Source organism: Paraburkholderia sediminicola (genome assembly GCF_902859805.1).
GTDB classification, from domain to species: domain Bacteria; phylum Pseudomonadota; class Gammaproteobacteria; order Burkholderiales; family Burkholderiaceae; genus Paraburkholderia; species Paraburkholderia sediminicola.
This window is the reverse complement of sequence record NZ_CADIKC010000023.1, coordinates 1-57,671: the sequence shown is the minus strand read 5'-3', so window position 1 is coordinate 57,671 and position 57,671 is coordinate 1. Positions and strand designations below refer to the sequence as shown.

The 57,671-nt window shown below is 57.2% G+C and carries 46 protein-coding genes and 10 pseudogenes (1 of these 56 running past the window's edge); 38 read left to right on the top strand and 18 right to left on the bottom strand.

The window, feature by feature from the left end; genetic code table 11:
• Positions 1-341: the final stretch of an IS110 family RNA-guided transposase gene (locus tag R8871_RS37950; RefSeq protein WP_175055017.1), read on the top strand. 811 nt of this gene lie to the left of the window's left edge; only the last 341 of its 1,152 coding nucleotides appear in the window; its start codon lies beyond the left edge, outside the window; it ends in the stop codon at positions 339-341.
• A gap of 511 nt (positions 342-852) precedes the next feature.
• Here the strand turns inward: R8871_RS37950 and R8871_RS37945 are convergent.
• Together R8871_RS37945 and R8871_RS37940 are read right to left on the bottom strand one after the other, a co-directional pair.
• Positions 853-1,632: pseudogene (locus tag R8871_RS37945) on the bottom strand (IS701 family transposase); the annotation flags it as partial.
• Positions 1,633-1,951: 319 nt separating this feature from the next.
• The gene (locus R8871_RS37940; protein WP_175055016.1) at positions 1,952-2,875 is read right to left on the bottom strand and encodes a LysR family transcriptional regulator; all 924 of its coding nucleotides are present in this window, start codon (positions 2,873-2,875) and stop codon (positions 1,952-1,954) included.
• Between the two features lie 890 nt (positions 2,876-3,765).
• Here R8871_RS37940 and R8871_RS37935 point away from each other — a divergent pair.
• From R8871_RS37935 to fdhA, 7 genes are all read left to right on the top strand, one after another.
• Complete coding sequence (locus tag R8871_RS37935; RefSeq protein ID WP_175055015.1) at positions 3,766-4,821, top strand: hypothetical protein; 1,056 nt, start codon at positions 3,766-3,768, stop codon at positions 4,819-4,821.
• 182 nt (positions 4,822-5,003) lie between these two features.
• A complete protein-coding gene (locus R8871_RS37930) occupies positions 5,004-6,335 on the top strand; it encodes an MFS transporter (protein ID WP_175055014.1) in 1,332 nt (443 codons plus the stop codon).
• Positions 6,336-6,391: 56 nt separating this feature from the next.
• A complete protein-coding gene (locus tag R8871_RS37925; protein WP_175055013.1) occupies positions 6,392-7,516 on the top strand; it encodes a porin in 1,125 nt (374 codons plus the stop codon).
• A gap of 59 nt (positions 7,517-7,575) precedes the next feature.
• Positions 7,576-8,643 (top strand): aromatic ring-hydroxylating dioxygenase subunit alpha, encoded by a 1,068-nt coding sequence (locus R8871_RS37920; protein WP_175055012.1) that lies wholly within the window; start codon positions 7,576-7,578, stop codon positions 8,641-8,643.
• A gap of 113 nt (positions 8,644-8,756) precedes the next feature.
• Positions 8,757-9,725 carry a PDR/VanB family oxidoreductase gene (locus R8871_RS37915; protein ID WP_175055032.1) on the top strand — a complete coding sequence of 323 codons (969 nt, stop codon included), beginning with the start codon at positions 8,757-8,759 and terminating at the stop codon, positions 9,723-9,725.
• A 392-nt stretch (positions 9,726-10,117) separates the two neighbouring features.
• Positions 10,118-10,987 (top strand): alpha/beta hydrolase fold domain-containing protein, encoded by an 870-nt coding sequence (locus tag R8871_RS37910; protein ID WP_175055011.1) that lies wholly within the window; start codon positions 10,118-10,120, stop codon positions 10,985-10,987.
• A gap of 129 nt (positions 10,988-11,116) precedes the next feature.
• Positions 11,117-12,319, top strand: a complete 1,203-nt coding sequence (fdhA, locus tag R8871_RS37905; protein WP_175055010.1) for a formaldehyde dehydrogenase, glutathione-independent — start codon at positions 11,117-11,119, stop codon at positions 12,317-12,319.
• Between the two features lie 238 nt (positions 12,320-12,557).
• Here the strand turns inward: fdhA and andR are convergent, their stop codons facing one another.
• Positions 12,558-13,526 carry an anthranilate 1,2-dioxygenase regulatory protein AndR gene (gene andR, locus R8871_RS37900; RefSeq protein WP_175055031.1) on the bottom strand — a complete coding sequence of 323 codons (969 nt, stop codon included), beginning with the start codon at positions 13,524-13,526 and terminating at the stop codon, positions 12,558-12,560.
• Between the two features lie 191 nt (positions 13,527-13,717).
• On the opposite strand from andR, the gene andAc reads away from it, so the two are divergent.
• The 8 genes and pseudogenes from andAc to R8871_RS37860 form a co-directional block, all read left to right on the top strand.
• The gene (gene andAc, locus R8871_RS37895; protein ID WP_175055009.1) at positions 13,718-14,989 is read left to right on the top strand and encodes an anthranilate 1,2-dioxygenase large subunit AndAc; all 1,272 of its coding nucleotides are present in this window, start codon (positions 13,718-13,720) and stop codon (positions 14,987-14,989) included.
• Between the two features lie 15 nt (positions 14,990-15,004).
• On the top strand, positions 15,005-15,478 hold the full coding sequence (gene andAd, locus R8871_RS37890) for an anthranilate 1,2-dioxygenase small subunit AndAd (protein ID WP_175055008.1): 474 nt from the start codon (positions 15,005-15,007) through the stop codon (positions 15,476-15,478).
• Between the two features lie 10 nt (positions 15,479-15,488).
• Positions 15,489-15,812 carry an anthranilate 1,2-dioxygenase ferredoxin subunit AndAb gene (gene andAb, locus R8871_RS37885; protein ID WP_175055007.1) on the top strand — a complete coding sequence of 108 codons (324 nt, stop codon included), beginning with the start codon at positions 15,489-15,491 and terminating at the stop codon, positions 15,810-15,812.
• On the top strand, positions 15,802-17,025 hold the full coding sequence (gene andAa / locus R8871_RS37880; protein WP_175055006.1) for an anthranilate 1,2-dioxygenase system ferredoxin--NAD(+) reductase: 1,224 nt from the start codon (positions 15,802-15,804) through the stop codon (positions 17,023-17,025). The genes andAb and andAa overlap by 11 nt, the downstream gene beginning before the upstream one ends.
• Positions 17,026-17,039: 14 nt before the next feature.
• Positions 17,040-18,156, top strand: a pseudogene (locus R8871_RS38915) (muconate/chloromuconate family cycloisomerase).
• Positions 18,157-18,169: 13 nt separating this feature from the next.
• Positions 18,170-18,460: a muconolactone Delta-isomerase gene (gene catC / locus R8871_RS37870; protein WP_175055005.1), complete on the top strand. Its 291-nt coding sequence runs from the start codon at positions 18,170-18,172 to the stop codon at positions 18,458-18,460.
• A gap of 44 nt (positions 18,461-18,504) precedes the next feature.
• Positions 18,505-19,440, top strand: coding sequence for a catechol 1,2-dioxygenase (catA, locus tag R8871_RS37865; protein ID WP_175055004.1), 936 nt, complete (start codon positions 18,505-18,507; stop codon positions 19,438-19,440).
• Between the two features lie 213 nt (positions 19,441-19,653).
• A pseudogene (locus R8871_RS37860) lies at positions 19,654-20,163 on the top strand (IS5/IS1182 family transposase); the annotation flags it as partial.
• Between the two features lie 507 nt (positions 20,164-20,670).
• Here R8871_RS37860 and R8871_RS37855 read toward each other — a convergent pair.
• A complete protein-coding gene (locus tag R8871_RS37855) occupies positions 20,671-21,606 on the bottom strand; it encodes an AraC family transcriptional regulator (protein ID WP_175055003.1) in 936 nt (311 codons plus the stop codon).
• A 310-nt stretch (positions 21,607-21,916) separates the two neighbouring features.
• On the opposite strand from R8871_RS37855, the pseudogene R8871_RS37850 reads away from it, so the two are divergent.
• The 4 genes and pseudogenes from R8871_RS37850 (at position 21,917) to R8871_RS38790 (ending at position 27,012) form a co-directional block, all read left to right on the top strand.
• Positions 21,917-22,909: pseudogene (locus R8871_RS37850) on the top strand (IS30 family transposase).
• 163 nt (positions 22,910-23,072) lie between these two features.
• Positions 23,073-24,122, top strand: a complete 1,050-nt coding sequence (locus R8871_RS37845; protein ID WP_322789535.1) for an aromatic ring-hydroxylating dioxygenase subunit alpha — start codon at positions 23,073-23,075, stop codon at positions 24,120-24,122.
• A 262-nt stretch (positions 24,123-24,384) separates the two neighbouring features.
• On the top strand, positions 24,385-24,906 hold the full coding sequence (locus R8871_RS38910) for a GFA family protein (protein WP_407673259.1): 522 nt from the start codon (positions 24,385-24,387) through the stop codon (positions 24,904-24,906).
• 435 nt (positions 24,907-25,341) lie between these two features.
• Entirely contained in the window at positions 25,342-27,012 is a 1,671-nt protein-coding gene (locus tag R8871_RS38790) for a methyl-accepting chemotaxis protein (RefSeq protein WP_175055000.1), read from the top strand.
• A gap of 179 nt (positions 27,013-27,191) precedes the next feature.
• Here R8871_RS38790 and R8871_RS37830 read toward each other — a convergent pair whose 3' ends face one another.
• Positions 27,192-27,512, bottom strand: coding sequence for a hypothetical protein (locus R8871_RS37830; RefSeq protein WP_175054999.1), 321 nt, complete (start codon positions 27,510-27,512; stop codon positions 27,192-27,194).
• Positions 27,513-27,672: 160 nt separating this feature from the next.
• Between R8871_RS37830 and R8871_RS38905 the strand changes: the two are divergent.
• Positions 27,673-28,487, top strand: a pseudogene (locus tag R8871_RS38905) (hypothetical protein).
• Between the two features lie 39 nt (positions 28,488-28,526).
• Here R8871_RS38905 and R8871_RS37820 read toward each other — a convergent pair.
• On the bottom strand, positions 28,527-29,078 hold the full coding sequence (locus tag R8871_RS37820; RefSeq protein WP_175054998.1) for a zinc ribbon domain-containing protein: 552 nt from the start codon (positions 29,076-29,078) through the stop codon (positions 28,527-28,529).
• A gap of 514 nt (positions 29,079-29,592) precedes the next feature.
• On the opposite strand from R8871_RS37820, the gene R8871_RS37815 reads away from it, so the two are divergent.
• The 5 genes and pseudogenes from R8871_RS37815 to R8871_RS37795 all read left to right on the top strand — a co-directional run.
• Positions 29,593-30,489: a SphA family protein gene (locus R8871_RS37815; RefSeq protein WP_175054997.1), complete on the top strand. Its 897-nt coding sequence runs from the start codon at positions 29,593-29,595 to the stop codon at positions 30,487-30,489.
• Positions 30,490-30,549: 60 nt separating this feature from the next.
• A pseudogene (locus R8871_RS38825) lies at positions 30,550-30,882 on the top strand (FAD-binding oxidoreductase); the annotation flags it as partial.
• A 31-nt stretch (positions 30,883-30,913) separates the two neighbouring features.
• Positions 30,914-31,528: pseudogene (locus R8871_RS37805) on the top strand (AraC family transcriptional regulator); the annotation flags it as partial.
• Between the two features lie 589 nt (positions 31,529-32,117).
• The gene (locus R8871_RS37800) at positions 32,118-33,647 is read left to right on the top strand and encodes a CYTH and CHAD domain-containing protein (protein ID WP_175054996.1); all 1,530 of its coding nucleotides are present in this window, start codon (positions 32,118-32,120) and stop codon (positions 33,645-33,647) included.
• 103 nt (positions 33,648-33,750) lie between these two features.
• Positions 33,751-34,085, top strand: a pseudogene (locus R8871_RS37795) (ISKra4-like element ISBte2 family transposase); the annotation flags it as partial.
• Between the two features lie 304 nt (positions 34,086-34,389).
• Here R8871_RS37795 and R8871_RS37790 read toward each other — a convergent pair.
• Positions 34,390-35,671, bottom strand: a pseudogene (locus tag R8871_RS37790) (NAD(P)/FAD-dependent oxidoreductase).
• 136 nt (positions 35,672-35,807) lie between these two features.
• On the opposite strand from R8871_RS37790, the gene R8871_RS37785 reads away from it, so the two are divergent.
• The 4 genes from R8871_RS37785 to R8871_RS37770 all read left to right on the top strand — a co-directional run bounded on the left by R8871_RS37785 (position 35,808) and on the right by R8871_RS37770 (position 37,430).
• Positions 35,808-36,479 (top strand): TetR/AcrR family transcriptional regulator, encoded by a 672-nt coding sequence (locus tag R8871_RS37785; protein WP_175054995.1) that lies wholly within the window; start codon positions 35,808-35,810, stop codon positions 36,477-36,479.
• 66 nt (positions 36,480-36,545) lie between these two features.
• Positions 36,546-36,803 (top strand): hypothetical protein, encoded by a 258-nt coding sequence (locus R8871_RS37780; protein ID WP_175054994.1) that lies wholly within the window; start codon positions 36,546-36,548, stop codon positions 36,801-36,803.
• Between the two features lie 32 nt (positions 36,804-36,835).
• Positions 36,836-37,168, top strand: coding sequence for a hypothetical protein (locus R8871_RS37775; RefSeq protein WP_175054993.1), 333 nt, complete (start codon positions 36,836-36,838; stop codon positions 37,166-37,168).
• Positions 37,169-37,217: 49 nt separating this feature from the next.
• Positions 37,218-37,430 (top strand): hypothetical protein, encoded by a 213-nt coding sequence (locus R8871_RS37770; RefSeq protein WP_175054992.1) that lies wholly within the window; start codon positions 37,218-37,220, stop codon positions 37,428-37,430.
• Positions 37,431-37,739: 309 nt separating this feature from the next.
• Here R8871_RS37770 and R8871_RS37765 read toward each other — a convergent pair whose 3' ends face one another.
• Positions 37,740-38,960, bottom strand: a complete 1,221-nt coding sequence (locus R8871_RS37765; RefSeq protein ID WP_246288055.1) for a porin — start codon at positions 38,958-38,960, stop codon at positions 37,740-37,742.
• A 220-nt stretch (positions 38,961-39,180) separates the two neighbouring features.
• On the opposite strand from R8871_RS37765, the gene R8871_RS37760 reads away from it, so the two are divergent.
• A complete protein-coding gene (locus R8871_RS37760; RefSeq protein WP_175054991.1) occupies positions 39,181-39,897 on the top strand; it encodes a TetR/AcrR family transcriptional regulator in 717 nt (238 codons plus the stop codon).
• Positions 39,898-39,911: 14 nt separating this feature from the next.
• Here R8871_RS37760 and R8871_RS37755 read toward each other — a convergent pair whose 3' ends face one another.
• The 5 genes from R8871_RS37755 to R8871_RS37735 all read right to left on the bottom strand — a co-directional run bounded on the left by R8871_RS37755 (position 39,912) and on the right by R8871_RS37735 (position 45,576).
• Positions 39,912-40,700 (bottom strand): SDR family NAD(P)-dependent oxidoreductase, encoded by a 789-nt coding sequence (locus R8871_RS37755; RefSeq protein WP_407673261.1) that lies wholly within the window; start codon positions 40,698-40,700, stop codon positions 39,912-39,914.
• Positions 40,701-40,808: 108 nt separating this feature from the next.
• Positions 40,809-41,627, bottom strand: a complete 819-nt coding sequence (locus R8871_RS37750) for a molybdenum cofactor biosynthesis F family protein (protein ID WP_175054989.1) — start codon at positions 41,625-41,627, stop codon at positions 40,809-40,811.
• 66 nt (positions 41,628-41,693) lie between these two features.
• Positions 41,694-43,133, bottom strand: a complete 1,440-nt coding sequence (locus R8871_RS37745) for an APC family permease (RefSeq protein ID WP_175054988.1) — start codon at positions 43,131-43,133, stop codon at positions 41,694-41,696.
• A gap of 127 nt (positions 43,134-43,260) precedes the next feature.
• Positions 43,261-43,956: a response regulator transcription factor gene (locus tag R8871_RS37740; RefSeq protein ID WP_175054987.1), complete on the bottom strand. Its 696-nt coding sequence runs from the start codon at positions 43,954-43,956 to the stop codon at positions 43,261-43,263.
• 108 nt (positions 43,957-44,064) lie between these two features.
• Positions 44,065-45,576, bottom strand: coding sequence for an aldehyde dehydrogenase family protein (locus R8871_RS37735; RefSeq protein WP_175054986.1), 1,512 nt, complete (start codon positions 45,574-45,576; stop codon positions 44,065-44,067).
• A 550-nt stretch (positions 45,577-46,126) separates the two neighbouring features.
• Between R8871_RS37735 and R8871_RS37730 the strand changes: the two genes are divergently transcribed.
• A complete protein-coding gene (locus tag R8871_RS37730) occupies positions 46,127-47,428 on the top strand; it encodes an NAD(P)/FAD-dependent oxidoreductase (RefSeq protein WP_175054985.1) in 1,302 nt (433 codons plus the stop codon).
• Positions 47,429-47,539: 111 nt separating this feature from the next.
• Here the strand turns inward: R8871_RS37730 and R8871_RS37725 are convergent, their stop codons facing one another.
• On the bottom strand, positions 47,540-47,719 hold the full coding sequence (locus tag R8871_RS37725) for a hypothetical protein (protein ID WP_175054984.1): 180 nt from the start codon (positions 47,717-47,719) through the stop codon (positions 47,540-47,542).
• Positions 47,720-47,919: 200 nt separating this feature from the next.
• On the opposite strand from R8871_RS37725, the pseudogene R8871_RS37720 reads away from it, so the two are divergent.
• The 4 genes and pseudogenes from R8871_RS37720 to R8871_RS37705 all read left to right on the top strand — a co-directional run.
• A pseudogene (locus R8871_RS37720) lies at positions 47,920-48,315 on the top strand (transposase); the annotation flags it as partial.
• 635 nt (positions 48,316-48,950) lie between these two features.
• Positions 48,951-49,277: a hypothetical protein gene (locus R8871_RS37715; RefSeq protein ID WP_175054983.1), complete on the top strand. Its 327-nt coding sequence runs from the start codon at positions 48,951-48,953 to the stop codon at positions 49,275-49,277.
• The gene (locus R8871_RS37710; RefSeq protein ID WP_175054982.1) at positions 49,274-49,690 is read left to right on the top strand and encodes a hypothetical protein; all 417 of its coding nucleotides are present in this window, start codon (positions 49,274-49,276) and stop codon (positions 49,688-49,690) included. Before R8871_RS37715 ends, R8871_RS37710 begins: the two co-directional genes overlap by 4 nt.
• Positions 49,680-50,450, top strand: a complete 771-nt coding sequence (locus R8871_RS37705) for an ImmA/IrrE family metallo-endopeptidase (RefSeq protein WP_175054981.1) — start codon at positions 49,680-49,682, stop codon at positions 50,448-50,450. Before R8871_RS37710 ends, R8871_RS37705 begins: the two co-directional genes overlap by 11 nt.
• 334 nt (positions 50,451-50,784) lie before the next feature.
• Here R8871_RS37705 and R8871_RS38900 read toward each other — a convergent pair whose 3' ends face one another.
• Positions 50,785-51,354, bottom strand: coding sequence for a GTP-binding protein (locus R8871_RS38900; protein WP_407673260.1), 570 nt, complete (start codon positions 51,352-51,354; stop codon positions 50,785-50,787).
• 727 nt (positions 51,355-52,081) lie between these two features.
• Complete coding sequence (locus R8871_RS38630) at positions 52,082-52,444, bottom strand: hypothetical protein (protein WP_246288052.1); 363 nt, start codon at positions 52,442-52,444, stop codon at positions 52,082-52,084.
• 189 nt (positions 52,445-52,633) lie between these two features.
• Between R8871_RS38630 and R8871_RS37695 the strand changes: the two genes are divergently transcribed.
• Entirely contained in the window at positions 52,634-54,298 is a 1,665-nt protein-coding gene (locus R8871_RS37695) for a sigma 54-interacting transcriptional regulator (RefSeq protein WP_175054979.1), read from the top strand.
• A gap of 178 nt (positions 54,299-54,476) precedes the next feature.
• Here the strand turns inward: R8871_RS37695 and R8871_RS37690 are convergent, their stop codons facing one another.
• Positions 54,477-55,655, bottom strand: coding sequence for a tyrosine-type recombinase/integrase (locus R8871_RS37690; RefSeq protein ID WP_175054978.1), 1,179 nt, complete (start codon positions 55,653-55,655; stop codon positions 54,477-54,479).
• A 160-nt stretch (positions 55,656-55,815) separates the two neighbouring features.
• On the opposite strand from R8871_RS37690, the gene R8871_RS37685 reads away from it, so the two are divergent.
• On the top strand, positions 55,816-56,841 hold the full coding sequence (locus tag R8871_RS37685; protein ID WP_175054977.1) for a DNA-binding protein: 1,026 nt from the start codon (positions 55,816-55,818) through the stop codon (positions 56,839-56,841).
• Positions 56,842-57,043: 202 nt separating this feature from the next.
• On the opposite strand, the gene R8871_RS37680 is transcribed toward R8871_RS37685, so the two are convergent.
• On the bottom strand, positions 57,044-57,475 hold the full coding sequence (locus tag R8871_RS37680) for a hypothetical protein (protein WP_175054976.1): 432 nt from the start codon (positions 57,473-57,475) through the stop codon (positions 57,044-57,046).
• Positions 57,476-57,671: the final 196 nt, after the last annotated feature.

Sequence of the window (57,671 nt, the reverse complement as noted above, 5' to 3'; positions counted from 1 at the left end):
TTCACAACCGCCGCGAAATAGCCGGCTGCCTGGGCCTGGCCCCGACGCCCTACGCCAGCGGTACCAGTGAAGTTGAGCAGGGCATCAGCAAGATCGGCAACAAGCGAGCCCGATGGCTGATGGTGGAACTGGCATGGAGCTGGCTGCGCTTCCAGCCCACCAGCCAGCTAAGCCACTGGTTCAATGAGCGCTTTGGAGACGGCGGCAAGCGTGTGCGACGCATCGGCATTGTGGCGCTTGCGAGGCGTCTGGCGGTCGCGCTATGGCGCTATCTGGAATTCGGCGAGATTCCCCTCGGGGCAACCCTCAAGTCACCCGCCATGAAGGTGCTGGTGACCTGAGCAGCCAACATCGAGCGGCAACAGCGTTTGAAGGTTCAACGCGCCCGGACAGTAAGCGGGTTACCTTCCGAGGTAACCGTAGTTTTAGATGGGGCGCGTCTGTAATGGGGTGGTTCCAGCGCCTTGCGCATGCGGTATGTGGTGCCCGGTCTCGTGCCGGCACGGATAGAAGTTGGTCCGGTCAACTGTCCGGACTTCAGGCACCCCGACCTCACTGCTGTTCTCGCTTGATATGGAGGATTGCAAAGTATCTGAACGTGACAGGTTATCCACCACCGGCCAGCGTCGTGGTCGTAACAGGCGACCCGCCGGCCGGTGGTGGATAACCTGTCACGTTCTCGAACGGGAGATAACTGACGGAAAAATGGATCGCGAAAGGGCTTGACTTCCAATGCCCCATAGAAGTCTTACTGTGTCACATAATTAGTTGCGCAGTCTATTTGCCGTACAGGAACAGTGCCAACGTTGCGTGAGCCGTCGTCCAAGCAGGATACGCAACGTGGTAAGGGAATCAGGAACGTGGCGTTGGCCGCGCTGGACTGCCCCGTGGGATGTAATCCGGGGGAAGAGCAGGCAGCGCGCGTTCGAGGAAGTTTTTTTTATCGCGCACATCTGATTACATCCTGAGTCGCTGAGCCATCAGAAACCCATATGCAGCGATACTCAGTGTGGCGTGGTGGTGAAAGACACGCCAGCCTCGCCCTTCGTAGTGACCGAGCCCGAACTCCTGTTTCAGGTCCTGATAGTCGCGCTCGATGCGCCAGCGCATCTTGGTCACGAACACAAGCTGCTCAAGTGTCGCCTCCTCGGGGGCGGTAGAGAGAAAGTATTTGAGCGGTTCCGTATCTCCATCAGGCCATTCAATGAGCAACCATTCTTCGTCGCGAACGGTACTTCGCCAATAGTCGCGATGTGCGGGACGAACACGTACGGCAGCAAAGCGAGAGGAAAGTGCTGCGTTGCTGCCTTCCCGCCAGGTGACGGTTTGCCAGATGTTCACGGGTAATTGCATGGCCAACTCCTTCACCGCGAGCGGTTCGTGGCCGGGCGCACGGCGCAACAATGTCGGTGGCTTGCCGCGCCCGCTCCAGGGCTTGGGTGGAAGCGGCGCCGTACCTGGCGCCCACACAGAGGTGCCCGGCCGGATCCCTACCGCGTACAACAAACCCAGATCAGTTACGCTATCCCGGAAAGCGGTTTCGTCGCCGTACCCGGCATCGGCTAGCACGATGCCGGGTGCAACGCCGGACGCTATAGCCTCGTGAAGTTGGGCCAATGCAATCTGGGGCTTCCGTGTACCGATCACAATAGGAGGACGGCTTCCTCGCGGCGCATTGCCAGCCGCAGCTACCCGTCGCGAAAAGAGCGCGAGGCTCGTCTGAGAACTGACTCATCCGTGCGATACGACTCACGTATGCATAAATTCACTTGAATTATGAATGTTCGCGAGCGCATCGATCGGGCGCTCCAATCTAGCCAACGATAGGCAACCAATTGCGTAAAGCCGTCGTAACGGCGTCACGACGCTGAGCCGAGCAGTTCAGGAGTGGCGCTTAACCTGCAAAGCGGCACTGCGCGACGACGAGACGATTGCGCATTCTCTAGAATTCCTAAACGTTTCCCTTTCTAGAGAGTTTGGTGAACAGTCGTCCAGCAGGGGTTGAAAGCGGGGTCCCCGCAGGCACACCAACTAGCATCTGACGGGAAGCCCATTGCTCTCCAATCTCGATTTTTTTGAGTCCACGAAACGGTCCGAGGGCTTCCCAGGCACGACTGGGAACGATCGCTATCCCATGGCCGGCTCGAGTCATGAGAATCATCGCGTCGAGACTCGCAACTTGTATCGACGCTCTCAGCTTCAAACCCCGCCGGCGCGCCTGATCGGCGGTTAACGCGCGAGTTTCCGTTCCAAGCGGACCTACCACGAGCTCATACTGAGCAATCTCGTCGATGCCAGCACTTGTCTGCACAGCTAAAGGGTGATCTTCAGGCACTAGCAGTGCTAACTTGTCCTCCTCATAGATCATGGTGGTTAGTCCAGATGGTACGCTGTCTGAGACGAAGACACCTACGTCGATCTCTTCTTTCTGAAGCGCATGGATTACGTCGTGACTCGTTCGACTGTTGAACTCGAGCGTTATGAGAGGGTACTCGCTACGGAATTGAGCTAGGTCGGCAGGTAACCGTTGAGTCAATGCAAATACCGAGGCGGCTAATCGAACAGCTCCCCGGATACCCTCCGAAAACGTATGCAGCTCATCCGCCAAGGTGTCCATCTCGCTGAGGATCGTACGGGCGCGAGTCAGGACAGTTTTCCCGGCTGCGGTGAACTCCGTACCGTGTGAGGTGCGTCTAAGGAGTTGGAGTCCGCAGTTCTCTTCGAGTTCTGCGATCCGCCGGCTGACCGCAGAAGGTACGAGGTGAACGCGTTCGGCAGCTTTCGCCAAGCTTCCGTGCTCCTCTACAGCGAGGAGTATCTGCAGCGTCTGGGCTGTGAATTGTGACCTTAGGTTCGGTGCTGCCGACTTGGACATTCATTTTCCTGCAGACAACGGCTGAAGAAGAGCCGCCGAAATAGGCACACGGGGTGTACGTTACCGCTGCCATTCGATGCTCAAAATGTGACCCCTGAGTTGCGGTGAACGTGTCAGATCCAGGGACTCTGGCCTTCTTTCACAACTAAAGTGAAACACCCGCATGATACCATCGCAGCGGTGATAAGCGGACGCTATAGGGGTGACAGGCAGACGCTATTGATCGTGAAGCGGCGCCGCACACAGTTCGGGCGCAAGTCCGAGAAACTCGATTGCCAGCTTAAAAAGCTCCAGCGTCGGATTGAAAGGGTTAAAGCTGGCGCGAGTCGAGATCCCAAACAGGCCTCACCAGCCAAAGTAGAACGAAGTGTTTTGAGCGCAGCGGGCAAAATTAGACCGCCCGCGAGACGTTCCACGCGCCACAGGTCGATAGGGCCGTGCGCATCGGCCCCGATCGCAAAAAGTAGAGTCGCGTCAGCGTGCTCACCTTTTCATAGACCTTTCCATCCGCGCTAAACCGGTCTAAGGGCCGCTGCCACTTCCGAGGACGAGGCGAGCCCAAGCTCGGCTCGCCACCGGCGCATGCCCCGTAAAAGCGGCTACCTGATGATAGGATCAAACGGCAGGCCCCCAGGCGTTGGCATCGTCGTCCAATTTGGTGCGTGGCTATCTCTCGGGTACTCATTCGCGCTAGGTGTATTCCCTAAAGCCAAAGTGCTGCGCGCCTCCGGCGTAGCATTGCATTGCGATAACTCCATGTATTGAAACGGGTTTTACGTTTTTGTCTGCGTTGCCCAAACGAGAATTTCACATTCTCGAAACATCGCTAGCCGTCAAAAAAGCGGCTCCTTATGCTGGGTCAAAATTTCCCGACTATGGAGCCACGACAGATGCCTCTTTCCAAAATTACCTCGGCTCAACTCCCTGGACTCTTTGAAGCCCAGTTCACGCGCTGTGCGGTGGCACCCGGAGAAACAATCGTGTTGCTCACCGATCACAACACCCCTCGTGAGATGGTTAACGCCGCGTTCGCTGCAGCTCTCGCGCTCGGTGCTGAATCGTTCGAAGTAGGACTTTCGCGCGCACTCGACTTGCAGCGGGTAGGGCACGACAAGCCCGGAGCTGGGGAGGGGTTAATGAACGCGCTTCAGTCTGCCGATCTGCTCTGCACCTTTTTTCCGCCAAATCTTTCGCCTTGGCTTGCCGCATGTCGAAAAGGCGGCACTCGCGTCCTTTCTATCACTGACAAGCCGGACCAGCTTCACCGTTTGCTCGCGCCCGAAGGAACGAAGGAAGCCGTCTTGCATGCAGCGGAGCGATATGCGAATGCGCGCGTCATTCATGTGACCAGCGATGCAGGAACCGACTTTACCTATCGGCGCGGGGATCCGGCGTGGAGCGAGCTTCGCGCGTACTACGGTTATAGCGACGAACCCGGTCATTTCGACCAATGGGGCATGGCTATGGTCGCCGATTTTCCTGACGAAGGAACCGCGGAAGGCATCGTGGTTGTCAAGCCTGGCGACCTTTGGATTTTGCCATATGTGCGAGCTGTGGAAAGCGAAATCCGGATTGAGGTCCGCGAGGGCTTTATTCGCAAAATCGAAGGGGGGCTCGATGCAAAGGCATTTAACGACTGGCTCGCACGCAACGCAACCTCCCCTCAAGATTTGGATCCGTACGCAGTGTCCCATCTTGGTTTTGGTCTCCATCCAAACGCTTATTGGGACGACATTCTTACGTACGGTAATAGCGTCGCCGATCTAACGATGGCAGCTCGCGCTTACGCTGGGAATTTCCTGTTTTCAACGGGACCCGGCCCGCACCGCCGCACCAAGGGGCACATTGACATGCCCATGAGCGACTGTTCAGTTTCACTCGACGGCGAGCTTTTCCTCGACAAGGGTGTAATTAAGGACCCTAAGGCTGTTATAAGAAGAAACTGAAGTCGGTTATACGTTGCCTTCGGCACCGTCGCGCAAAACGCAAGAATCCCGGCGACGGTCCGAACACCATATAGGTTGAGCACGGAATAACCTGAATCCTACAGTGGGACCTTAAGAGCCGGGAAAAAAGATATTTTATTTTTTCTAGCTCTCTCTCACCGGTCACCCAATACGGAGCAATAATGTCTCAGTCACAGTCCGCAGATTCCACGCTCGAGAGTGATCCTCTCTTGTATAAGAAAATCGCTTGGCGAATCATCCCGTTCCTGGTGATTTGCATCATTGTTTCGTTTCTTGATCGCGTAAATATCGGATACGCGAAGCTCCAGATGACAGGGGATCTCGGAATTAGCGATGCGACCTACGGACTAGCAGCCGGAATGTTCTTTGTGGGATATGTGCTGTTCGAACTCCCCAGCAACTTGCTTTTGGTGCGATACGGCGCCCGAAAGATGTTTGTACGCATTATGTTTGCATGGGGGATCGTATCAATGGCGATGATGCTCGTTACGCAATCACCCCATCTTTACATCTTACGCGTGCTCCTAGGAATTGCCGAAGCAGGCTTTTACCCTGGCTTGATGCTTTATCTTACATATTGGTTTCCGCGCGAGAAGTATGCCGGATCAGTTGCTTGGTTCACCGCTGGTAGCGCAGCATCAGGCCTGCTCGGTGGCCCGCTATCCGGTTGGATCATGAGTGGCATGAATGGTTATCTCGGGTTCCCGGGATGGCGGTGGTTGTTCTTTCTCGAAGGGCTTCCCGCAGTTCTGTTAGCGTTTATCGCTTACTTTTACATTTGCGACAAGCCCGATCAATGTAAATGGCTCACAAAGAGTGAGAAGGCGCAGTTGTCGCGCGATCTAACCGCGTCTTATGGAATGTCCGGTGCTCGGTCTGAGGCACTAACCGAGGCGGTCCGAAATCCGGTGCTTTATCTGTTGGCGTTAGTTTACTTCACGATGAACTGCGCTGCTTACGGCGTTGTGCTTTGGCTGCCAAGTCTCGTCGCAGCTTCAGGCGTTAAGTCGGTTCTTCACGTCGGACTACTCAGCGCGTTGCCTTACTGTGTCGGTATCGTGGGCATCATTCTTTTGAGCCGACGCTCGGACGCGACTGGGGATAGACGCTGGCACTTCCTCGGCTGCGCCGTTGTGGGAGCCATCTCGCTCTTGGCGCTGACTGCCTCAATCTCCAGCGGAAATATCGTCTTTACGATGCTCTGGCTCTGCGTTGCCGTCGTGACGACATTGTCGATGTTACCGATCTTTTGGGCAACTCCGCCTATGTTTTTCGGGGGAACTGCGGCTGCGGGTGGCCTAGCTTTAATCAGCAGCATTGGACAGATCGCGGGATTTGTGAGCCCGTATGTTGTCGGCCTGGCCAAAGTGCATACAGCCAACTTTAGCGCTGGCTTGATTCTAATGGCGCTTGTACTCCTAGCTAGCGGCGGCATCATGGCATTTTTGTTACCTTGGGCTCGCGACAATCGAGTACTCCGACAAGCAAGCTGATTATGCCGCGCGATTGTCATCACAATTAAACTCATGATAAAGAGAAGGGTTAGTCTATGAAAACCCAAACCCGAGTCGCCGCGCTAGCGGCAATTGCCTACTGTACTCACGCTCACGCCCAGAGCAGTGTCACGCTCTACGGCCTGATCTCAGTCGGCGTCGAATACGTTAGCAATGAAGGGGGGCACAGCAACGTAAAAATGCTCTCTGGGTCCCAACAAGGATCGCGCTGGGGTATGAGAGTTAAAGAGGATTTGGGCGGAGGTATGTCGGCAATCGCCCAGCTAGAAAACGGATTCGACCTTGCTAGCGGCAAGTTATCGCAAGGTGGACGAGAGTTCGGTCGACAAGCATACGTAGGGATCAGCAGTAACCGTTTCGGTACTTTTACAATCGGTAGGCAGACTGATACATTTTGGGACGTCTTGCTTCCGTTTTACGGACCCACTTTCGGTAGTAGTCTGAATGTTCACGTTGGCGACAACGACAACACATTTGGTACATATAGATTCAATAATACGGTCAAGTACGTGTCGCCGAGTGTCATGGGAATTACCGGGGAGGGGATGTACTCCTTCAGCAATCAGGCTGGCGCTTTTGGTAACAACCGCGCCATGGGACTCGGTTTGTCCTATCAGCGTGGTGCGCTGGCAGCTGGACTCGCGTACATGTCGTTGGATAATCCGGGAACAGCAAACGCCGATGGTGCTGTGACGAACGACTACGCGGGGGCGCCTTTCCAGCTTTTTCGGGCAAGCCCGCTAAACGCCACTGCAGGGGTTAGTAATGAGCGGCGATATGGAGGCGGAGCGTCGTATTCATTTACCGAGAAACTCGGTGCAGCTGTAAATATCACGCAGGTAAAATTCGAGTATCTGGATTCAACGAGCCTACGCTTGACGAACTATGACGTGACATTGAACTACCGTGTTACTCCAGCTTTTTTTGTCGCGGCGGGATATGTTTATACAAATGGCCGATACGACGCTGCTGGCGTGGGAAATCCGCATTGGCACATGGGCCAGATTTCGCTAGACTATTTTTTGTCGAAGATGACAGACGTTTATATCTACGGCGTAGTTCAGAGGGCTAGCTCGACTAACGCCGACATATATGGAAATGTCAAATCTTCTTCACCCCTGCAATCCATCGCACTCGCCGGCATTCGAAAAAAGTTTTAATGTGTTTCCCGGATTCCCAAGGAAAGCGAACGATTCAGGATCGAATGGAGATGTAAATTATGTATCCCTTCACAACGACTAATTATTTCATCAGAAACGCTTGGTATGTCGCGGCCTTCTCCCACGAAGTGACGCGCAAGCCGCTTCAGCGAACAATCATGGACGAGCCGATCGTCCTTTATCGTACCGAAGAAAATGAACCGAAAGCGATGTGGGGCCTGTGTGCTCATCGAAACTACCCACTCGCAGAGGGCACCTTAGTAGGCGACGAACTGCAATGCCCCTACCACGGGTATCGATATAGTGTTGATGGATTGTGCACGCGCATTCCAGGACAAAACAATTGTCCGAAAAACTTCAGACAACGAACTTATCCATGTGTAGAACGCGCAGGATTTGTATGGCTGTGGATGGGCCTCGCAGACGAAGTAGATCCTAGTTTGATGCCTCCTTTGGAAAATTTCGGCGGCGATCAAAAGGGTTGGAAGAACCTGGCGAACGAGCTAACGGCGATACCGGCTCGGTGGCCGTTGATGATCGACAATCTTATGGACTTGAGCCATATCGGTTTTCTTCATCTGCAGTCGATCGATGCCCCGGGCGCAGGAGACGTGGCCCCAGATGCGGTCGACAGCACTGGTTTCAAAGTGACCCGTTTTTTGCCTGGAAGCGACCCGAGCATGCTCTACGTTGCGTATTCGTTTCCTCATAGGACGGATCCAATCGATGTCGAGTTAGGCACGGAGTACGTGAGTCCGGGTTTCACGACGGCCTACATAAAGTTTTATGAGCCAGGGACCAACCGACAAGAGCTCCTTGGGACCTCGTATCACTATCAAGGCATAACTCCGGAGTCGAGAACGACCACACTTGGTTTTAGTTCCCTCGTTCGAGATGTGGAAATCGAGTCAACCTCGTTCGACGATTGGCTGTTAGCGTCCGTAAGAAAGACGAGGAAGGAAGACAAGGAAGCGCTAGAACACTTGGAGATATATGCGGATCGTTATGCGGATGCCCGCCGCGAGTTGTCAGGGATAAATGACGTGGGTGCGATCAAGGTTCGACGGCACCTTTCCCAGCTACTCGAAACTGAAGGCTTGCCGGCGGCGGAGAAAAGCAAAGCGTAGTTCGGATATCTGCCGAATACGGGCAGTCGGTGATACATAAGATTTGGAAGGGTCCTGCCAGTCCGCTGCCTGGCGGACCGTTGATAGTTCATTCGCAATAGCAAGGTGAAATGATGAGCTCCATAGAGCGAATCGAGGTAGTGGTATCTCGCAAGGTGAAAGAAGCTGATGATATCTTCGTGTATGACTTGCAGCACGCCGAAGGTTTGGCTCTACCCGCCTTCTCCGCTGGGTCTCACGTCGACGTTCACTTACCCAACGGCATAACGCGTCAGTATTCGCTTTGCAACGACCCTGAAGAATCGCAACGCTACACGATCGCCGTTCTTCGCGAGCCACGCTCTCGCGGAGGATCGAGCGCAATGCATGATTCAGTACAGCAAGGCGACAGAATCACGATCAGTGCGCCCAAGAACCATTTTCCGTTGGTGCATTCCGCGAGGCGGACGCTGCTCTTCGCAGGGGGGATTGGGATTACGCCGATCCTTTGTATGGCAGAGCGACTCGCCAAGACGAATGCTGATTTTGAGCTCCACTACTGCACGCGCACATGGGACCGTACGGCGTTCCGTGACCGGATAGGGGCTTCGCCGTTCTCGCACCGGGTCCATCATTATCTGAGCGAGGGTGACGGACCTTCTCCCCTGAACTTGGAACCGGTACTGAGGGAGCCGTCCCCAGGCACTCACATCTACGTTTGCGGTCCCTTTGGCTTCATTGAGTTTGTCTTGAATGGTGCCCGCGAGCTCGGTTGGTCCGAAGAACAACTGCATAAAGAGTTCTTTTCCGCCTCCATTCCCAAGCCAAAGACAGACGATAGCTTCGAGGTCGTATTGGCAAGCACCGGCAGAAGCGTTCGGGTCAATGGTGATCAGACAGTCATAGACGCGCTTGCTTCGGTCGGTGTGAATGTCCAAACTTCTTGCGAGCAAGGTGTGTGTGGAACGTGTTTGACTCGTGTTTTGTCTGGCGAGCCCGATCATCGCGACATGTATCTGTCACTGGCAGAACGAGAAGCAAATGATCAATTTCTCCCTTGTTGCTCTCGCTCAAAGTCCCCGGTTCTTGTCTTGGATCTTTAGCATCCGGCCGCCACCTCGCGGTGAGCGTTCTGCAGGAGCGGCCTGCAAGGCGCTCACGTTGAAGGCGGTTTTTTGGAAACTGGCCTTTTCGGGGCGAAACCAGTCGACGGAGTTGCGAGACTGATTGACGAAAGACTAATACCGATGTCGGCCGCGCGGAACCGGACAGGCAAAGTCGCCCAACCACTTCTCGGACACCTACTTTCTCCGTCTCACTGGGAGAGCTTTGAATCTACTGCTTTGTCGCCCGACCTTAGAAGGAAGCGGATCCGAACGTGCACCGATTTGCAAGGAAAGAGGCCGTGTACCATGCAATATATCGGAAGCCGACAGTTCCCTTATCGATCAGGGCCGCTTCAAACGTCACGGATACCCGCAATGGGGCACACAATATGGATGAGAAGATGATACGGAAACCAGAAGAATATAAGGGATACAAGACTGTTACAGATCCGGAGAAGTTTTCCATCCCATGGCAGCCTTTTTATGCCAGTGGGGTCTCTAAGACCGCTGCTCTGCAGTCGCGCTTTACACACCATTTGGGGCTGAAATATGGGGACCATCCGTCTCAAATATTAGATCTTTATCTTCCCTCTGAAGTGTCCTCTTCGACTACGACCATCATTTTTCTTCATGGTGGCGCCTTCCGAGAAGGACACCCGGGGCAATACGGTTACATCGGAGAACCGTATCTAGCGGCCGGAGCCGCATATATCTCCGCGTCCTACAGAATGGCGCCTGATGCTTTTTATCCGGACCAGGTAGAAGACGTTGCTGTGCTTGTCCGATGGCTTTATACACAACTCGCGGCGCATGGCCTAAATCGTCATCGACTTATCTTTATGGGACATTCGTCCGGAGCGTTGATGCTCGCTCTTGCCGCAGTTCGCGCCGATTGGCAAGAGAGAACGGGCGTACCTGTGGACATTATCGACACCATTGTTATCGCGGGCGCCAATTTCGACCACTTGGAAGACTCCCCTACTAATCTAGTGAGAGATGCTTCGCGTCGGGAAGAGGGTACCGTCGTCTGTAACATTCAACGGGTGCCGCGACGAGTCGTGATTGTTTTTGCGACGGATGAAAGAAACACTGGCGACGGGCGTCGGTTCGCTCGCTCTGGGAAGCAATTAGGTGCAAGGCTAGCGGACAAGGGCGCGGAGGTTTCGATAGTCGAACTTGATACAGATCACCAAGGCACGTGCAAATCCCTTTGTGATCCCTACGGTCCAGTAGTTCGCGCACTGCTTGCAACCATCTAGAACTTGGCTTGGTCACATCTCGGAGACTGTGGCGCAAAAGATCGACGCTGCTCGAAGTTCGATCCGCAGTGCCGCATTCCACCCGTGTTGTAACTGATCGTTCTATGTAATCTCAAACCCAAGGAAGATATGACTCAAAACCGAGGCGTAGTTTATGTCGAACCTGGCAAGGTGGAAGTCAGTGAGATCCCGTTCCCTGAGATGGTCGACCCTGCTGGCCGGCGGCAAAATCACGGTGTCATTCTGAAAGTAATCTCCACCAATATTTGCGGTTCTGACCAACACATGGTCAGAGGGAGAACGACCGCCCCGAGGGGTTTAGTACTTGGTCACGAAATCACTGGCGAAGTGATCGAGCTCGGATCTGACGTGCTAACCCTCGAGAAAGGTGATTTGGTCTCTGTGCCTTTCAACGTTGCCTGCGGACGATGCCCGATGTGCAAATCGCAGAATACGGGTGTTTGCTTGAGTGTGAACCTTACGCGGCCAGGCGGCGCTTATGGCTACGTCGATATGGGCGGATGGATTGGAGGACAGGCAGAGTACGTCTATGTTCCTTTCGCGGATTTCAACCTACTGAAGTTTCCAGATAGAGACCGCGCGATGGAGAAAATTCGGGATCTCACGTGTTTGTCCGATATCCTTCCCACCGGCTATCACGGGGCCGTGACCGCCGGTGTTCGCCCGGGCTCGACGGTCTATATTGCAGGAGCAGGACCGGTCGGAATGGCGGCAGCAGCTTCAGCACGGCTCCTAGGCGCGGCGGTCACGATAGTCGGCGATATCAATCCTGTCCGTCTACAGCATGCTCGCGATGTCGGCTTTGAGACTGTGAACCTGACGTTGGACGCAACATTGCCTGAACAGGTCGCAGCCCTCCTTGGCGACCCTGAGGTCGACTGTGCGATTGATTGCGTTGGATTCGAGGCCCGCGGCCATGGACACGACGGCTCGCGACGTGAGGCGCCTGCCGCAGTACTCAATTCGTTGATGGAGGTGACTCGTGTTGCGGGAAAGATTGGCATTCCCGGTCTTTACGTGACGGACGACCCCGGGGCTGTTGATGCCGACGCACGCAAAGGCAGCTTGTCTGTACGGCTTGGCATGGGTTGGGCCAAATCGCACAGCTTTTTTACCGGGCAAACACCGGTCATGAAGTACAACCGCGACTTAATGCAAGCGATTCTGTGGGACCGCATTGACATCGCTCGCGCGGTGAATGTTCAGGTTATCGCACTAGACGAAGCGCCCAGCGGATACGCTGAGTTCGATGCAGGCGTGCCTAAAAAATTTGTGATCGATCCTCACGGGGCACTGGGTACTGCGTCTTGACTCTTTAACTGATAGGACGTGACGAGCCGAAGGTAAGCTGAAATCGACCTGCCGCAGCATTGCGGCGGCGTCTGATCCTATCTGGTTGCCAATCGAAGTCACGTCGAACTTCAGAGTCGGTATGGCTTGACTTCTGCCGGCAGCGCCCGGTCCGGGACCTGCCGAAGTCATGTCACTAGCGCGATTGCGCGAACGAAAGCAAATTCTGAGTTGCGGTCGAAGCGGTTTTCGATGAGAACTATCGAGCCGGCCGCTCGCGCAACGTCTCCGAAGGTAGTTCGCCAAACTGCTTTCGATAAGCGAGCGAAAAGCGGCCGAGATGAAAGAATCCGCACGCCAATGCAATGTCGGAGATGTGAGCGGTTGGCCCAGCGGTGAGCAGCGCCTCGCGCGCCTTTTGCATTCTAACAGCGCGCAGGAACTGCATGGGGCTGGTGCCGCGCACGATAAGGAAGCGCTCGCGCAATGTACGTGCCGAAACGCCCGCCGCGGACGCGATGTCCTCAAGAAGCAGTGGTTCGCCAGCATGTTCGCGAACGAAATCCTCAGCTCGCTTGACGAAAGCGGGCACGATCGACGATTGCTTGACAGGCGCACCGGGTGCATTGAGTAACGAGCAGGTGAGCAATTCGATCAACAGGCCTTCCATATGCGTAGCGATCTGGGCATTCGAGCGTGCGCTTTCAAGCAGCGCCGACGATCCGGTGAGCGCGCGCAGCTGCTGCATCCATCCGTGCAATAGCGGGCTGTCGATGCATATCCGCGGCGACAACAGAGCGTCTGCTTGGCGACTAGCTTTTCTGAAAGCGTCGGCATCCATGCGAAGCACGAATTGCTCGCAGTCCGAAGACAACCATGCGTTAAACGGCTGGCCCGGCGCGCACAGTATCCCATTGTTGCGATCGACGATAAGCGGCGCATCGGGGGTGCGCACCTCTGCGTAACCGCGCAGACAGAACATTAGGAGATAGTAGCCATCGATGGATTCGACATCCACATGCATGGGCGTGCCGAAGGAAATAGCGCCCAAACCAAGCCCACCCAGTTTGACGAAGTCCATGTACGAGTACCCGTGATCTTTCCCTGATGGCGCGAGCACATGGGGCTGCATGACACGAGAGATGAGGTCGCGCGTCTCGTCGAGATCGCTCGATTCGAATATCCGATAACTGCGTAATGCGGCGGGCGCGAATAAAGTTGGGGTCATGGCTATTCGGCAAAAAACAGGTTTGGCCGGGTGTCGCGTGCTGCGACGTCCTGACGAATAAAAACCGCCGTTTCTGGATAGTACTCTAATCAGCGGCGTTTTTGGTGGATAGACCGGCCATCCTCTCTCATCAAAAATGTGATGACACCGTGACGTATCGATTACGGCGACCCCGCAACAGGAGAACATCCGTGGAAACGGCTGAACTGGTTTTTCGCCCTCAAGGTCCGACCGACTCGGATCACGTTCACTTTCCGCGCGACGACGGCTCGCGCGTGCCTTACAAGGTCTTCAGTTCGCAAGCTGTGTACGACCGCGAGCAGGAGCGCATCTTTCGCGGCCCGACTTGGAATTTCGTGGCGCTCGAAGCGGAGATCCCCAAAGCCGGCGATTACAAGAGCACGTTCGTCGGCGACACTCCGGTCGTCGTCACGAGACTTGAAGACGGCGGGCTCGCAGCGTGGGTGAACCGCTGCGCGCATCGCGGCGCGTCCGTGTGCCGCAAATTGCGCGGCAACGCGACATCGCACACCTGCGTATATCACCAGTGGAGCTTCGATAACAGCGGCAATCTGCTCGGCGTGCCGTTCAGGCGCGGACAAAAAGGCATGACGGGCATGCCCGCCGATTTCGACCCGAAGAATCACAGCCTGCGCAAGCTACGCGTCGAAAGCTACAAGGGCCTCATATTCGCGACTTTCAGCGACGAAGTCGGTCCGCTGTCCGACTATCTCGGCGCGCAAATGCGTCCGTGGATCGACCGCATCTTTCACAAACCGATCGAGTATCTCGGCTGCACGCGTCAGTATTCGAAGTCCAACTGGAAGCTGTACTTCGAGAACGTGAAGGACCCGTATCACGCTAGCATGCTGCATCTTTTCCATACGACGTTCAACATCTTCCGCGTCGGCATGAAGGCGCGTTCGATTCCTGACGCAACGCATGGACTGCACAGCATCATCACCGTGACGAAAACGGGAGAAGACACGTCCTCCGCATACAAGCAGCAAAACATACGCTCGTTCGACGAAGGTTTCGCGCTCGAAGACGATTCCATTCTCGGCCTCGTCTCCGAATACGAAGAAGACACGACGAATCACATCCAGCCGATCTTCCCGCAACTCGTTGTACAGCAGATCCACAACACGCTCGTTGCACGCCAGTTGTTGCCGAAAGGTCCCAACAACTTCGAGCTGATCTTCCACTTCTTCGGCTATGCGGACGATACACCCGAGTTGCGCGCGCTCCGCATTAACCAGGCGAATCTCGTCGGTCCCGCCGGCTATATCTCGATGGAAGATACCGAAGCGACCGAACTCGTTCAGCGCGGGACCGTGCGCGATGCGGATGCGACTTCTGTCATCGAGATGTCGCGCGCAAATCCTGATCAGCAGGATACGGTCATCACCGAAAGCCTGATCCGCAAGTTCTGGGTCGGTTATCAGAAACTGATGGGCTATTGAGCAGCGAGGCGACGCATGGAACAGATGAAGCTGTGGTTCGAACTGCACATGCTGCAGGACCAATACATCAACGCGCTCGATAACGACAGGCTCGAAGCCTGGCCCGCGCTTTTTACGGAAGACTGCCTCTACGAGATCGTGCCGAAGGAGAACGCGGACATGGGCTTGCCTGTCGGCATCATCCACTGCACGAATCAGAAGATGCTGCGCGATCGCGTGGTGTCGTTGCGGCACGCGAACATCTACGAGGAGCATAGCTACCGGCACATGACGTCGGGGCTCACCGTGACGAGCGACGCAGACGGCGTGATCGCAACCGAGAGCAATTACGTCGTGATCCAAACGCGCACCAACGGCGAGTCGAACGTCTATCAGGCGGGCAAGTATTTCGACAAGGTCGTGCGCACCAAAGACGGCCTCCGTTATCAGGCCAAGCGCGTGATTTACGACACGTCGCGCGTGCAGACGCTGCTCGCAACGCCAATCTGAGGAAACGGACATGGAACAAGCGACGAATACGTGGCAAGTAATCGGCATGCTCAACGATTTCACTGAAGGCGAGCCTTCCGCGGTGGTCGCGGGAGACAAGCCGGTGGCCGTTTTCCGTATCGGCGATGAAGTCTTCGCGTTGCACGATCTTTGCACTCACGGACATGCGCGCCTGTCGGAAGGCTATGTCGAAGATGGCTGCGTGGAGTGTCCCCTGCATCAAGGGCTTTTCGATATCCGCAGCGGTGCGCCGCGTTGTGCGCCCGTGACCGAAGCCGTGCGTAGCTATCCCATTCGCATCGTCAATGGACAGGTCGAGATCCATGTCGAGTAAGCCTTATGTGATCGTTGGTGCGGCACACGCCGCGCGTCGCGCAGCCGAAACGCTGCGTGCGCGCGATGCGGATGCGCACATCGTCATGATCGGCGATGAACGTGCGTTGCCCTATGACCGCCCGGAACTGTCGAAAGGTGCGCTGCTGTCGGAAGAAGGCGAGCGCCGTATCTTTGTTCGGGACGCCGCGTGGTACGACGCGCAACGTATCGATATGCGGCTCGGCATACGCGTGGAAGCGATCGATCGCGCCTCGAAGTGCGTCGTGCTGAGCGATGGCGCACGCATCGAATACGAGCGGTTGCTGCTTGCAACGGGATCGCGCGTGCGGCGGTTTCCGGGCCATGTCGATGACGGCGTGAAGCTGCATTACGTTCGCACCGTCGACGATGCACGCGCATTGCGTGAGGCGCTTTCACCGGGCAAACGCGTCGCGGTGCTGGGCGGTGGCTTCATCGGGCTGGAAGTGGCGGCGTCCGCGATCAAGGCGGGTTGTGCGGTCGTAGTCGTCGAGCCTGCGCGACGGCTGCTCATGCGTTCGATGCCTCGCGAAGTGGCGGACTTTCTTCACGCGCTGCATCGCACAAAAGGCGTGGACATGCGACTCGACACGAAGCCGCTTGCCGTGAGACGCGGCGCAAGTCATGCGATCGTTGAGACGGATCGCGGCGACATCGCGGCGGATATCGTCGTCGCCGGGATCGGCGTCGTGCCAAACGTGGAGCTCGCGCAGGCGGCGGGGCTTGCGGTGACCAACGGCATCGTCGTGGACGAGCAATGCCGGACCGATGATCCGTCGATCTTTGCTGCGGGCGAGGTCACGATGCATTTCAACCCGCTCCTGAAGCGCCATGTGCGCGTGGAATCGTGGCAGGTCGCGGAGAATCAGCCCGCTATCGCAGCGGCGAACATCCTCGGCGCAGAAGAGCGCTACGCGGAAGCACCGTGGCTCTGGTCCGATCAACACGACTGCAACGTGCAAACACTCGGCCTCTTCGACGGCACGCATACGACCGTGCTGCGCGGTGATCCGGCCTCGGGTTCTTTTTGCGTGCTCGCGCTGAATGACACCGGTGCGCTCGCCGCCGTCGCCGCCGTCAATGCGGGCCGCGACATGGGCGCATGCAAGCGGCTGCTTGCAGCAGGCAAGCCGCTCGATATCGACGCACTGCGCAATACCGCCGTTGCACTGCGCACCCTACTTGCCGCATGAACAGAGGCTGAAGAATGACTACAGCGATCATCGAACGTATCGAAACCCGTCTTGTCGATTTACCGACGATACGCCCGCACAAGCTGTCCGTCGCGACGATGCACGGACAGACGCTCGTGCTGGTCAAGGTCTATTGCAGCGATGGCATCGTCGGCATGGGCGGGGCGCGACCATCGCGGGCATGGCCTATGGGCCCGAAAGCCCCGAGTCGATGAAGCTCGCGGTCGATGCGTATCTCGCGCCTGAGTCCATCGGCAAGGACGCGACTCGCGTGCGGGCGTTGATGGCGCATCTCGGCAAGCTCGTTAAGGTCAATCACTTTTCGAAGAGCGCGCTGGAAACCGCATTGCTCGATGCGCAAGGCAAGCGCCTCGGCGTGCCGGTAAGCGAACTGCTCGGCGGACCACGTCGCGATCGTCTGCCGGTCGCATGGACGCTTGCTTCAGGAGATACCGCGCGCGACATCGCCGAAGCACACACGATGCTCGAAGCGCGACGCCACAACATCTTCTAGCTGAAGATCGACGCAAAGCCCATCAGGACCGACATCGCACACGTCGCGGCGATCAAGCCGCGGTACGCGTCGATGCGAACATGGCATGGAGCGAGACCCAGGCATCGTGGGCGCTTCCCGCGCTGGCGGATGCGGGCTGCGAACTCGTCGAGCAGCCGGTCGCATCTCCTGCGGCCTTGGCGCGACTCACGCGCCGCTTTCCGGTTGCGTTGATGGCCGACGAGATTCTTCAGGGACCGGAAAGCGCGTTCGAGATTGCAAAGAACGACGGCGCCGATGTATTCGCGATCAAGATCGAGCAGAGCGGCGGTTTGTTCGCGGCGCAGCGTGTCGCCGCCATTGCAGATGCTGCCGGCATCGAGCTTTATGGCGGCACGATGCTCGAAGGCGCGTTCAGCACCGTCGCATCGGCGCATCTGTTCGCGAGCTTTGCGAATCTTCAGTGGGGTACTGAGCTGTTCGGGCCATTGCTGATCACCGAAGAGATTCTGACGAAGCCTCTCGACTACAGCGACTTCGAACTAACGGTGCCGGATGGTCCGGGCCTTGGTATCGAACTGAATGAAGCCGTTGTCGAGCGATTCACGCGCGATGGTCTGATGAAAGTCACCCGTTGAGAGGACACGAGCGATGTTGTTCCATGTACGAATGGATGTGAATATCCCCGCTGACATACCTGTCGACGTCGCAAATGAAATCAAGGCGCGTGAGAAGGCCTATTCGCAGGCGCTTCAGCGCAGCGGCAAGTGGCGTCACATCTGGCGTCTTGCCGGAGAGTACGCGAATTACAGCGTCTTCGATCTCGAAAGCAATGCGGAGCTGCACGAAATTCTCATTGCGTTGCCGCTGTTCCCGTACATGAAGATCTCGGTGACGCCGTTGTGCCGCCATCCGTCGTCGGTCCGGGACGACGACGCTTGAGCGCAGAAGAACCAATTCCCCACATACGAATGGAGACATGAATTATGAGCGTCAAGGTGTTTCAAAGCGAGGAAGTACAGGACTTGTTGAAAGCTGCCGCGAACCTCGCAGGCGATGCGGGCCACGCGCGCACAAAGCAGATCACGCATCGCTTGCTGAGCGATCTGTTCAGGGTCATTGACGACCTCGACATGACGCCCGATGAAATCTGGGCCGGCGTCAACTATTTCAACAGGCTCGGTCAGGATGGCGAGGCGGCGCTGCTCGCAGCGGGTCTGGGTCTCGAGAAGTACCTCGATATTCGAATGGATGCGGAAGACCGCGAAACGCAGATCAACGGCGGCACGCCTCGTACCATCGAAGGCCCGCTGTATGTTGCGGGCGCTGCGGTGCGAGAGCACGTATCAAGGATCGATCTCGACGGTGACGAAGACGCGGGTCCGCCCGTTATTCGCGGAACGGTGACGGGTCCGGGCGGCAAGATGCTTGAGAACGCGGTGGTCGAATGCTGGCATGCCAATTCGAAGGGCTTCTATTCGCATTTTGATCCAGCCGGTACACAAAGCGATTTCAACCTGCGCGGTGCGGTGCGGACGGGTGCCGACGGTAAGTATGAATTCCGTACGCTGATGCCCGCGGGTTATGGCTGCCCGCCGGACGGCGCGACGCTGAGCCTGCTAGACACGCTGGGCCGGCATGGCAATCGTCCAGCGCACGTGCACTTCTTTGTGACCGCGGAAAACTGCCGCAAACTTACTACGCAGATCAACATCGAAGGCGATCCGCTGATCTGGGATGACTTCGCATACGCCACGCGCGAAGGCCTGATCCCACTTGCTGTGGGAAAGACTGGCGGCAAGGCTCTGGGCTTAAAGAGCGACGACTATAAGGAAATCGAATTCGACTTCCGGCTGACGGCCTTGGTGCAAGGCCGAGACAATCAGGCGGTGCGGCGTAGCCGCGCATCGGCTGCCGCGTAGAGAACCGACGATCATTCATTGTCTGTCACCACTTAAGATCCCGCGCTGCAGGTAATGTCGTTCAGTTGAGGTTCTTCCTGAGATACCGGACGGCGTGACGGCTAGGGCGTTATTTGGCGACTCGATCGCATGTGCGGCCGGGTCGTGTTTCAATCGGCAACGCCCTCAAACGTTCACGCGGTCGTAGAAGGCATGCAAGCAACGCGGCAAAACTGGCAGGTGTTCACTGGCGAGACGTACCTGCAGACCGAACCACCGATCGATCCATCGAGCGTGACGCGCTGGCGTAAGCGGCTGGGCGAAGCCGGTATTGAAGAGCTGCTGGCCGAGACGATTGAGGCAGCAAAACGTGCCGGCATGATCAAGGCTGCGAGCGTGAAGCGCGTGATCGTCGACACGACCGTCATGCAAAAGGCGATCGTCCATCCAACCGATTCGCGGTTGCTCGAGCGGTGTCGCGAACATCTGGTGAAGGCCGCGGCGCCGCACGGTCTGAAGCTCAGGCAGAACTACAACCGCGAGGCGTCGCGTCTGGGGCTGGAGATTGGCCGCTGCGCGCGCGCGAAGCAGTACAAGCGCATGAGGAAGGCATTGCGCACGCTGCGTTCGCGCGTTGGACGGGTGATGCGCGATGTGGAGCGGTAACTCGACTCGGTGGCCGAGGGCAGCCGCGTGGTCCTGCAGGAACTGATCGGCCGCACGAAGCGGATCCTGTCACAAAAGTACCGCTCGCCACGCGAATGCAGGCTCAGGTCCGAATCATCAACTACCTGTGCGACGGTGCTCGCAGGTAAGGGCAAATCTACTGACGGAAACATCTGCGCAGCACGAGCCCGGCGACGACAGGTACTAGCGCTGGTGTGACGCCCACGTTAACGGGACTTCTCGCAGCACATCTGGCAACGCCGATCCGAACGTGGGTCGGTCCACCATCGGTTCCGAATTTCCAGGCGCGTGCAGAACTTGTCGTTGCTGATACCGGGTATCCCCGCGGCGCAAATGATCGGGATTGGCGTCGTGATCCATGGCTGTGCGCGAACTCGATGCGCCTCGTTCAGACATAGTGTCACCGTGTCACCCACTCTTGCACCGGGTCTTCATCAAGATCCAGCCGACCATCCCGTCGCTGCCCGGTCAGCATCCTGCTCCCTAGGTCCGATTTCTCTGTCATCGCATTCTCAGTGCACCCCGTTCGCCATTGTCTTCATCGATAGCGAAAGCCGGCGCGCATCAAGATAATTCATTCGCCTGATTGGCGCGAAATCGTAAGGTTTGGGATGGAGCCTCGCCGAAGCGGCGGTGGTACGCAACCGCGAACCGGCCCAAGTGCTGAAACCCCCACTTGAGGGCAATGTTGGTGACAGAAGTGTTAGTCGGATCCGCCCCTAACAACTCGGTTCGGACGCGCTGCAGACGAGCCTCTCGCAGAAAAGCCATCGGGGTTGTTCCGTGCGCACGACGAAATCCGGTCTGAAGGGCCCGTTTGCTTAAGCCCGCCCCTCGCGCTATATCGTCAACGGTGAGCGGTTCGCCAAGATTTGCCCTTATAACGTCTTCGGCTCGCGCGATCGCCGGCGATTTCGGACTGCCCGATTCACCGAACAACTCTCGGGAATAGTTGTTCGGTTGGCCCAGTAGCAACTGACCAACAATTAAGGATTCGAAGCTTTGCATTGCAAGCCCGGTGAGCTGGTCTGCGGCATCAATTGCTTCGATCATCGTGGTGATTATTCGCAAGAGTGCCCAGTTTGCTACGGTCGTAAGATCAACCTCCGGCTCAAAAAAGACTGGTTCGGCCGGTTCCCGATCGAGCATTCTACGCAACGCGCCTTGGAATGCGCTGGAATTCACCCGCAGCACGATGTGGCGAGCGCCATTTTCAATGACCATTTCCAACCGTTGACCGCTCTGCGCCAGTGCAGCACAACTCGTCGTTGATTTAAAAACGCGCGAATCGACCGACACGGAGGCCTGGCCCGCCACTGGGATGGAAAGGAGGAGTGAACCGACCGTCACATTCCACGATACGAGCATATCGCTTTCGTACTCAAGGTAGTAAACCCCACCGATGCCGAGAGGCAGTCCGTGAAAGTATGTGTTGAAGGTCTGCTTTCTGCCGGCTGAAAGGTAGCCGTTTCCCCCAAATGCCCCGCTCACTGCGGACATAAACGTGTCGAGGCTGCTCCGATCGAATAGGCGGTATTTCGACAATGGGCGCTCTAGCACTTTCGGCCTCCAGTTTGGGCACACTCCAAGGCGGAGTATTCACGACTATTGATCAGCTTATCCGGCAGCGTGATCTCGATCAACCGAACAATTACATTGTGACCGAAGCCACGCATCAAAGCCGCTGCCGACGGAGCATTGTGCTATTCGGCGTCTGACTTCCCATCCTGCGGAACGGCGGCACCAACTGGCGGATTCAACCGAACGATGCGACACGATGAGCGTCCCATGAGCGGCGGGAGTGTTGCGAATGAAACAGAGGCGCCGGATCTATTACAGCGAAAGCTAGAGGTGCGTTGATGTGGGAACACTGGCGTAAAGGCGGGTCGATCAGGCGTTCGCCCGGCGACTGTCGCGATCACCGTCCGCGATCTATCGGGAGATTAAGCGTAACAGTGCGCAAGCTGGCTATCGGGCCAGCCACGCCGACCAGGTTGCATGGGATGGGTTCCTGCCCCCAAAGTCTGCAAACTGGTCGAGCACCGGTTGCTGGCTCATATCGTGGCCAACAAAGGTCTCGTTGCAGTGGTCGCTGCAGCAAATTGCTGGATGGCTCAAACGCGCATGGCCGGGCAACGAGGAGTACCACGTGTCACACGAGACGATCTACCGCAGTCTTTTCATTCAGGCATGGGGTGCATTGAAGAAGGGGTTGCTGGAGCATTTACGGCGTACCCAGGCCATGCGTCGCTCGCGCCATCGCACGCAGAAAACGGGCGATGACGGCAGGGTCCGCGACGCGGTATCAATCAGTGAAGGACCCGCCAACGGTGGACGACCGTTCGGTGCCGGGGCACTCGCAGGGCGATCTCCTGTGCGACAGCCAGATTGCGACACTTGTAGAGCGCCAGACGCGCGATGTGATGTTGGTGAAGATTGCCAGCAAAGACAGCGAAACAGTTGTCAATGCGCTGATCAAACATGCGGGCAAGCTTCCGCAGGAGCTCTATATAAGTCGCCCACCCGGGATCGGGGAACGGAGATGGCGAGCCACAAGCTCTTCACGTTGGCCGCGAACATCGCCGTGTACTTCTCCGATCCGGAACACCCCCTGGCAACGCGGCTCGAATGAAAATGCCAACAGTCTATTGACACAGTACTTCCCAAAAGGCATCGACCTGTCGGTCTACTCACAGGCCAAACTCAACGCGGTGGCGCGAAGGCTGAACGAGCCCCCAAGGAAGACGCCGGACTACGAAGCCCAGCCGAACGATTTCATCAAACTATTGCATCGGCCGGTTGAATCCGCCCTCTTTAACGATCGTACGGTCACGACGCGGCGAAGCTCGGACCCCTTTGCAGGAATAGCTCAATCGGGATAGGTTGCGACACTTTCCGGATAGTTGGATATTTTCTTGTCACGTAGATTCAGGAAATCGTAGGTCCAAAACAACTTGGAGGCTAGTGTGGTGGAATATCTTCGTAACGCTTGGTATTGCGCAGGGTGGGACTCAGAGATCGAGCCGGGAAAGATACTCTCGAGGCGATATCTTGACGAACCCGTGGTCCTCTTCCGCGACCCCTCCGGAACCGTGAAGGCCCTCTCTGGCATATGTCCACATCGTATGGCGCCACTAAGCCGCGGCTGTCTCACCGACGGCGCGATCCAGTGTGGCTATCACGGCTTGGTCTTCGACATGGATGGCAAGTGCGTGAAGAATCCCTTTGGGGCCACGCCAAAGAATGTGCGGGTTCGTTCGTATCCCGTGGTTGAACGGCATCGCTGTGTGTGGATCTGGATGGGAGACGCCGAACGGGCTGATGCGAGCTTGATTCCGGATTACGAGTTCATGGACACCCATTTTAGCGGGCGTGACTATATCCACGTGAATTCTAGCTACTTGCTGGAAATCGATAATTTGCTTGATGGCAGCCACATTGAATTTCTCCATCCCACAACCCTCGGGAGTGGGCAAGTCTCCGGCGGTCATTATGAAGCCAAGCAAGATGGGGAAACCGTTTGGTCCAATAGATTCATTACTGAGGAAATGGTGACGGAAGGCATGTCGAAAATGCTCGGAACGCCGGTTGGTAAGCCTGTCGACCGGTGGATTGATATTCGGTGGAACGCGCCGGCGAACGTCGTTATCTTTCCGAGTGCGGTCCCAACGGGAAGGCCGCGGTCGGAGGGCTATGACATGCCCGCTGCTCATCTCTTCACGCCAGAGACAGCCAAAACCACTCACTACTGGTACGCATATGCGTTCCCGAAGAGTGTTCCGAATGCAGAGAAGCTTGCCGAAGAGACGATCAAATACATGCGGTATCCCTTCGAATTTGAAGATAAGCCGATGCTTGAGGACCAACAGACCAACATCGGAGATCAAGACTTGCTTGATATGAAGCTATTTTGGTTGCCCGGTGATGCGGCCAGCAGCCGCGCGCGAAACATTCTTAAAGCCAAGATGGCGGAGGAGCGAAAGGAAAAGTCGCTCACTTCCGTGGCGTCCAACTAACTTGAGCGGACCGCCTCTGCGAAGCGCTTACTTGTAATGGACTGCTGATATCTGGCGAAGCCGACGCGAGCAAGCGCACGGCAGCAGAACGACAGATCGCCGGTACGGCGGAAGTTCGAATAAGCCTGAACGACCGCTCGTTGATCTGCGTTTTTGCCGACCGAAACTCGAGCCAATAGGGGAAGGGCGTCCAGCGTTGATACATGGCGCCGGTTTCCCATCGGAGGCGATCCAAGGGATCGAATACGCGACCGGCAGGCGCGTGGCGCTCAAGCTGCACGAGCATGTTAAGAGTAACACTGCGGCATCACACTTGGCGTATCAACCAACATACGTCGATTGTGCGTTAAACCCGGGCTTAGGAGAGAGAGTGAACGAACGTACTGGAGGATGCGCTTGCGGTGCGGTCCGCTTTAGGATCACCGCTGCGTTGCTGGGTGTGGGGGTTTGTCATTGCTCAGATTGTCAGAAGGCGTCGGGTGGTTCGCCGGCGTATGTTGGCTATGCACCAAACGGCGCCCTCGAGATCACTAGTGGGGACGTGAGGATCTATAGAAGTAAGGCCGACAGCGGTGAGGATGTCGGGCGCGTCTTTTGCCCAGATTGCGGTTCGCCATTGTGGAGCGTCTCCGCAGGAGCGCCATTTACACCGGTGAAGCTCGGCGCGTTGGACGACGCTTCCGACTTAAAGCCGTCGGTGCACATCTATGTCGCTTCTGCTTCTCCTTGGCATCTGATGCATGAGGGCCTGCCGCGCTTTCCGCAGATGCCGCCATTGCCCTAGCGGGCATTGCAATCGCGCGCGAGCGGCCAGATTCACGGAACGAAGCCGTCGCAAACCCTTTGTGCCGTGTCCTTCATTGGCGCGCTCGGAGCAAGGGTGGGGTCTGTGGTATGCGCATAGGCACTAAACGGCGACGGCGTGACGGGACGCTAGATCTCTCGTTAGGGGGAACGATAGTCTTGTCATCCTATTGGCCGGTAGAGAGGGTTGGCGTGGATGGACCTTCTCTCGTATTGCAGTACCGACGTCCAAACGATGTAGATTTTACCGCCCGGGAGGCCGGCCTCGCCGGGTGCTAAGTGGTCTCGCAATGCACAGGGTTGGGATATTCGTTACCTGACGCAAGCAACGACAGAAAGCGAAGCTCCTCTCTGACCCGATCGGTTGATCGCTAGTAGACGCCGTCCAGATCCTCGAGAATATTACGGAGCAAGTGTGGAGACCCTCGCACGAAGCATCAAATTCAAGGTTGCTCTCGCATTCGCTGTCTGTCTGGTGCTCATCATCGCGACCGGCGTTTTCGGACTGGTTGGGATATCCAGACTGAACGCGAACATGAACGCATCCTATTCCGGAAGCGTGGTCCCAATCTTGGCACTCGCTGACGTGCGTGCGGCGCAGCTCGATATTCGACTTCAGATCCGACGTGCCCAGTCTCTCCGCGACCCGGCTCAGACGAAAGCCAGTTTAGAACGTATCCGTGCTGGTCAGAGTCGCATCAGCAAGAGTTGGAACGACTACTACGGCAACAGGGCTTCGAATGACGATGCGCACGATATCGTTGATCGCGTCAACAGTTTGCTGCCTCAGTTCAAAGAAGGTGTTGACGATCTGGTGCCGGCACTGGAGGCCGGAAATTTCGAACTCGTTTCGTCGATTGTTGAAAAGAACAGTGAAATCACAAGAGCGCTTGACAAAGCACTGGATGACGGACTATCCGCGAATGCAGGCCGAGCGAAAGAGTTCCGCAACGATAGCAATGCGACCTTCGACGTTATTCGCGCAATCGCTTTTACTCTGATTTGTGTGGGTATCATTGGTGCGACAGGCGCCATGTTATATCTGTCTCGTGAAATCACCGAGCCGCTTCGCGAATCGGTGAACTTTGCAAGCAAGATTGCGAGCGGCCAGTTTAACAACCGCCTCGAGGTTCGTCGGCGCGATGAATTCGGTAAGTTGCTGAAATCATTGAAGACGATGGATGAGCAGTTGACCCAGACTGGCCAGGGTATCAGGTCAATAGCGGAGTCGGTTTGCCTGGGTGTTGGAGAAATTGCGGCTGGCAATGCTGACCTTTCGGCTCGCAACGAAGAGCAAGCAGCGTCACTCGAAGAAACCGCGTCGAGCATGACCGAGCTGACGGAAACCGTGAAGCAGAACGCCGATAATGCCCGCCAAGCCAACGCTTTGGCAAACCGGGCGGTGGGCATGGCGGATGCCGGGGATATTGCTGTGCAAGGCATGGTTGGTACCATCGAAAGACTGAGTGGCAGTTCAACGAGGGTGTCCGAGATCACGGGCGTAATCGAGGGCATTGCATTTCAGACCAACATTCTCGCCCTTAACGCTGCGGTGGAGGCCGCACGCGCCGGTGAGCAGGGCCGCGGGTTCGCGGTTGTCGCCAGCGAAGTTCGCGGCTTGGCACAACGATCGGCAGCTGCAGCGAAGGAGATCAAGGAGTTAATCGGCACGTCAGTGGCAATGATTAACGATGGTGCCAAGCAGGCTGCCGAGGCAGGATCGACGATGAACGAAGTAAAGCAGGCGATCAAGCAGGTGTCTTGCATCGTGGGGGAGATCTCTGTTGCTTCCGATGAGCAAAGCCGGGGCATCGAGCAGATCAATCAGGCGGTCACGCAGATGGACTTGATGATGCAGCAAAATGCAGCGCTCGTTGAAGAGGCCGCTGCCGCAGCTCGTTCTCTTGAAGAGCAGGCGACGAATCTGATAGTCTCGATGGCTGTCTTCAAGTTTAAGGAAGAAGGTTCTTCCGCTTCAAGCGTGACTGTGCCAACGCTCGCTGTGGGCGCGCTCGGGGGACCGTCCGCTGTCGTTCCATCTGCATATCTATTTAAACCTTCGTCCTGCAGATCCGCCGCCCTTTGACTGAACGAGCACGGTGTTTCGTGTCTATCGACAGCGCGCACTTTTCATCGGTCGCGACTTCCATTTGAAGGGGCGGCTACCGATGTATCGAACGCAGCCGCCACGCTCTGCTGGTCGCTCGTCTCTGCGACCTTGCCACGGGTGAGCTAGCCCGCCGCGTAATTTTATCGTCGCTCGCCCTAGATCTCGTGATGGGATGAGGGCTCTTGGGTAATGGTGAGACGTTGGCTTGAATCGCGCCGGGTTTTGTGAAGGCGTTCAAGTCGATTGACTGTTGCTTTACCATCAAGATCGCCGCGTGTTGTATCGGCGTTATCCTCGATCATCGAATCGCCAAGGATAACTAAATCATAGCCGTCAGAATAGCGCACCCAAAAGTCTGCGAGGCGACCGGAACCATTGATCAGCACAAAGCCCGCTCGCAGAAGGTGATCACACTCGGGACCGACTCTAGCAGCAGCCATTGCTCTAGCAAGTAACTCCGGTTTTCGGCGATTCATGATGTCGCCTCCGTCCCGAATGACGTGAGCAGCGGGAGCGGTTGTGTGTGAAGCTCGGGTGCACTTGGCATCTTGTGATGGTACCGGATTTGAAAACTCTGGTCGAGAAGCTGAAGACCGAAGCAAAGGTGCTCTCAGGAAAACGCGGGAGGTGGACGAAATGACGATTCTGATAATTGCGGAACACGACAACGGGTCGCTGAAAGCGGCCACGCTAAATACGGTGACCGCTGCAGCGGTGATCGCTACTGTCTCGAGTCACGACGTTCATATACTCGTCGCTGGCTCCAACGCGCGGGGCGCGGCTGAGGCCGCTGCGCAGATCGCGGGCGTATCAAAGGTTTACTGGCCGATGCACCGCAACTTGCCGAGGGACTGGCCGAGAACGTCGATGGCACGGTGCTCAATATCGCGAAAGACTACTCGCACATCATCGCGCCAGCGACCGCCTACGGCAAGAACATCGCGCCGCGTATTGCGGCCACGCTTGATGTCGCGCAAATCAGCGATATCACTGCAGTAGACAGCGCCGATACGTTCGAACGCCCGATCTACGCTGGTAACGCGATCTCGACGGTGCAATCGCAAGATGCGATTAAGGTCATCACGGTCCGCACGATGCGTCGCGTAACCCACGAGGTCGAAACCTCCAAGGATCTCGCGACATCGGCAATGGTCAACCATCCAGAGATGTGGCGCGCACGCATTGATCTGGCATCGTGCAGTACACGATGCCGCTGCCGGATGACCCGTACCGTACTTGCGGACACATGGCTGCATCGTGACGAGCGGTGCCCCTCCTGTGTCAGTAGTGCGGCGATCGTGGGACCGTGGCGTCGTCAATGCCTTGCCGCGCGAGTTCAAGCAGGCGGGTCTGCATTTCGGTGCCCCGCGAGAGCGCCGACACGGCATGCATGCGGGGTTCAACCTCCAGCTGGGAGATTTCGCCACCTCGCCAGACAACACGGATTGTAATTCGGTCACGCGTGACCCGCTGGAGGATCACCTTATCAATCAAGGAACGCAGCAGGGCCTTCTTGCGCTCGCGATTGACTTGCGGTCGCAGCCAGATTTCCGGTAACCGGGCACCGAGCGCAAGAAAGTCATGTGCTCTTCATCACTCAGTGCTTCCGGCTTGCATGGCTCAGCCGGACGACGGGCGAACGCATCCTCCGCCTGCCGCAGGTCGCGCAGCGCAGTCTCCCACCTTCGCTCGAGTTCGGCTGCGATCAAGCGGTTATCCGGGTCGACCCGATTGTATTGGCGCTCGGCCAGGAACGCCTCATAGCGTAGCCGCTCGACCTGCTGCGCTTCTGCCCGGTTGGCGGCGTCACAGGTCTGCTGTCTCGCATGGTTTGCAAGCGCCCAGGTTTCCAGCTCAGCCGGTCCGATTGCCGCGAGAAAGGCCTCCACGACCCGTGCATCGATCAAATCAGCAGGGAAGTGCTGGCTCAACGAGCCGCCCTGGCTGCGCAGCAGATAGTTACAGACGTAGTTGTTGGCATTCTTGTACTGCACCGCCATCTTGTGGCCGCACTGTCCGCACCAGGCGATGCCCTGAAGCACGGCTGCGCCGTCGCGGGGCACCCCCTGTCTGGTTTCGTTGGTTCTCCGGATGGTTATCGCGCCGCATGGCCTCGATCCGTTCGAAACTTTCCCAGTCAAGGTAGACAGGATAGCTGCCTTCCGACATTCATCCGAGGTACATGGCTGTCGGCATTGCAGCTTCGCCAGTCCTGCGTGTTGCCGAAACGAGAATCTCATCTTCTCGAAACATCGCTGGCCGTTAGAAAAATGGCTACTTATTCTGCGAAAAATTGCTCCAACTCGGAGCCAAGCGAAGCCCCACCCAAAATTATTCCGTTCTACCTTCGGCTGTTCGCGAAGTAGTTCGAGCGTTGAGCCGTCAATATTGAGGTGCATGCACGGTCGTTGAATTAATTGTCAACTGGGATGGCAGTGGTCCAAGATTATCGAAAAAGTAAATAGACAACGTGTTGAAGGCGCCATGTTCGGTAGCTAGTGCTGGTTTTTGCTCACTGCTAGGGTCGTCAAATAAATAAAATTGGAGGAGAATAGGGTGATTAAAGCTGGCATAAAGTTATCCGCCGCGGTTGTCGCTTGTGTTTGTGTTGGTTGTATTGGAAACGCAAGCGCAACTGAGCTGGGAATGACATCGTATCCATTAGGCGTTAATACGCTGCTGGGAGGAACCTATCCGGCACCGGGAACTACGTGGTTCGAGAACTATTTTCAGGTGTACCGGGCAACATCATTCACAAACGCGAGTGGGGCCAATGCGGTTCCTGGGTTTCAGGCGAATGTGGTGGTCGATTCCCTCCGCTTCGTCCACGGCTGGGATCTGCGGATTGGGCCCTTTGGATTGGCGTCGACGCTGTCGGCGCCGGTCATTGACGCGAACGTCCGGACTATGTTCAGCTCGCAAAATCGGATCGGCGTAGGCAATATTGCGCTCGAGCCAATCGACCTAACGTGGTCGCTTGCCGGGGGAGCCGTGGTCGGGTATGCCACCGCTATCGCCTTCGTACCAACCGGCAGCAATGTTTCGAACAATTTCTATTCCTTTACCCCACTGGTGGCTGCGACTTGGTTTCCCAATCGGGATGTTGACGTCTCCCTAACGGTCGGCACTGAATTTCACACTACGAATTCGACGACGAGTTATCGTTCTGGATCGCTTGCTTTTCTAGAATACGGAATCGACTGGCATGCATTCAAATCGGTACCAAAGCTTATGATCGGGATGGGCGGATATGCTGCGACTCAATTCTCTGACGACACGGTAAAGGGTGTTTCTGTTCAGGATGGTATGCGACAACAAGTGGTTTCGATTGGACCACAGATAACCTACGGGGGAGAAAACGGGGGCGTGTCTTTAAAATGGCAACATGAATTTGTTGCAAAAAACCGGCCTGCCGGCGATCGGATTTGGGTTCAAGCTTTAATCCCTTTCTAGCGCTTTGCATTTCGGTGTGGGTGACGCGACTCAGGAGGCACGCGGGTTGAAGCCAGGGAGACATACTCGTTTGCCAACAGGCCAGACGACGGAAATCAGTTGCAGTTCCGGATTCGGCTTTTTCCAGACGGAGCCATGAGCGACTACGTTCGTGAGCGGTGCGAGCCAGGACAAGTAATTGAATTCGAGGCCCCGCTCGGAGCATTCTATTTGCGTCAAGTGGAGAGACCACTTGTGATGGTTGCGGGCGGCACGGGGTTGTCGGCGTTTCTTGGCATGCTCGACGATTTGGCGCACAAAGGGAGTTGCGGGCAGCCGGTGCGGCTTTACTATGGCGTTACCAACTTCCGTGATCTATGTGTACTGGATCGGTTGAAAGAGTACGCTTCGCAATACGTAGAAAAAACCTTGACAGGGAGGCGATGTGGAGTCAGTCGCTGGTGAATCGAGCGCTTCGGATGGCACATCCTTGGAACACTTCGGCTTTTTGATGTTGCCCGGCTTCTCCATGATTGCGTTCTTTTACGCTTTGGAAGTGCTGCGGATGGCGAATGAGGTCGGAGGCGCAGATCACTACCGTTGGTCGATCTATTCGCTTGATGGCGCGCCGGTGGTCGCGAGTGGTGAAATTCCGGTACTTCCGACGCAAAGGCTATATCCAGGGCACCTCCCCGACGTGTTGCTTTTCTGCGGAGGCAACCGGATCCCCGATGTTGTAGACAGTGAGGTGCGTCTGACGATACAAATGCTCGCCGAGCTTGGAGTCCCGCTTGGCGGTATTTCTTTGGGTGCGCATGCATTATTGTCGACCGGCCAACTCGACGGTTACCGCTGCAGCGTGGATTGGAAGCACCGTGCCGCATTTCATGAAATGTTCCCTCGGGCGCGTTTTGTCGATGATCGGTTCGCGATAGACCGGGACCGACTTACCTGTACCGGCGGTACCGCGTCGCTTGATCTGATGCTGAATCTGATCGGCGCGCGTCTAGGGCAGCAACTCGCCACCAAGGTCTCACAAGCGCTCGCGCTGCAACGCCTCGGAGGCACCGCTCGTTGATCTGCACGAGTTCTGACTTCTTTTTTTGGCGCGCGTTGTACTAAATTTGAAGCGATAGCTATCGTTGTCTGGCTACCCAATGTGCCCGACGCATGACTTGGATCATGCGGAATATGCGGGTCATTGCGAACAGTGCGCGATAACGACCGTCAATCGATTCACCGAGCCGCACGTGGAGTGTTTCTTTGCCGGCATACGCGATGATAGTAGAGCTGATCTCACATTGCTGATACAGATGCGCCACGCTGAAGGACTGCGGAGTGGAGCATTCGCGATCCGTCCGACGGGCTCACGTTGGCGACTTTGCAACTCGCGATAGCGAAACGCGGCCGCATGCCGCATTCGGTGTAGGAGCGTGCCCCGTGCTGTTGAATTTCCCGGACAAGGGGGCTTTTTCGGGGTGCGCCGCGGGACGACGCCCCGTGATGGACTGACGGGGGAGCCCATCGCGCAGTTGCAACTGGAAGCAAGTATGGGTGCCTCCGGAGGTTGCGGGCATCGTCCGTATGCACGCGAGCGACCCGTCCGATTCGGTGTACCCTTAAAGCTCCGAGCTTACTCAGGAGGTGGCATGGAACGGGAGTTGAAACTGCGAGTCGCCGTTGAAGATCTCGATACGTTGCTGCACATGCCTTTGCTTGCGCAGTCACCTGGCGCAGGCGGTCCTCCTCGACTGTTGACGAGCACGTATTTCGATACCCCCGATCTGGAATTTCACAAGTGCAAGGCTTCGTTGCGTGTACGCGCGATCGGCGAACAGCGAATCCAGACATTGAAGCTTGAAGCGGCAGCGCAAGCGGGCCTCTTCGACAGGGACGAGTTCGAGATGACGGTCGATACCGATGTCCCTAACCTGAAGCTGCTACGGGAGCGGATTCCCGGCGACAGCGGATGCGGAAGACTGATCTGCGACGAGGCGACTGTCGGGCGGCTGAAGCCGATCTTTGTCACGCGCATCAAACGTTCGGCATTCCCGTTGCGCTTACCGTCCGGGGACGAACTCGAGATTGCGCTCGACGAGGGTAGCGTCGACGCGGAGTCGGGCTCTGTGCCGATCGCGGCTGTGGAGCTGGAACTGAAGGGCGGGCAGCCTGCAAGTCTGTACGGCGTCGCGCTCGAGATGCTCGACCTCGTTCCACTGCGGATCGACCGTAGCAGCAAGGGTGATCTTGGCTACGGGATTCTGATCGACGAACACTGTGTGCCAGTCAAGGCACAGCCGGTGCAACTGGAAAAGGGGGATTCAGTTGAGGATGCGTTTTGCAGTATCGCGCGCAACTGTCTGGATCAAGTCTATGCAAACGAACGGGGTGTCGTATCCGGCCATGATCCGTCGAGTGTCCATCAGATGCGCGTGGGGCTTCGCCGTTTGCGCTCGGCGCTCGACCTGTTTGCGAAGGTCATTCCTGCTTTTGACGGTCTCGATGAAGAACTGCGCTGGATCGCAGCGGAGCTCGGTGCCGCGCGCGACTGGGAGGTGCTGGCAGGATCGACGCTCGAGCATACGGGCGTGAGCGCGCACGAGGAAGAAATCCAGCCCGTGCGGCAGGCATGCGAGCGGATTGCAGTGAACAACCGGGCGCGCGCGGCTGCCGCAGTCGAATCGGCTCGCTACACACGTCTCGTTCTGCAACTCGCATTGTGGCTGAACCAGAAAGGATGGCGCGAGGGAATGTCCGATGAACAGCGCGACGCGATCAGCAAATCCGCCAGGCAATTTGCCGCAGATGTAGTGCGGCGTCGGCAAGTGAAACTGCTCAAGCGCGGCAAGGGTCTGGCCGATATCGACGATCGCAGTCGGCACCGCGCCCGTATCGCGGCGAAGAAAGTGCGATACGCGACTGAGTTTTTTGCGTCTCTGTATCCGAGGCGGGCCGTTCGGCACTATGTCGAAGCGTTGACGGCGCTTCAGGACGATCTGGGTTGGCGCAATGATGCCGTTGTTGCGGACCAGCTTTTGAAAGCGTTGCCGCGTACCGCTCCTGAGGTGGCCTCGGGAGCAGCCTTCGCGCGCGGCTATCTGGCTTCGCTGGTGGCTGCCGACTACGAGACATTGAAGAAGCTGTGGAAGCGTTTCAGACGCCTTTCGACGCCGCACTGACCAGGCGGGCGAGAAGCGATCCGGTTGGGATGAAAATCACTATCCGCATTGCGACCACTCCTCAAAGCTCGAACATTCTGATTTGCGGCACCCCGGTTCTAACGGGCGCCTGAGCGCCAAAGACCAGACTTCGCGCGTATTCGCGTTCGTGAGAAACAGGTTGCCGGATATGGTGGAGCGGCTTACCACCCTTATAAAAGCCACATCCGGAAGCGATCAACCGAAACCGTCGGTCGTCACAGATGGTGCAAATGGCCTACAGTCAATCGCTAAGCGATTGCCGTTTTCCTCCACGCCCCTGCTGGACCGGTTCCATATTTCAATGCGCGTGAGATAGCTTGAAAGATCATCAAGGGCATGCGTGCGCGGACCGAAACGGAAAAGGCCGCACGACATGTGCTGACCTCCCGTGTGGGCAAGCTGCTCTGGTGCTTCTGGCGATGAAAGGAAGCGGCGAGAGTTCCTGTTGGGGTCTCTAATCTATTGATTTATGGTGTTTGTCGCTCAGCATGGTTGCCATTAAATCAATTGACAATCATATTTTGTAAACGGTGACGAATTTATTTTGATCTACGGTTCTTGACCGGCAGGCTGCTCGATCCGTGCGAATCAACTATATGCCTGACTCGAGCCGTCAATTGATGCGCGCATCCCTCATAGAGTTGCAGACAGTGCACTGCCACGCAATGTCGGCCGTCACGTATTGATCCATGACAGTACTCCTGTCAAAAGCGAGGTACGTTTAGCTCAACCGTATCTTCGGCTGAACGAATCCCTTGATCCGCTCAGCGGTCCACAGCGTCATGGCCTTGCGGAAACCGTGCAAAGCATGCTGATGTTGCCGGTAGAGCATAGCGTGACTGAGTTGCGCGAATCGGCCTTTGATGAACCCGCCACGGAAGACCCCGAACTGCCCGAGCGTTCCAAAAGCGTTGTAGTCGCTCAGCGACACCAGCGCGCCGAAGTCGTGAAATGCAAAGTCGGGCAATGAGCCGCCATCGAGCCATGCTGGCAAGTATTTTGCGAGATGTCGTGCCTGTTGCGTGGCGACTTGCGCTGTGGGTGCGAGGGGATGTTCTTTGCCGGCAAGCGTCAACGTCGGGCAATCGCCGAGGGCGAATAGCGTATCGTCGTCCTGCGTCTGCAGGGTTGGCCTGACGATGATCGGATTGGAACGATTGCTCTCGATCCCGTCCAGTTTGCCCAGAAAATCAGGGGCTTTGACGCCCGCCGCCCATACCATCAAATCCGCCGCCTGCTGGCTGCCGTCACCCAACCGGAGTCCATCGGGTTCGGCCGCGGTCACCCGTGTGCCCGTTCGCACCGTGAAACCGATATGCCGTAACTGTTCCTCGCTGGACTCTGACACCGCCGGCGGAAACGCCGCGAGTACGCGCGGTGCGCTTTCATAGACGGTGAGGTTCAGACGTGAGCGAAGGCTGGGGTCGCCGTAACTCGACGCCACTTCGAGCAAGCGGCTCAATTCCGCTGCCAGTTCGACGTCGGTCGCTCCGGCGCCGACGATAGACACGCGCAACGGGCTGTTTGTCACAACGCTCTGAAACATGCGGATTCGCAATGCTTCGTTGAAGACTTCAGCCTGTGCCTGGCTGTTAATGAAATGGCAATGATCGAGTATGCCTGGGGTTGGCGCGACTGCCTAACGCAAGAACTAGTACATCGTATTCGACCGTGCGCGCGCCGATCATAACTTTCCCCCCCTTTCGAACGCAGCGCAGCCAGCTTGACGATGCGCGCATTGCAGTCCAGGCCTTCCATTTCGCCGGGCTGATAGCTTAAGCCGTGGTCGCGGGCGTGGGCGAGATAGATGACCTGCTGTTGCTGGACATCGCGAGTGCCTGCCGCGATCGTGTGCAGCATGGGCTTCCAGATATGGGTCGCGCTTTTGTCGATCAATGTGACCTGAGCGCGGCCGCTGCGGCCAAGCGTGTCGCCCAGCCTGGTCGCGAGCAGAGTCCAGCGATACCGCCGCCGACGATGACGATCCGGGTGGTCTGGCACATGATCAAGAATTCTACGAGTGTTGAATTAATGTGATACTAAGATTTCGATGAGTTCATGTCAAACCGGTGTGCTGATATTCACGGTGCGGCATGCGTTAAAATTCTAGCTTTCCCTGAAGACGACCTACCGTCGCCGATGAAACACCTTAACGACCAGGCCCAGTGCGTCACGACGCCTCCCACGCTGCGTCGATCGCGCGGACGTCCAGCGTGCAGTGACGCGGGTGGTGCCTACGCATTGCTGCGCAGCGCCCGAAGGGCATTCGCGAGGAGCGGCTATGAGGCGACGAGCGTGCGCGAAATCGCCAGGGCGTCGGGAGTCGACCCCGCGCTGGTTGGCCATCACTACGGTTCGAAGGAAGCGCTGTGGATCGCAGTGGTGGACCAGATCGCCGACGAAGCGGCTCCCATGCTCGCGAAGACCACCGCCTTGGGGGAGATTCCAGATCTCGGACCGCGAGCGCGTGTCGAGGGCGCCGTGTCGATCCTGATCGACCAGGTGTTTCTGACACCAGACGTTGGCATGTTTTTTTCGACTGCCGCAACCGAAACGGGAGAGCGCCTAAACCTGCTGATCGAGCGTGTGGTGCGGCCGTTTCATGACGTGCTCGTGCCGTTGCTCATCGACGCGATCGAAGCAGGTGAGATACCGCGGCAGGATCCCGACATCATGTTCATGATGCTCGCCAATGGCATCAGCAAAACGGTCGTCTATAGCCATGTGTTGAGTCCGTTCACTTCCTTACCGCGGCGCGGCAAGGAATTCAAACGTGCCATTCTGACGAGTGCTTTAGCCATGCTCGGCTGAACCGCTGCGACCCTAACGCCGCACTCGCAAATCTCCGGCCGCAAGCGTGAAACGGAAGCACGCGAGATGCTCGCCACCTATGTCGAGGCACACGCAACGGAGCGCGATACGCTACGCGCTTTATGGATCGACCTGTTGCTTCCGCGGCAGGCGATCAAGAGCGACGGGCACCGCGCCGACCTGAAGGCGAAGCACGAGACCTTCATGGGTAAGCTCGACGATCAGCTTGCCGCATATGTCGAGCGCCCGGGTGACGACGAGCGCGCCGCGCTGGTGAAGTCATATCGGTCGTATGTGCGCCGCCTTGTGCTGCCGCATCACTAAGTCTAGGCGGTGTCAGCCGGAAAGAGGACACTATGAGGAAGCTGATCACCATGCTGGCGATCGCGACCGCGTTCGCCACCCCCGCCGCGCACGCGACGGGGGCGCTGGCCGCCACGTCGGACAAGACTGGCGCGGGCCTCGAACTGACCAACGCGCATTGCCCCGACGATCCCGCGGCGGACCATTGGATTACGCGGGGTTTCAATGGCAAGGGCGAGACGTTCTACGGCGGCTATACGAAGCCGCTCCCGGGTTCGATATCAGTCAGGGTCCACTGGAACCACGGCGCCGATCGAACTTACCCGCTCGCACGCTTCGACGTGACGGACTATGGCGAGAGGGTGCTGGGCCCGCCTCGCAATTGAAGGGTTTCGTTGACCGCGCGTAGTGCGCGTCAAACTGGAGTACCACCATATGCCAACCAAGGAAGCGAAGGACCTGCAGGCCGGGGACGTGTGGATTCACGCCGGGATGGTCCGCTACGAGGTGGCCTCTGTGACGCCAATCGGTTACGACGGGGGCTACGTGGAAGTCCACAGCCATCAGCTAGGCAAGCCGGACAACGTTCGGATCGCAAAGATGCAAGCCCGCACACCCTTCGATGTTGTCGACGGACCGGCGTGGTAGATTTGCGCAAAACAAGGCCCGCTTCGCGCGGGCCTTTCTTATTCTGCCGCGAAAGTGCAGCGTGGCTGCAGTCCGGCCCGCTGTGCCGCCTGCGTCTCACGGTGGGGCAACCCCTCGCAGCGCCGTTGTGCGGGGCCGCTATGGGCAGCTAGAATTTAACCGTCTGTGGCATGGCCCTCGACGCGCGGACAATACGTACTTCGAGCAGCCCGTGGCGTCCCCGGCGGCCTTTTTTGTTGCGCTCAGTTCGAGCGTTCCGAACGCCGTGACGGCGAATAACGGAAAGGGGACGCGACTCGACACCGCCCACTAGAAGGTGTGTTTTATGCCGACGGAGACTTGAAGCTGTGTCGAAGAATTAGAAGTACCCAAATACGCTAACTGCGCATAATTTTCGAAGGATCCCGTAACAGGATTGATACCGAGTCCTGCGCCACTCATTTTTTCAAAGTTTCCTGTCGCGTAAAGCTGGGTACGCTTCGACAGGTTGTAGATACCGCCAATCGAAATCTTGTGTATGTTGGTTCCCGAGTCAGTTGCGCGTATGTCAGCGCGCGTGTAGGCGTAGGCTAGGCCGAGCTGCACCGCAGGCGTCACGTTATACAGCCCTCCCAGTTCTACTGTATCGAAACGCACGTCACTGACCGGTCCGCCAGTGGCCGTCAGATACCGGCTAGCGAGGAGCTTCGCTCGCGTCAGCGTGCCGCTCACGAGCAGATCTCCAAATGCGTAGCTTCCCCCGAGGCCAAATGTCCTCAGCTCGTCTGCATCGTGGAGTCCACAATAGCTGGCAGGACTCTGGCCGCAGCTCAATTCGCCGATATATCCCGCTTGCCCGCCCAGAGCCGCGTCGAGCGGGTTACGCAACGACAGATAGCCGGCGCCTAAAGACAAGCCTCCCAGCTGATATGTGGTGCCCAAAGCCCATGCACGATTGGTGGCGAACGCGCCAGCCTGGTTACCCAGGCTGAAGGTTCCTCCAACGCTCAATCCGTAGAATGCCGGACTTTGATATTGGACACTGTTATTCAGATTGAACGCGGCATTGAGGTTGTCGATATCACCGAAATGCGCACCAAATGGGCCTGCCCAGTTGTTGCTAACGGCAAACGGAGCTACCGCGTTTGTGTAAGAGTCGAATTGCCGCCCTAAAGTCAGCTGGCCCCATTTCTCTGACTTAAGGCCGACCATCGCTGTTGCATCGAAGAGGTTGTTCGCCTGGAACATCGCGCCATTGTTCACAAGGAAATAATTTTGGAGATTGAATATGGCGCTCGTTCCACCGCCCAGGTCTTCCGTGCCGCGGATGCCGAACGCAGCGGGAGCAAGATTTCCTGTCGTCATGGACCATAAGCTTTTCCCACTGACCCCGCCGTCCGGTCGCGCCACCTGCTGGTTATTCACGTAAGTCAGGCCCGCGTCGATCGTGCCATAAAGCGTAACGCTGCTCTGGGCATGCGCTAACTGTGATAAACCCATCACCGTCAAGCCTGCAACGCCCACTGCCAGCATTTGATGTGTCCGATTCACCGCTCCGTCTCCTTAAAATCATTGTCATGTCCGTCTCGGCCCACTACGCGCAAAGCCGAACCGATTTCGAACATTCTTATTGGACGGGTTCGATAAAGAATCAGCCATTTGGCTGATTCTTTATCGATACGCGGGAAACTACCAAGGGGAGATTTTCCCCTATCTGATAAGCTGGAAATGCGAGAAAATAGGCGCTCGAAAACGCGTTATGGAGCAGTGAATGCCCCGCAGTGTCGCCAATGCACGGCTGGTTGCCAATGATTCAAAATCCGCACTGCACACCGGTGCTTCGGTCGATAGTTCGACGGAGATACCAGCCGCGCGGGTGTCGAACAAACGCGGACGCGACACGACCGCACGCATTCTGACGTTGGCCGCCGACATGCTTTCGGAAGAGGGGTACGGCGAGCTCACCATGCGCAAGGTCGCGGGCGCCGCAGGCATTAGCCTGTCGAACCTTCAGTTCCACTTCAAAACGCGCGAAGACTTGCTCGGTGCAGTGATCACTCAGCTCACATCCGAGTATCTCGTGCAGTTCGAGGCGGTTGAACAAGACACGAGGCTCAGTCCGACCGGGCGTCTGGAAACCGTCGTGCGGAACTCGGTCGCCGAGCTCAAGAAGCCGCGAGTGCAGTCCGTCTTCTTCAACATCTGGGCTCTCGCGCAGACGCAGGGTTTCGCACGCGAGATCGTAGACCGCATTTACAAGGCGCAACGTAGCGTCTTTTCTCGTTTCGTTGCCCGGATCAACCCGGCTCTCACCGAGCAGGAATGTATGTTGAGAGCGGCACTCATTGCATGCCAGATTGAAGGAATAATGATCCTTATTCCTCAGCGTACATCGTTCCCACGCGATCTCAAGGGTATTGAAGCCGAGTTGGCGCGTGCGGTGATGTCTCTGGCTACGGCGCCCTCGAATACGGCTGATAGGAAGTGAAGCGATTCATCGGTTCATAAACGATCGAACACTAGAGTCGGCACGTCAACGATGGATGAACCACCATCGGCGACTAGCACGGCACCCGTGATGATTGCGGCGGCCGGCGACGCGAGAAAGGCGCAAACACTCGCGATCTCCTCCGCACTTGCCGCACGTCGTAACGGCACATCAGCACATACGCGTTGGTACGCGTCATCAAGCGAGCAACCGTAACACTGCATCAGCGGTTGCATCTCTTCGTCAGCCATTGGTGTGCGAACCCACCCTGGGCATACGGCATTGACACGTACTCCGGAAGGACCGTAGTCACGCGCCAGCGACTTGACCAGGCCGAGCAGCGCATGCTTCGCGGTGGTGTAGCCGCACATGGCCGACGCCGCTGCCAGCGACGAGATCGACCCGACGCACACGATCGATCCATTGCGCTTTATCAACCCGGGCAGACAGGCGCGCGCGCCCACAAACGCAGTATCAAGATTCGCACGCAACGCTGCCGCCCAGGCGTCGTCTGTTGTTTCCAGCGCAGTACCGGCTCCGAGCCCTCCAGCGCACGCAATCAACGCATCAATGCCGCCCTGATCATCCAGCTGCTCCATGAACCTCGACCAGTCACTCTCCTTCGATGCATCACCTTCGAGTATCAGACCGCCGGTTTCTGCAGCCACATCCTCCAGTGGAGCGCGCCGTCTGCCTACAAGCGCAACGCACGCACCCTGGGAAGCAAAAAGCCGCGCGCACGCTTGTCCAACTCCCGTTCCGGCACCAGTAATAACAACGTTCCGAGTCTGCACCATCTCGATACCCCAACGAGCCGAGTCATCTCAGTCGTCTTGCGACGCGCGTAAGCCGCCCTCACACCGGTGAGGGCGGCGCCCGATTACGTAAGTCTTACCTGCGACACCGCCCCATTACTCGGAGAATGAACTGGGGTAAGTAGTTTCGTTGAGAAGTGTGGCCTTCGATCCAAAGGTCAAATGAACCATCCGGTTGGGCTTCGGATCCCAGCAGAAGAACCGGCCTGTCGAACGCATCCTCTCGAAATCGATCACTACGATTGACTCGACGGGCATGATCGTTTCGGTCCAGAAGAGAATCGTCAGGCCCGGTGCCACGTCAAAATAGGCGCATTTCTCGACATCGGCCAGGCCCGTCTCGGCGCCGTTGACACAGTGCCATGCCATCTGCTCGCGTCCCAGATAGACGTGTTCGTACCAGTCGTCAGAGCTGTAGCGGTACAGCACGCGTTTGCCGACGAGAGATGCTGATTGCGTGATCGGTTCATTTGCCGGTTTGCCTTCCACCGTCGCGGTCACGAAAGCGGTCTTCGTACGTTTCTCGCCATCCCGATCAAAAAAGGACGATACGGCGGCGAAGACGTTGCCGCTCGCAAGCTTCCAGACAAGCGTAACGGCCTCGTCGAAACCATCCTTATAGAAATCCACGAAGATGATACCTGGTCTTACCTCCATCGCTTCATAAGAGTGGGACGCGGACATTCCAGTGCCCTCGCCCTCGAGAATGGTCCATGTAAGCGTCTTCTCGTCGACGAAATGGTGTTCGATCAACCATCCATTTTCGAAACGGAGGGACGCTTTAGTCCCGGCGAGTACAGACGTCTGGGGATACTTGTGTTCGGCAAATCCCTCCGCCATCTCTTCGAGCGTCGGCCAGTTTTCCACTGGCACGTACTTTTGGTCCATCACGGTATCGGCAATGCTGTAGTTCATGTTCAATCTCGTATGAAAGGTGTTTCGATGAAGGTAGCTAAACAATCTATTTTGGAAGTATGTCGATCAGGCCTCGTCCAGAATCCTTCCCAAGCCGCTATACAGTTGTGGGCGTGCGGATTTAAGCCAATATGCGAACAGCGCTCCAACGACACCGACAGCAAACGTCATCCACGGCAGCGATTCGGATACCCAGGTAGTTGTGCCCGTAATCAGTGAGACGTTCTTGACGATCTCATAGAGACAGGCGGTCAATCCAATCGCGCTGATCGCCGGTGCGATGAGTCTGCGCCAGACCGAGATGCTGTGATGATCACGGGAGAAAAAGCCGATCACTGCGAGAGCGGTCAATGCCTGGACCGCCACAATGCCAATCGCCGCGGGAACGCTTGCAAGCGGAACGACGACAAGCATGGCGTCTGCCCCTGCGATGCCCGATGCTGCAATGATCACGATGCCGACAGCAATTTGCACGATGCCGGCGATGTGAGGCGTTTGTTGCACGGGATGCAATTTGGCGAAGCGTGACCAGATGATGCGCTCACGTCCCAACGAAAAGAGATAACGCGACGAAGTGTTGTGAAAGCTGATGAGCGCCGCCAGCAAACTCGTAATCATCAGTACGTTCGTCACGTCCGCAGCGCCACTCCCGAGGTAGCGTTCCGTAATGACGAACCACATATCTCCCGGATTTTTTGTCGCCTGTTCGAGTGCCTGCGGAATACCGTAAGCGTTCGTCACTAGCCATACGGAGGCGGCATACAGCACCAGGATGATCGTTACCGCCGCGTATGTGGCCCGCGGAATCGAACGGGACGGATCTCGGGCTTCTTCGGCATAAATAGCCGTCGTCTCGAACCCCATGTAACTACCCACGACGAATACGATCGATGGCCCGAAGCCGTGCGAGAACACCGTCGCTGGCAGGAATGGTGCGACCGAAACAGCGCTGGCCCCGTTTTTAGCGATAATCGTGCCATCGAGCACGAGGATGATTAGGACTTCGGCGAGCATCAACGCAAACAGTACACGTCCGCTGAATTCGATATTTTTGTAACCGAAATAGAACACGATCACCATCGCGCCCAATGCGCAGACCCACCACGGAATATCGATCGCAAAATGAGCATGGATCCCGTAGCTGAGGAAAAAACCGATCATCGCGTAACAGGCGATGAGCATCCCGTTATATGCGAGGATCGCCAGAAAGGCGCCGCCAATTCCACACGGGCGACCGAGTCCATGAGCAATGTAGGCATAGAACGCACCCGCATTACGGATATGCCGGCTCATCGCACAAAAGCCCACGCTGAAGATGAGATAAAGCACGCCGATGACAACATAGGTCCCAGCCGCGCCTGCGCCATTACCTAAGCCAATGGCAAGCGGCGCGCCGCCTACGAGCGCAGTCAGCGGTCCGTTCGTGGCGATTACTAAAAACACGATGCTGATCCAGCTGAGTGCATCTTTCCTGAGGGAGGTATGGTCCCTGTCTTGGTTCGGCATCTTCGTCTCCTGATTTCCTATGTCATCCAAAGCGGAGTCTGTGAACTCTCGCGTTTGCTTACGAGTTAGTAATCCTTCATTTCAAACCTGACCGTCCTGCTGAGCCAGCAGGAGGGTTACTCCTTTGTTATTGACTCAGCATCAGACTGACCAGCGCCGTCCGGTTTGTCACGGACGTCTTCCCGAATATCTGCAGCAGATGAGTTTTTACCGTGGCTACGCTTATATGAAGCGACGTTGCGAGATCTCCGTTGTTAAAGCCCTTACACACGAGCTCCACGACCTGAGCCTCTCGCTTTGATAGTCCGTACCGCGCCATCAGGCTGTTCATGCCGCCGCGTCTGCCACCGCCCGTCAGCGCTGCGAGGTTGAACAGGATGTACGGATGCAATGCCCGAGCAGTGTTGAAGATCGATTCGGCACTCGACGCGTCACATCCCTTCGGCAAGCACACGCTCATCCCGGCATGCAGTCCAGGCCCAGGTTTAAATACAAGCTCGACTATGTTGGATATATGAAAGGACGAAAGGAACCGCCGGTACTCGATATGCGAGACGTTTTCCGTCAAATAATCGGACAGAAACGCGACGTCGGCCTCGGGGAACTCATTCATGTTTTCGTCAAACGGATCGTAGCGGTACATTTCATCGAGATACAGACGGTGAAATGCATCTGGCAATCCGCGTCGTTCAAAAAGATTGAACGTCGAGTCGACGTCACGAATGTATAACGCAAGGTTCTCCGCGCCAGTCATGCGTGTGAAACAGCTCATCGTCTCCTCAATGAACCGTTCAATCGTCGAGTAATGTCCGACCTCGATCATGATGAATTCCTGCACAGAAAGAAAGATTTGAGACCGCTCAACCATGTGACCCGCTCGCGTGGCCGTCAATGTAGCGCGATCTCTTGTCAACCAGTACCCTGTCTCCCGTCAGCGCGGAACAGGGATGCAAACCGACTTGAGCTCTGTGTACTGCTCAATCATCTGGCGTCCGTGTTCACGTCCGATGCCCGACTGCTTGAAACCTCCGAACGGCAGGTTAGGATCAACCGGGATGTGACTGTTGACCCACACCGTGCCGGCCTCAAGTGCCTGTATGCCGCGCAGCGCGGAGTTCAGATCGTTCGTCCACACGCTCGCGGCCAAACCATTGCGCGATGCGTTCGAAAGAGCCACGGCTTCTTCGAGATCCGCGATCGGCGTGACACTGATCACCGGCCCGAAAATTTCGTCGCGGACAGATGGATTTTCAGCATCTGCATTGATGACTAGTGTCGGCTCAAAGTAGAAACCACTGCGGTCCGGACGGCGGCCACCGGTCACGATCTCAGCAGTTCTACCGGCTGTCTCGACCAATGCAGCGACCCTGTCGACATGCGCACGGGAAACAAGTGGTTGGATGTCCGCCGAGGGATCCAGACCGGGTCCCAGCTTAAGGCCCTTCATGGCACCGGCAAGGTCCGCGACAAACCGATCGTAGATGGAACGATGTACATAAAGACGTGACGCGGCCGCACATACTTGACCTTGATTCAGGAAGCATGCGCCCATCAGTCCTGGCATTATTTGCGGGAGATCGACGTCAGACAGAACAATGAGCGGATTCTTTCCTCCCAGCTCCAGAGCGAATCGCGTCATGTTTTGCAGCGCGGAAATCCCGATACGGCGTCCGATTTCCGTTGAACCCGTAAAGGTAATCTTGTTGACGTCAGGATGCTCGACCAACGCCGCCCCCGCGTCGCGACCATAACCAGGTACGACATTCACCACTCCCGGTGGTATCCCGGCCTCAATTACCAGTTCTGCAAGGCGCAACGCTGTTAGCGGGGTATCCTCCGACGGTTTGACGACGATCGTGCAGCCGCACGCGAGCGCTGGCGCAATTTTCCAGAGGGCGATCATCATTGGGAAATTCCACGGCACGATCGCGCCGACCACCCCGACAGGCTCGCGCAATGTAAAGCCGAGATTCCGAGTGTCGGGAGGAATAGGAATGGAAAGATCGAGCGTTGATCCCTCAATCTTCGTCGCCCATCCTGCCATATAGCGCACATATTCGACTGAGCCTGCGACATCGATCGCGCGGGTGTGATTGATGGACTTTCCCTGGTTTATCGACTCCAGCTGCGCCAGCTCCTCGCCGTGCGCTTCGATCAACTCCGACAAACGAAAAAGGCAGCGTTCGCGGTCGGCGGGGCGCAGGTCGCGCCATACGGGCAAAGCGCGGCGGGCGCTAGAGACAGCGAGACGCACGTCATCTTCCTTTGCTGCGATTGTTCGGCTGATGACGTTCCCGTCTGCGGGGTTATAGACGTCAATGAGACGGTCAGTAGACAGCGTCACCGATTTGCCATCGATAAACGCACCATGCGTCCTCTTGAGGAAGGCAGTAACTTGCGGCAGGACCTCAACAAGTTGAGCGCTTGGCGTTTCGTGCAGCATGATGTCTCCGTCAGTAACTAGGTCGATAGACCTATTTATAGATTGTGATGATCTGGAAAGCAATCCTGGGCAAAACCCGCATACCGATCACTGTTCATTACAAAAAGCACGGATGATCGTGTATTTGGTGACCAGATTGAGGCGCTTTCGATCGACCAACGGGCCGCCCAGATCGAACTGCTTCTTACGAAAACGGGGTACGGGACGATTGAGGGCGGGATGAGGAAAACAGCTGTGGACGAGGTTATGCGCGTGGCGAACGGTACGCATCAACCGAAAGAATGATCGCCGACGATCTCCCGGCGAGTCAGGTTACTCTGCTGATCATCCAACGAAGGCGGAAACGCTCGCGCTGGCTCTCGCGGGGCGTTCAATAAAGACGTCCCGCGCTGCGCGTAAACGCTTATATGAGCCGTTGCGCGCTCCGTTCAATACTATGTCATATGACCTAGTCTGAGAGCGGGCGCGAGGTAAATTTTTGACTGGCTCGTTTTAACCCCACCGATGCTGTGCGATACACGATCCAGTCTTGATTGGAGAGGAGATACCCGTGCTTTCAGTTGAATCGCCCACCACGTATTACACGATGACCCGCAAATATCACGATCGTTATGACACTCTCGAGGAAGATATCGAGGCCGATGTGGTTATCGTAGGCGGCGGGTTCTCGGGTATAAACATCGCGCTGGAACTGGCCGAGCGAGGGATTACGAATGTCGTGGTGCTGGAGGCAAACTATCTCGGCTTCGGTGGATCGGGCAGAAACGGAGGCCACGTGATGGCCGGCATCGGGCACGATCTGGAAAAGATCCGCAAATATGTCGGGACGGACGGCGTAGAGGCAATTTTCAGCATAAGCGATCAAGGCGCCAGCACCATCCAGCGTCGAATTGATCGGTACGGGATCGACGCAGACTTCCGACGCGGCTACGGATACCTCGCATTCAATCAGCGTCAGGCGAAGCTGTTGCAGAAGTGGGAGAAGGAGTTGCGCGGGCTTAACCCTAACGAGGAGATCGCCTATCTTGAGGGTGCAGAGCTGCGGCGTATCTTGGGATCTGATGCTTACAGCGCGGGCCTGATGCACATGGGGAACGGGCATATTCATTCGCTCAACCTGCTTTTAGGCGAGGCGCGCGCAATCACCAGCTTGGGTGGTCGTGTGTACGAGAACTCACCCGTGGTCGAGGTTACCTACGGCAAGACTATTAAAGTCCGAACGGCAAAAGGTTCGGTGAAAGCGCAAAAAATCTGCTTTGCATGTGGCGCCTTTATTAACAGGCTGGAGCCTCAACTCGACAAGACGATTATTAGCACCTATTCGTTCCAGCTTGTCACTGAACCGCTGTCCGACGAACTTATTGAGCAAATTAGTCCGATCCGAGGTGCATTCACCGATGTACGGCCTGCTATCGACTATTACCGCGTGACGAACGAGAACCGGCTCCTATTTGGCACCGTGACGCATTTTCTGGAGTACATCCCGAAAGATTTCAAGAAATACAACAGGGATGCGATGCTCCGGATCTTCCCATACCTAAAGGACGTCAAAATTGACCTCGGTTGGGGCGGCCCAATGGAATGCTCCTCGACGCTTTTTCCCCAGATCGGGACCCTGCCGGACCATCCGAACGCGTTTTTTGTTCAAGGGTACTCAGGCTTCGGTGTCACACCCAGCCATGTCGTCAGCCGCGTCCTCGTAGACGGGATGACGAGCGGTTCGCACGAATGGGACGTCATGAGTTCCATTCCTCGCGCACGCGTGATCGGCAAGGAACACCTGCGCACCGCAATCTGCACCCTTGGTAAGGTGACGCACCAGTTGCACGGGTATTTCAATGGACGCCGGTAGGCGGTGCGCAACGGATCAACGGGTATGGCGCCTGCTGACAACTGCCCTTTCCCACATATGAACTAAGCGCGGCCCGCCGCATCTCCAGCGAGCTTTCTTGCGGTTCCTGCATCAAGTCGTTTCTCCCTCCTCGGTTTCTGATAAGTCGCGCTGCAGACCGCCTAGTTCGCGAAGCTCAGTGACGCCTTCGGTGTCCGACTCCAACGCGGCTTCTTCTCCTGGGGCAATCTGCGAATCGTTGACGGTATCGCCGTCAATGATCACGCGGATCGGGTTTTCTCCTTCATTCATGATCGCGACTTTCGTTACATACCTCCATAAGCGATAGAACTGCAATGAGGAGACATTGTCGATCTCCGACGCTATCGTAAACGTCGCTCAACACCTTCTGGAGGGAATTTTTATGAACCTCGCACATCCTTTGGATAACGAACCAGACGACGAAAGCGGCTGCGTCACAGCATGGCATAATACGTATTAGTACAAGTTAAGCCAACCACCGCCTGCTCAGTCTGAACGACGGGCATGTGACGTTTCGCTGGAAGGACTATCGCCATCCGGGAAGACCACGCGCAATGCGTCTTCACGCTCACGAGTTCCTGCGCCGCTTCCTGCTGCACGTGCTGCCGCACGGGCTGCAACGGATCCGCCACTACGGGCTGCTCAGCAACCGGTTGCGCGCGACCCGCATTGCCGCATGCCGGCATCTGCTTGGCGTACCGCCCGCCGAAACCCGCGTGACGTCCAGACCTGATTACCGCGACCGTTACGCCCAGTTGACAGGCCGCTCGCTGCGCGACTGTCCGGTCTGCAGAAACGGTCACATGGTCTGCGTCGAATGCCTCCTGCCAGGCGCGTCACCCCGGGCACCTCCGAACGACCCATGAAGCCCGCATCGCCACCGCTGGCACGCCGGAACCGGCACGTCCTCACGGGTCGGCTGGACGCACATGTCCAGTGCGGTCCCATCCTGCCGTCAACGAGCGGCGTAACCTCTTCGCTGAGCACCGCAGCCGCACGTTCCTGGCCAGTCGTGCGCCCCGACCGTCCCGTATCCACGCTTCAATCCCCGCATCCGATCGTCACAACCATCGCGACGCCGATTCAATTCCCATAACCACCGTCAGTGGAGCGGTTTAGCTCAACGAATTGTTAGCGGAACGAGAACGGCCCGCTCGCCGCGCCTGCGATCAACGCATTGCGCCGTTCCCGTTCCGCTAACAATCCTCTGGGTTATCGCGGCAAACCTCGGCGAGGCGTTGTGGAGCAGGGGGCTCGAAGCGGTGTCGGCGCGATTTTGCAACGTGCAGGGCACGGGAGGCCGCTGGTCGGCCATTGCGGACGCTCAGGTGTCGTTATTCATGAGGCGGTTATCAGCCGCTCTTCTGCCATCGGATTTTCCCTACCGCGAACATCGGCTTTCACCGCATTCGGATGTGTACTCCGGACCCTCGTCTGTTGACCTTTGAGTGGTCTCTGGTTGTGTCGCTCAAGAACTCGCCTGACAGACCCACGAGTCGCATTGATCGTAGGGAAAACAGAGGACGAAGGGATTGTGACCCGGTCTCACCGCAGACTATCTACGCATTCTTTCAATGTCGTCGAGCAGGCGCTAGAGATCGAAGAAACAAACGAGCGGCAAGCTCGCGCCGTCGCTGACGCTGCACTCATTGACGCTCATTTCGCGAACGACGAGGAAATTCAGTTCCTTATCATGGGCGATAAGGACGGCATGAAGCCTAGCGAAATCCGCGCCGTCTCAGGCATGGATCAAACCGCATACGATACTGCCCGGCGAAGGTTCCGCCGAGGGCTCAACACCTTGATGCCGGGCAGGAGGAAATCATGAGGCAGTCCAAGGAAAACAGGGAGATCGGCTTTATCCGCGCCAAGGCGTTGGACGACCTCGCCGCAACTAGTGACGAAGAAATCAGGAACGAATATCGTGAAGCTGGACAAGACATCGCGGCGGTGGCCAGGCAAACACGTGACACGCTTCGAGACGTGGTCGCGGCGGGCATGCGGGCAAAGCTCGCTTCTGCCAAGGCAGCGACCAAGGCTTCCGCTGCAACCCCACCTATCAATCGGGCGCGCCCAGCAATGGAACGACTCAAGGAGATCGTGGCCGAGACGTTCATGCGCGAACCAAGAGTCGCTATGGCGTTTCGGGACGGCAAAAAGCAGACAGATGAAGACTTGGCCACGGTCTACGACGATTTGGTGAGGATGGGAATTATCAAGCCGGAAGACCATGGCGATTGATCATTCAATGCTCAGCCCCGCTGAAAAGCTGCTCTGGCGATACGGAGTACGCGACTCCTCCCACATCGATTTGGAGGCCATCGCGAACTACCGGGGAGCTGAGGTCGTCTATCGTCGCCTGTGTGGGTGCGCTGCGCGCCTGGTCGCAGCTGGCAACAACGCGGTGATTAGCGTCGATACAGGATCTTATCCTCGCCGCCGGCGCTTCTCGCTGGCCCACGAATTGGCGCATTGGATTTGTGATAAAGATCGCGGCTCTTTTCTGTGCGCTAACGGAGACATCGGCCCTCAAAACGCCGAAGCGAAGAACGTCGAGGCCTACGCAAATGGATATGCGAGCCAATTGATCTTGCCCAGCTTCTTGGTAGACCCGTGGGTCGAAGGCAAGCGGATCAATCTGGACACTGCAAAGGCTCTTGGCGACGATTTCGACGCCAGCTTAACCGCCTCAGCGATCAAGGTAGCCAGACGCGCCCAAGCCCAAACCTGCGTTGTCTGCCACAACCAAACTAAACGGATATGGAGTCAGAAAAACCTCTCATTTCCGCACGATTTTTATGTCAAGCAGGAGCTGCACCAAGACACCGATGCGTTTTCAATGGCGTTTGGGAAAGGAAACGGATTATCCAGACCCGTAAGAGAGGCCGCTGACCGCTGGCTCCAAGGCCCCGGGGCCTATCGACGAACCGTGGAGACTCAGTCCCTTAAACTGCCCGATGACACTGTCCTGACGATGATCACCCTGCTTGCCGATAAATAACTAAATTGGGCCGCCTGTTTGCACGGGGAACCCGTCAGTGACGCGACGCACATGACTGGCAGCAATACCATGCGAAGAGATCGTTGATCTTTCGCACACCGCCGGTCTGTTCAGGGTCGAAAAAACCCATTCGCGATTCTAGAAAGCCGACATTCGCCGCCATCCAGCGGCGAATGTCGGCAAATCTATCTGGAACAGTCGCTCCTTCGTCGGCCGGTGAACGTCTGCAAAGGCCGAAATACTCGCGCTTACCTTCCGGCGCTTCGAGCGATCTCATTCCAATGAAAAACGGATAGCGACCGATAGTTCAAACCGACGCTATCCTCCCGTGAAGCTATTTCAGGTTCGCGCGCAACGCGTCGACGACATCCGCCTTGCCCGCATTCTCCAACTCCGTGAATACCCAGTTCAACACTTCATCTCGGCCTTTGGCTGCGACGCCCAGGCGTGGATCGGGGTCGAAAATCGTCCTGATGATCGTCACGTCGGTCCCGAAGCGTTGGGCCGCGGCCGCATAGAGGCGCTCCTCGTCTGCCTTGGTGCGAACGAGATCGCACTTGTTCAGACAGACGAGCACGGGCCGGTTTTCCTTGCGAACTTTCTCAAGCATCGCGATTTCGACGCCGGAAATCCCGCTGTTGATGTCGAAGACGGCGATGAACACGTCGGTATGGCGCAGCATCTCATCCGTTCGGCTATTTACCGACGTGCGGTAGTCATGAAACCCCGGATAGTTGATGACTTCTGCAGTGCCCGTGTCGCCGAGCGGAAAATTAGACGCTGTCGCGGTCGATCCGGCGATCGGATCGATCTCGGCGGAAATCCGGAACACGTGGGAGAGCAGCGAGTCCTTACCGGCGGATCCTGAGCCGACCACACCGACATTCACACGGTTGATCAGCATCTGCCGCAACATTGCGACATACACGACCGCCGGAACGGTTTTGCGGAAGGCGGGCCCGGCTAGATCGTATGCAAGCCATGCGCCGGTCGCGATCCATCCGATCGGCCCGAGCATCGTTCCGACCACGCGCGTGATGGCGGCGTTGGCCGCGAAACTTAGGCCGCTGCCGAGCAATGCGCGAGCGATCATATTGGCGATCACGACGCTGAACCGGTATGTCGCGAAACCGCCGAATTCCCGGATCAACTGTTGGACCAGGATCGCCGCGCCGCCTCCGATCGCATAGTTTTTGACGTCGAGATTCATCGACTGGAACAGGGCTCTGCGCTCGTCCATTGTCATTTGTTCGAGGCTGTCCGCAAAGAGTTTTTCGAGGATTTTGGCCTCGTTAACTTCGACGGGCCCGCCTTCCGACGCTCCTTTCGCCTTGATTTTTTCCGCGACGTCGAAGACGACTTCTTCATACGCCACGCCTTCGCCTCGAAAGATTGTGGCTATGTCGTTGCTGCCCATACGGCGCAGGTGATGGGCGATTTCCTCGGCCGCCGCGCGCGACCGGAGGTCTTTGGTTTTTGGTCCGAACTTGAGGTATTTGAGCAGCGGCTCGAGATCGGTGACTGACAGCCGGGCAGTGCGATAAACGATGTCGGTCAGTTCCAAGGGACTACGTTGCGACATTTTGATTTCTCCGTTTGCGTGTGAAAGTCTTGTTTTCTGGTAGTGAATCTCAGGAAAAGTTAAAGACGAGCGTATTGTCGTCGCCGCGCTTGTCGATAGTGATGCGCAGGTGCGAGCCGAGATAGCCGACGGCCGCTCCTGCTGCGGCGCCCAATGCCACCCCTGCAAACCCTGCGAAGCACCCGCCGATCGCCGCGCCGGCGAGCAAGCCGCCGCCGACAAACAGTCCGATGCGCTCTTCATCCGGCTTCACAAAGACCACGCGGATCCCGTTCTCGCGTGCGAAGGCTTTGATGTACTCGAGAGCTTCACGCATGAGTTCCGGTGGAATCGAGAATTCTGCGTCAGCACGCGCACGAAGAAACGCGATCAGTTTGACGAAGTCCTTGAGGTTCGAGATCGAGATTGCCATGTTGTACTCCAGAGATTGGTTAAGTGTATGTTGCGACCTCTCTTATGCGTGAAGTGTGCCAGCATCGCATCGATAAAATTTTCGTTAAAAAACAACATGTTATGAAATATAAAATTTAAATTTTTGCTGATGATATGGCTTTTATGCTACGTTTATGATGTCATGATTTGATCAAAAATCAACGCGCGAATGTTTCGTACCATCTTGCTGGCTTTCACGAATCGTCATGCATCTCGGGTGCGCGGCATGCGGCCCGATCACACGTTTGTTTTTAAGGATGTGGGCGATGAACGCGCTGAAACTCTGCGATTGCCGGAGGAATCGGCAACGCCACTGAAGGACATCATTGCGCAAGCGCAGGCAGCCGAATGGCGAGCCTTGCTCGATTCGAGCGGTTCGCTGGGCTTTGAATCGGACGTCATCGATCGCTTGCACGAAAGCGCCCCCGCCGACCTCGCGAATCAAGCCGCGCTGCAAGAACTCCCACGGACGTTGTTTAAAGGCTTGATCCAGATCACGACTCGGCCGACCGTTTTCGTCGTCGACAACGAAGAGTTCGCTAATCGCAGGGACCAGCGTGCTGCGACGCGAGCATTGCAGCCGAAAGAAGCAGATACGGATCGCGATGAAGCTGTTCGCGAAGACCTGATCGACAGGGTCGGTCGTGAGCTTTCCCAAGACAAAACGCTCATGCTCGGCGGCCGCATCGCATTCGTGCCATTGCGCGCGGGCGCCAAGCAATCCCAGCGATATGAAGCGCTGACACGCAGGCTGCTCGCACAGATCACGTCGACGTCGATTTCGGAGAAGGCGCTCAGAGATGGGCCGGTGCTTCTCGTGGGCGAGACCGGCGCGGGAAAAACCGAGCAGGCGAGCGCGATCCATCAGGCGCTGATCGCGCACACGGGACGAACCGGGAGATTCGTTCCGGTCAACGTTGCTGCGATATCGCCGTCGCTCCTTGAGAGCAGATTGCGCGGACACCGCAGGGGAAGCTTCACCGGCGCAAACGAATCTCGGAATGGCTGGTTCAAGGAAGCAGACGAAGGAACGTTATTTCTGGACGAGTTCCAATCGGCGCCAGCGGAAATCCAACTCCAGCTGCTGGACCTGATGCGAGCCGTCTCCGACAACGTGCGGGTGTCGCAGATCGGAGACGAGGCAAATCCCAGTACGTACCGAGTCAAGCTGGTGCTTGCCACCAACGAGCCCGTCGAGAAACTTCGTACCGAGGCACGCTTGCGGGTCGACCTGTTCTATCGGATACGAACCCTGATCGAAGTGCGTCCGCTACGCAAACGGATTAGCGAGGAAGCGGAACTGCTCGAGAGCTTGTGGTGCCTGAATCGCTGGCGATCCAATGCGCCGTGGAACGACGAGGGTGCCAGCGATACGCCTTGGGGCGATCGGGATTTGAGGCTCGCTTTCGCGCCTGCGCTGACGATCGGAGCGAGGCAGGTGTTATCGGCTCATGACTGGCCCGGCAACCTGCGCGAATTCGAGCGGGTCTGTTTCGACGTCTTCTGGGAATACGACAGAACGAGTGGCATGGCGACTGACTGGACGGACGTGATCGGTCACGCGATGGGCTTGGATGTCGCCGCCCAACACGAGAGTTTGCCAGCGCTCGGAAGCCTCGACCGGGCCACGATCGACCGGCTGCGCGAGGCGGAACAAATATTGATCGATTGCCAGTTTATCGTACGTCGAGCCCAACCGATGCTGGCGAAGTTGAAGCTCAAGTCACCTCGCACGTTGAAGGCGTTTCTTTCGGCCAACCGACAATTCCTAGTGAGCCCGTTTTGGCAGCATGATTCGCGCGCTCGAAAGCTTCTGGATGATGGCGATGGATAACGCTGTTGGCATGAGCGAGTACGATTCCCGACGATCCGACGGGCGCTGCTGCGGTCGGGTATGCACTTGTCCATCCGGCTGAAAAGTGAATGGGTTGAACGCCCGATCTGGTTCCTCAAGCGGCCGTCCTGGCACACGCTGGCCAATGTCCGCAATGGCCGAACTCCAGTCGTCTGGACTACCAGTCAATGCGGTGCTTTTCTTCGGTTTCACGATGACGACGATCGTCGTCCGCGTGAAGATACTGACTGGTGGTCGTGAGCGAGGCATGCCCAAGATTGTCACGCACGAGTCGCAAGTCGACCTGCTGGTCCGCCATGTGCGATCCTGCGCTGTGCCGCAGCCAATGCGCTGACGCCTGCGCGAGCCGGTCAGCTCGCGGCGCGTGTGTTTCGCCGCGGGCACGCAGCACGTCGGCAGCGCCGCTGAAAACCTCCTTCACAATCCGATGCAACGCGGCGCGTGTCAGCGGTTTGAACGACTGGCCGATCGGCAGCACCAGGGGCGTGTCTTCGTCCGGCGAGGGTAGTGCCGGAAGCCCACGTTCACGGCGATACGCGCCCAGCTCCGCCATCATTTCTGCGGTAGCCGGCACCAGCCGCTCCTTGCCACCTTTGCCCAGTACTTCAAGCCACCAGCGATCTTCACCGTTTGCGTCCCGGCGCCGGAAGAATCGCCCCATCGTGTTTTCGCCTACTTCAGTAATGCGCAGGCCGCCTAGATAGAGCAGGGTGAACAGCCAGCGCACGCGCGCGTAATGTTCGCGCTCGCGGTCCGTTTCTTTCGGCATCGCCTGAATCCAGGTTTTGACCTCGAGCCACAGTTCAGGTGACAGATAGCGGGTGATCCGCGGCTTTGCGTGCCGCGCGCGCTGACGCGCCAGCGACAGCGGATTGCCGGCCAGATACCCCGCCTGCACCAGCCACGCGAACATCACGTTAAGAATCACCATCGCCTGGCGCTGGCTGGACGTGGAGAGCGCACCATAAAACGGCCGCCAGCGCGTGTCGTTGCGTGGATGTTTGCGACCGCTACTGGAGCACCATCGCATGGCCGGTTGTGGATCCGCGAGAAAGTGCTGATAGAGGATGAGGTCTTCGTGAGTCAGCGATGACAGCGGCTTGCCCATCTGGAGGACGGACCACAGCAGCAGGCGTTCGGCTTCCTTGCGGTAGTTGTCGAAAGTGGTTTTCGTATCGACAAAGCGGGCGAGCCATGCGCGGACCGCGTCGAGATCGTTGCCGGCCGCGATCTGGGCGATGCCGCTTCGCGCGCGATTCCTGCCTGCATTGCCGTCCAGTTCAGGCGGGATCGTCAGGCTTTCGATGGGCTGCGGAGGCAGCAGCAGGGCGCTCATGGAGTGGTTTGAAGCTGATAGAGGTGTCGTGCGTTTGCCGTAGTCAGTGACACGGATAATATCGACATTATAGCCATAATGTCAAAATTAACGCGTACGTAGATTGGATACTTGACGGTTTACGTTATATTATTAATTGAATTTCGCTGAAACCGCTCCCATGTCCGACGTCCTGCCCGACGAAACCCGCCTCGCCGCCGAAATCGACCGGCTGAAGGCCGCATTCCCGAAGACCCGCGAGCTGTACCGCGAAGTCTGCGCGCTGCTGTTCTTCCGCTTCGGGATCACGCCGACCGCGAACCGGCTGTACCAGCTGGTGAAGCGCGGCAGCATGAGTACGCCGACTCAGGTGCTCGGGGAGTTCTGGGTCGAGTTGCGCGAGAAGAGCAGGGTGCGGATCGAGCATCCCGATCTGCCGGCGGAGTTGCAGGCGGCTGCCGGGGAACTGGTCGCGACGCTGTGGACGAAGTCCACCACGTCAGCCCAGGCGGCGCTCGCGGCGCTGCGGACTGATGCCGAGGCAGAGAAGGCTAGCGCGCGCAACGAGGTAGCCTCGCTGCAGGCCGAACTCGCGAGGACCGAAACGGCACTCGAGCAGCGCACCGGCGCGTTGCTGGCGGCACAGGTGCGCATTCAGGAGCTTGAGCAGGCGCAGGCCGCGGGGGAGGCGACGCGTCAGGCGCTCGAGACCGAAATCGCGCGACAGCAGGACGAGATCGGCGCGCGCGATCGGGCACTGGTGCAGGCGAGGGCAGATTTTTCGGGTGAGCTAGAAAAGCTTCGAGCCTGTGCCAACCTGGCAGAAGAGCGATTACGGGCAGCCGAGAAGCGTGTGCTGCTCGATGTCGACCGTGAACGGACTGCCAGCGCTCGCCTCCAGAAGGAACTGGATGCAGCCGTGCACAGGGCGGAACAGGGCGACACCCGGCACCGGGAGGAAATCCAGGTGCTGCAGGTTCAGCTTGGCGACGCGCGTCATCTCGCAGGCGTCGTGGAGGGGAATCTGGAAGCGCTTCGCAGTTCGAATGCGGCATACGTCAGGGAACTCGAGACATTGAGATTGCGACTCGCGACTACCGTCGCGAACCAGGCAGCGACGCGGAAGCGCCCGCCATCCTCCGCCGAGACCAACAGGCCTCGCCGCGCAGCACCTAAGGTCGCGACGAGGAAGCGATCGTCATCCTGACTTTGTGTCGGCCCGTAACGTCGCTGGACCAATGCAATCGGGCGGCCGCCGCAGTGCCCACCGGGTTTTCCGAGGAAAGTGAGGCACAGCGGGCGATATATTGGAAAGGAGAGCCCAACGTTTTTCTCTCGTAACAGGCTCGATTTTCGAGCGTATTCCGAGAAAGGAAACATTGCGTGTTCTTCGCTTTTCGCAAAGCGCGTCATGGAGCGCCAACGCGCCGCAAAAGAACCGGTATTGGCCTGCCAGTCACGAGCGCGATCATCACATGACTGGCACGTTCTGGTGCGCTTTTCAATTGCAGGCGGCAGAACGCTTGAGCGATGTTCTGGATGCACGCTATGTCGGTGCTAGCCAGGACTCGAGGAGGGAAAAATCCTTGAATTTGCTCGTCGGTGCTGTCGACGTACCCGCATCCCGTCCCACAAGAGATAGCTGCCCAGTCCTTGTGGGGCAGTTTTCCAACAGCGACCCACTTATCCCCGGAACGCGATAACTTAAAAAACACACCTGCGGGAGCCTGGTTCGGGCCGAGCCATTCGTACGTGCCGGCGTCCGCATCCGATACCCGCGCCGCAGATGCGACGGATGAGGCGACCAGCACCGCAAGCATGAAAGCAGCTCTTTTTGCCATCCTTATATTCATACTGCCTCGTCCGGATTTCGAGCGGGCTAAGATCTGAGCCCCGTTTATGCTCTATGACATCAAGCTGATATTCCGGAGATTTTCAAGGTAGTTGTCGCCTCAACGTTTAGATTTCAGGCGGCCTTTCGCTCCTGGTTATCGCGCTGCGGAGTGCCTGCCAGGCTGTCGGTTCGATCCGGGTTCA

What these genes read in the sequence shown, in the direction of transcription:
- R8871_RS38900 (WP_407673260.1), bottom strand. Translation starts at nt 51,354, where the DNA reads ATGCTGATCAACCGTGTGAATGTCGGTGTGGTCGGCTCAGGATCCGCC.
- R8871_RS37780 (WP_175054994.1), top strand. Translation starts at nt 36,546, where the DNA reads ATGCTCGCCACCTATGTCGAGGCACACGCAACGGAGCGCGATACGCTA.
- R8871_RS37910 (WP_175055011.1), top strand. Translation starts at nt 10,118, where the DNA reads ATGGATGAGAAGATGATACGGAAACCAGAAGAATATAAGGGATACAAG.
- R8871_RS37830 (WP_175054999.1), bottom strand. Translation starts at nt 27,512, where the DNA reads ATGAATCGCCGAAAACCGGAGTTACTTGCTAGAGCAATGGCTGCTGCT.
- R8871_RS37785 (WP_175054995.1), top strand. Translation starts at nt 35,808, where the DNA reads ATGAAACACCTTAACGACCAGGCCCAGTGCGTCACGACGCCTCCCACG.
- andAb (WP_175055007.1), top strand. Translation starts at nt 15,489, where the DNA reads ATGGAACAAGCGACGAATACGTGGCAAGTAATCGGCATGCTCAACGAT.
- R8871_RS37680 (WP_175054976.1), bottom strand. Translation starts at nt 57,475, where the DNA reads ATGGCAAAAAGAGCTGCTTTCATGCTTGCGGTGCTGGTCGCCTCATCC.
- R8871_RS37920 (WP_175055012.1), top strand. Translation starts at nt 7,576, where the DNA reads ATGTATCCCTTCACAACGACTAATTATTTCATCAGAAACGCTTGGTAT.
- R8871_RS37740 (WP_175054987.1), bottom strand. Translation starts at nt 43,956, where the DNA reads ATGATCGAGGTCGGACATTACTCGACGATTGAACGGTTCATTGAGGAG.
- R8871_RS37710 (WP_175054982.1), top strand. Translation starts at nt 49,274, where the DNA reads ATGAGGCAGTCCAAGGAAAACAGGGAGATCGGCTTTATCCGCGCCAAG.
- R8871_RS37940 (WP_175055016.1), bottom strand. Translation starts at nt 2,875, where the DNA reads ATGTCCAAGTCGGCAGCACCGAACCTAAGGTCACAATTCACAGCCCAG.
- R8871_RS37695 (WP_175054979.1), top strand. Translation starts at nt 52,634, where the DNA reads ATGTTTCGTACCATCTTGCTGGCTTTCACGAATCGTCATGCATCTCGG.
- andR (WP_175055031.1), bottom strand. Translation starts at nt 13,526, where the DNA reads ATGACCCCAACTTTATTCGCGCCCGCCGCATTACGCAGTTATCGGATA.
- catC (WP_175055005.1), top strand. Translation starts at nt 18,170, where the DNA reads ATGTTGTTCCATGTACGAATGGATGTGAATATCCCCGCTGACATACCT.
- R8871_RS37705 (WP_175054981.1), top strand. Translation starts at nt 49,680, where the DNA reads ATGGCGATTGATCATTCAATGCTCAGCCCCGCTGAAAAGCTGCTCTGG.
- andAd (WP_175055008.1), top strand. Translation starts at nt 15,005, where the DNA reads ATGGAACAGATGAAGCTGTGGTTCGAACTGCACATGCTGCAGGACCAA.
- R8871_RS37935 (WP_175055015.1), top strand. Translation starts at nt 3,766, where the DNA reads ATGCCTCTTTCCAAAATTACCTCGGCTCAACTCCCTGGACTCTTTGAA.
- R8871_RS37770 (WP_175054992.1), top strand. Translation starts at nt 37,218, where the DNA reads ATGCCAACCAAGGAAGCGAAGGACCTGCAGGCCGGGGACGTGTGGATT.
- R8871_RS37760 (WP_175054991.1), top strand. Translation starts at nt 39,181, where the DNA reads ATGCCCCGCAGTGTCGCCAATGCACGGCTGGTTGCCAATGATTCAAAA.
- R8871_RS37745 (WP_175054988.1), bottom strand. Translation starts at nt 43,133, where the DNA reads ATGCCGAACCAAGACAGGGACCATACCTCCCTCAGGAAAGATGCACTC.
- R8871_RS37725 (WP_175054984.1), bottom strand. Translation starts at nt 47,719, where the DNA reads ATGAATGAAGGAGAAAACCCGATCCGCGTGATCATTGACGGCGATACC.
- R8871_RS37800 (WP_175054996.1), top strand. Translation starts at nt 32,118, where the DNA reads ATGGAACGGGAGTTGAAACTGCGAGTCGCCGTTGAAGATCTCGATACG.
- R8871_RS37685 (WP_175054977.1), top strand. Translation starts at nt 55,816, where the DNA reads ATGTCCGACGTCCTGCCCGACGAAACCCGCCTCGCCGCCGAAATCGAC.
- R8871_RS37915 (WP_175055032.1), top strand. Translation starts at nt 8,757, where the DNA reads ATGAGCTCCATAGAGCGAATCGAGGTAGTGGTATCTCGCAAGGTGAAA.
- R8871_RS37735 (WP_175054986.1), bottom strand. Translation starts at nt 45,576, where the DNA reads ATGCTGCACGAAACGCCAAGCGCTCAACTTGTTGAGGTCCTGCCGCAA.
- R8871_RS37775 (WP_175054993.1), top strand. Translation starts at nt 36,836, where the DNA reads ATGAGGAAGCTGATCACCATGCTGGCGATCGCGACCGCGTTCGCCACC.
- catA (WP_175055004.1), top strand. Translation starts at nt 18,505, where the DNA reads ATGAGCGTCAAGGTGTTTCAAAGCGAGGAAGTACAGGACTTGTTGAAA.
- R8871_RS37750 (WP_175054989.1), bottom strand. Translation starts at nt 41,627, where the DNA reads ATGAACTACAGCATTGCCGATACCGTGATGGACCAAAAGTACGTGCCA.
- fdhA (WP_175055010.1), top strand. Translation starts at nt 11,117, where the DNA reads ATGACTCAAAACCGAGGCGTAGTTTATGTCGAACCTGGCAAGGTGGAA.
- R8871_RS38630 (WP_246288052.1), bottom strand. Translation starts at nt 52,444, where the DNA reads ATGGCAATCTCGATCTCGAACCTCAAGGACTTCGTCAAACTGATCGCG.
- andAa (WP_175055006.1), top strand. Translation starts at nt 15,802, where the DNA reads ATGTCGAGTAAGCCTTATGTGATCGTTGGTGCGGCACACGCCGCGCGT.
- R8871_RS37930 (WP_175055014.1), top strand. Translation starts at nt 5,004, where the DNA reads ATGTCTCAGTCACAGTCCGCAGATTCCACGCTCGAGAGTGATCCTCTC.
- R8871_RS37690 (WP_175054978.1), bottom strand. Translation starts at nt 55,655, where the DNA reads ATGAGCGCCCTGCTGCTGCCTCCGCAGCCCATCGAAAGCCTGACGATC.
- R8871_RS37855 (WP_175055003.1), bottom strand. Translation starts at nt 21,606, where the DNA reads ATGTCCGCAGTGAGCGGGGCATTTGGGGGAAACGGCTACCTTTCAGCC.
- R8871_RS37925 (WP_175055013.1), top strand. Translation starts at nt 6,392, where the DNA reads ATGAAAACCCAAACCCGAGTCGCCGCGCTAGCGGCAATTGCCTACTGT.